We start from the raw sequence: 42285 nt of genomic DNA on the forward strand, positions 1-42285 counted from the left end.
GCGAGGCGGGCCTTCGAGCGGCTCAGTACCAGCCCGTGGACTGCGAGTGCGACCACGCGCCGCACGGCGTCGAGTACCGGCCCTTGATGTACCCCAGGCCCCAGCGGATCTGGGTGGCGGGGTTGGTCCGGTAGTCACTGGCGACCGACGCCATCTTGCTCGCGGGCAGCGCCTGCGGGATGCCGAACGCACCCGACGAGGGGTTCGTGGCCCCTTCCCGCCAGTTGCTCTCCTTGTCCCACAGCTTCTCCAGGCAGCTCATCTGGCTGGTGGCGAAGCCGAACTCACCCAGCAACGAGCAACCGGTCTTCTTGTTGCCGCTGTAGGAACCGCAGTCCGCCGGCCCCTCGGGCACCGGGTCACCGCTGCTGCCGCCCGACGAGGACGACGACGACGAGGAGGACGACGACGAGGGGGCCGCTGCGGCCTTCCGCGCCTCGCTCCGGGACGCACGCTGGTCCGAAGCCCGCTCGGCCTGCTCGGCCGCCGACTTCTGGGCCGCCGCCGCCTTGTCCGTGGCGCGCGACTTGGCCGCGTCGACCGCCTGGTCCTGTTCCTGCTGCGCCTGCTGCTGCGCGGCCTGCTGTTCCTGCGCCGCGGCCGCGTCCGCGGAGGCGTCCACCGGCGCGTCGCCGACCGGCGCGTCGGCCTGCAGTTCTTCCTTGACCTGGACGGTGTCCGGCTCGGCGTCGTTGAGCACCGTCACCGCGACGCCGATCGCCGCGGAGAAGACGAGCACCAGGACCGCGGCGATCCGCAGCACCAGATGCTTGCGCGGTAGCGACCGCTTGTCCGCCGGGGGCACGTCGACGGCAAAGTCCGGGGTCTCGTCAGTGGGGCGACGCTGTTCCGGAAGCTGCGGTTCGACAAGCCCGCGGTCGGAGTTCCCGCGGTCGTAGTTCCCGCGGTCGTAGTCCTCGCGGTCGGGGATCGGCCGGTGCGGAACACCGGCGGCGGCACGCAGTGCGTCCGCGTCCCAGGCGCTGCCTTCGCCGCGCCGGGGGGTGGTACCGGCCCACCAGTCGACCGGAGTCGCGCCGGTGGGTACCTCGTACGAACCGAGGTCTTCGAAGGATTCCGAACGCCGCCGACGTGGCTTCCAGTCGGCCGGCCGCTCGTACACGTGTTGCGTGGCGTCGGCGTCATCGTGCGAGTGCCGACCCCGTCTGGGTAACTCGGGGGTTTCTCGGTCGTCGAGATATGTCATCCTCGGCGACCCGTCTCCCGCCTGCCGTCCCGGTCGACCGCGATCGATCCGGCCCTCCCGGCACCGGCCAGAAGGGAAACTCCCGGCGCTGTCGTCTGGGTCGCACCCGGCAGCGCTGTATTCATGAGCACCTCTCGCGTCAGGTCGCGCCTCGGGCCCCATCTGCCCGAGAGCTCGTCCGTCGCCCCTTGCACACTTCGACCGAACGTACCTGGGCTCCTGACGCGCACCCCGCCGCTGTGGCCATCGCTATACGTCTCTTACTGCTGGCTTAACAGTCCGTGTCGAGACGTCGTCAACTTCATGCGTTAGCGCCCGGTTTCGGGCCGGCGGCCGGGGCGATGAGTGACCTGCCTCACCACAAAAACGGGCTCCCCGCGGTGCGGGGAGCCCGGGAAAGCCATCAGACCGATCAGGCGCGCGGCCCGCCCGCGACGTAGATGACCTGCCCCGAAACGAACGAGGCATCGTCGCTGACCAGGAACGACACGACCCCGGCGATGTCCTCCGGCTGCCCCGGCCGGCCGACCGGGATCTGCGACGCCGCCGCCTTGATGAAGTCGTCGAACGGCACCCCGACGCGCTCCGCGGTGGCCGCGGTCATGTCGGTCTGGATGAAGCCGGGCGCGATCGCGTTCGCGGTGACGCCGTAGCGGCCGAGCTCGATCGCCAGCGTCTTCGTGAAGCCCTGCAGGCCGGCCTTCGCGGTGGAGTAGTTGGCCTGGCCGCGGTTGCCCAGCGCGGAGGTCGACGACAGGTTCACGATCCGGCCCCACTTGGCCTCGACCTGGAACTTCTGCACGGCCCGCGACATCAGGAACGCACCGCGCAGGTGCACGCCCATGACCGCGTCCCAGTCGCTGTCGGACATCTTGAAGATGAGGTTGTCACGCAGGATGCCGGCGTTGTTCACCAGCACGGTCGGTGCACCCAGGCCGTCGACGACCTGCTGGATGCCCGCCGTCACCGCGTCGGAATCGCTGACGTCGGCGCCCACGGCGATGGCCGTGCCACCGGCGGTGGTGATCGTGTCGACCGTGTCCTTACAGGCGTCCGCGTCGAGATCGACGACGCCCACCGCGAAGCCGTCCCGGGCCAGGCGGACCGCGGTGGCGGCACCGATCCCCCGCGCCGCACCCGTCACGATGGCAACTCGCTGCGAACCGCTCACGTCTCCTCCTTGAAACCAGTCAGGCCTGACCGTCACCTTACCGACGAGTACCCGCAGCAAATCGGGGCTATGGCGCGCGCCATAGCCCCGATTTGTCGATCACACCTCAGTGCGGCAGATCCTCGAGCATCTCGGTGACGAGAGCCGCGATCGGCGAGCGCTCCGAACGCGTGAGCGTCACGTGCGCGAACAGCGGGTGGCCCTTGAGGGTCTCCACCACGGCCGCCACCCCGTCGTGTCGCCCGACCCGCAGGTTGTCCCGCTGGGCCACGTCGTGCGTGAGCACCACCCGCGAGTTCGCCCCCACCCGGGACAGCACGGTCAGCAGCACGCCCCGCTCCAACGACTGCGCCTCGTCGACGATCACGAACGCGTCGTGCAGCGACCGGCCGCGGATGTGCGTCAGCGGCAGCACCTCGAGCAGCCCGCGCCCCATGACCTCCTCGACGACCTGGTCGCTGACCAGCGCGCCGAGCGTGTCGAAGACCGCCTGGCCCCAGGGGCTCATCTTCTCGGCCTCGCTGCCCGGCAGGTAGCCGAGTTCCTGGCCGCCCACGGCGTAGAGCGGGCGGAACACCACGACCTTCTTGTGGGCGCGCCGCTCCATCACCTGCTCCAGGCCCGCGCAGAGCGCCAGCGCCGACTTGCCGGTACCGGCCCGGCCGCCGAGCGAGACGATGCCGACCTCGTCGTCGAGCAGGACGTCGAGCGCGACGCGCTGCTCGGCCGAGCGGCCGTGCAGGCCGAACGCGTCCCGGTCGCCGCGGACGAGGCGCACGGTCTTGTCGGGGCGGACGCGGGCCAGCGCCGACCCACGGCCGGAGTGCAGCACCAGACCGGTGTGGCAGGGCAGGCCCTGCGCCGCCGCCAGATCGATCGTCTCCTCGCCGTAGAGGCGGGCCATCTCCTCGTCGCTGATGTCGAGGTCGACCATGCCGGTCCACGGCCGCTCGGCCACCGACACCATCTCGGCGCGGTACTCGTCGGCGTTCAGGCCCACGGCCCCGGCCTTGACCCGCAGCGGCACGTCCTTGGTCACCAGGACGACGTCCGCGCCGTCGGCGGCCAGGTTCAGCGCGACCGCGAGGATACGGGCGTCGTTGGTCTCGGTACGGAACCCGACCGGCAGGTTGTTCGTCGAGACGTGGTTCAGCTCGATGCGCAGCATTCCGCCGGCCTCGTTCACCGGCACCGGCACGTCCAGCCGGCCGTGACGAACCCGCAGGTCGTCGAGCATGCGCAGCGTCTGCCGCGCGAACCAGCCCAGCTCCGGGTGGTGCCGCTTGCCCTCGAGCTCGGTGATGACGACGAGCGGAAGGACTACCTCGTGCTCAGCGAACCGCCCGAGCGCGCCCGGGTCGGAGAGCAGCACCGAGGTGTCGAGAACGTAGACCTTGTCCGCTGGGTGGCCCTCCGCACGCGGCGCCCGCTCACGGGATGCCCCTCGGTGGGCGCTCGGCGTCGGGGACTCCGATCCGGACGGTGCCTCCACGGGCGCGACGACCTCGTCAGGAACGAAGTCGCTTTCTGGGGTACGACGATCGGACATGAGGTGCTCCTGGTCCCGTGGACGCGCACCCGTGCGCCCACTGGCTCGCCGGATCCGGTACCCGCCCCACGGGGCCGGGTGCCGGCCCCGCGACGAAGACAACCGATCGAGGTTTCAACGCCTGGGCCTCCCGGGTGGGATCGAGAACCCCACCGACACCAAAGCTACGCCGTCCGCACGGATTCCGCGTTCGTATCGCCCAGATCCGCCGTACCAGTGTGTGAACATCACGTAACCGGACAGGGTGTGAAGCGGTCAGACGCCGAACCGCCGATTGCGCCGTGCGTAGTCCCGGAGCGCACGCAGGAAGTCGGTGCGACGGAAGTCGGGCCAGTGCGCGTCGCAGAAGTAGAACTCCGAGTGGGCGCTCTGCCAGAGCAGGAAACCGGAGAGCCGTTGCTCCCCCGACGTGCGGATGACCAGGTCGGGGTCGGGCTGCCCCTTGGTGTAGAGGTGTTCGGCGATGTGATCGACGTCGATCACCTCGGCCAGTTCCTCGATGCGGGTGCCGAGGCCGGCGTGCTCGTGCAGCAGCGACCGCACCGCGTCGGCGATCTCGCGCCGGCCGCCGTAACCGACCGCGATGTTCACCGACATACCGGTCTTGCCGTGCGTGCGCTCGGCGGCGTCCTTCAGCACCCGGGCGGTGTCGGACGGCAACAGGTCCAGCGCGCCCACCATGCGCAGGCGCCAGGGTTGGACGTCGGCCGCCAGATCGGTGGCGACCCCTTCGATGATGCGCAGAAGCGGCGCGAGCTCGCTCTCCGGACGGGTCAGGTTGTCGGTGGAGAGAAGCCACAGCGTCACGACCTCGACGCCCTGGTCGGCACACCAGCCGAGGACGTTCTCGATCTTCCGGGCACCGACGTGGTGCCCTTCGTTCGGGTCGTCGAACCCGGCCTCGCGGGCCCAGCGCCGATTGCCGTCGAGGATCACCCCGACGTGCCGAGGGCGCGGTTTTCCGGTCAGCTCGCGGACCAGCCGCCGCTCGTAAAGGGAGTAGATGACATCCCGAACAGCCACCCCGGCAGGGTACGCCTCAGAACGGGGCACTTGGAACGGTCCGGTCGGCCGAGGCCGACCGGACCACACTGCTAACTACTGCACGCCCAGTTTCGTCTTCAGCACGTCGAGTTCCGACCACAGCACGCCGGGAAGCTTGTCACCGAACTTCTCGAACCATTCGGTGACCTGCGGGATTTCGGCCTTCCACTCCTCCGGGTCGACGGCGAGCGCCGCCGCCACCTGCTCCTCGGTGAGGGCCAGGCCGGTGACGTCGAGCGCACCCGGCGCCGGCACGTGCCCGATCGGCGTGTCCACCGCGTCGGCCTTGCCCTGGATCCGCTCGACGACCCACTTCAGCACCCGGCTGTTCTCGCCGAATCCCGGCCAGAGGAAGCCACCGTCGGCGTCGCGCCGGAACCAGTTCACGTAGAAGATCTTCGGGAGCTTGGAGGCGTCGCCGGTCGGGCCGCCCTTGCCCATCTCGATCCAGTGGCGGAAGTAGTCGCCGCCGTTGTAGCCGATGAACGGCAGCATCGCCATCGGGTCACGACGCACGACCCCGACCGCGCCCGCGGCCGCCGCCGTGGTCTCCGAGGACAGCGTGGCCCCGAGGTAAACGCCGTGGTTCCAGTCGCGGGCCTCGCTCACCAGCGGGATCGTCGTCTTGCGGCGACCGCCGAAGAGGATCGCCGAGATCGGCACACCCTTCGGGTCCTCCCACTCCGGCGCGATGATCGGGCACTGGCCGGCCGGCGTGCAGAACCGGGAGTTGGGGTGCGACGAGGGCTCGTCCGACGCCGGCGTCCAGTCGCGACCCTTCCAGTCGGTCAGGTGCGCGGGGGGCTGCTCGGTCATGCCCTCCCACCACACGTCGCCGTCGTCGGTGAGCGCGACGTTGGTGAAGAGCGAGTTGCCGCGGTCGATCGTCCGCATGGCGTTGGCGTTGGTGTGCCAGCCGGTGCCGGGCGCGACGCCGAAGAAGCCGAACTCGGGGTTGAGCGCGTAGAGGCGGCCGTCCTCGCCGAAGCGCATCCAGGCGATGTCGTCGCCGAGCACCTCGACCTTCCAGCCGGGGATCGTCGGCTCGAGCATCGCGAGGTTGGTCTTGCCGCACGCCGACGGGAACGCGGCGGCGATGTAGTTCACGTCGCCCTGCGGGTCGGTGAGCTTGAGGATCAGCATGTGCTCGGCGAGCCAGCCCTCGTCGCGCGCCATCACGCTGGCGATCCGCAGCGAGAAGCACTTCTTGCCGAGCAGCGAGTTGCCGCCGTACCCGGAGCCGTAGCTCCAGATCGTGCGCTCCTCGGGGAACTGCACGATGTACTTCTCCGGGTTGCACGGCCAGGCCACGTCCTCCTGGCCCGGCTCGAGCGGCGCGCCGATCGAGTGCAGTGCCGGCACGAACGTCGCGTCGTCGCCCATCTTCGCCAGCACGTCAGCGCCCATCCGCGTCATGATCCGCATGCTGGTGACGACGTACGCCGAGTCGGTGATCTCCACCCCGAACATCGGGTCGGCGGCGGTGAGCGGGCCCATGCAGAACGGGATGACGTACATGGTGCGGCCCCGCATGCACCCCCGGTACAGGCCGGTCATGATCGTCTTCATCTCGGCCGGGTCCATCCAGTTGTTGGTGGGACCGGCGTCGTTCGGGTCTACCGAACAGATGAAGGTGCGCTCCTCGACCCGCGCGACGTCCGACGGATCGGTGCGGGCCCAGAACGAGTTCGGTTTCTTCTTCGGATCGAGGCGGACGAGCGTGCCGCCGTCGACCAGCTCGTCGGTCAGGCGAACCCACTCTTCCTCGGATCCGTCGACCCACACGACCCGTTCGGGAGTGGTGAGCTCGGCGGTTTTACGCACCCAGGTGAGCAGTCCCTCGTGAGAGGTCGGGGCATCGGCCAGGCCGGGAATCGCGGTGGGGGCTGACATCGGATCACTCCTCGGATGGGCGTATTCGATGTCCCCCGAAAACACGAATAGACCGCTCGGCGGCGGGTTCGGTCGGGGGGTTTCCAACCACCCTAGACCCGGCACTACGGGCTGGAGCGCGTCCGCATTGTGAGAACTCGCATAGGGAACGATTCAGTCGCGCAAGCCCATGAGCAGTTGGTTCACCGTTCCGAAGCCGAGGTTTCATCAGCTTTGACGCATGCACAGCGTGCGCTCACGCCAACCAAACCTACGGTGGCGTAACCTCGAAGGCGTGCCAAGCGATGAGAGTCTGAAAACGGACAACCTCGCGGCTGCGGGAGTGACGGTCACGGACGTCGCAGAGGAGACGGCCGACGGTTCGCCGATCCTGCTGAGCCGCGATCCCCTGGGTCGGCCGCGCATGCGTGGTTGGCTGCACGTCTACGCGTTCGGCGTCGCCGCGGTCTGCGGCATCGTGCTCTGCAGCATCGCCGCCGCCCGGCCGGGCTGGTCCTACTTCTACGGGTGTCTCGTCTACAGCCTCACGGTGTGCGGGCTGTTCGGTACGAGCGCGCTGTACCACCGCAAGATCTGGGGTCCGCGGGGCTACGCCACGATGAAGCGTCTCGACCATTCGATGATCTTCATTTTCATCGCCGGGACCTACACGCCCTTCTGTTTGTTCCTGCTGGAACCACCGAAAGCCGACTGGCTGCTGGCCGTCGTCTGGATCGGTGCCGCGGCGGGCGTCGCTTTAAAGATGGTGTGGCCGAAGGCGCCGAAGTGGCTGGGAACGCCGCTCTACATCGCGCTCGGCTGGATCGCGGTTCTGGTGCTGCCGGAGATCGGGCACGCGAGTGTCACCGCGCTGGTGCTGCTCGCCGTCGGGGGCGTGATCTATTCGGTCGGCGCGGTGTTCTACGCCGTCGGCTGGCCGAATCCGTGGCCGCGCACCTTCGGCCACCACGAGTTCTTCCACGCCTGCACGCTGGTGGCCGCGGTCTGCCACCACATCGCGATCTACTTCGCGGTCTTCGCCTGAATTCTGTCGGGATTGAACAGAAGGCCGACCCTGCTCGAGGGTCGCCCTTCTGTTTACTACCAATTTCGACGCCAAGCGCCGCCACATCACCGGTGCGGTGAGTTATCCCTCAACGCGTGGTCCGGCTACTCGGTGTCCGAGCCGGCCGGTGGCCCGTCGGCGTCTCCCGACGCGCCGGCATCCGGCCCGGCGGCGCGGACCCGGTCGACCTCGCTCATCGCCGACCGGAGCTGGTCGAGCCAGTCGTCGGCGTTGCGCCCGACGAGACGCACGCACCACGACAGCGCATCCGACCGGGACCGGGCCACGCCGGCGTCGACGAGCGTGTCGAGCACCTGGCGCTCGGGCTGACGCAGCCGGGTCATTACCGGGGCCGAATGGGTGGTGAACAGCTCACGCGTTCCGCCGGCCACGGCACCCCAGGAGACCTTGCGGCCGTAGCGGTGCTCACCCTCGCGGGCGACCCGGATCCGTGCGTCGCGGGTCTCCTCCCGGAACCGCGCGATCAGGCCGGCTTCGTGCCCGGCCTTGTCGGCGTCCGACGCGTCCGACGCGTGCTGGATCGGCAGCGTGCCGACGACCAGGATCTCGTCGCGGTCGACCTGTACCTCCGGGGCGCCGGTGAACCACCCGGTGGGCAGGCGCCCGGCGAACCAGGCGGGTGCGTCCTCGGCCGGGGGGAGGTCGGCCTGCTGCCAGCCGCCTGATCGCCCGAACCCTCGTCCTTGTCCGCGCATCTCCGCCTCCTTCAAGCGTTGCACTGATTACAGCATTACACGCTCACGTGATTGCGGCCAGAGCGCGCTGGATTCCGCTTGAATGAGTGAGGCCTCACTCATATGATGGCGGGCATGACACCTTCGGAACGCCGACGCGCGTCGGCACTCAGTCCGGAACAGCGCCGCGAGACGATCGTGCGCGCCGCCCTTCCGCTCGTCGCCGAGCGCGGTGCCGCGGTGACCACGGCCGAGGTCGCCCGGGCGGCCGGAATCGCGGAGGGCACGATCTTCCGGGTCTTCCCCGACAAGAACGCCCTGCTCGACGCGGTAGTGGTCGAGGTTCTGCGCCCGGATCACGTGATCGCCCAGCTCGAGTCGATCGACCTGGATCAGCCGCTGGCCGTGCGCCTCACCGAAGCGGGCGAAGCGCTCGCCGCCCACCTGATGCGCCTCGGCGCGGTGCTGGGCACCCTGCACGCCACCGGCCGCCCTCTCTCGCGTCATTCGGGCGAACCCACCGCACCCGCCACGCGTGGTACGGCTGGTACGCATGACCCTGCCGACACCGTGGGCACGACGGGCACCACCGGTGCTGTGGGTGCGGCTGCTAGCCGGGGTGTGGAGGACACGGGCGCGGAGTGCGCGGGGGCGGAAGGTGGCCCGGGCCCGGGTGCCGGTCCGGTGGGGTTCTTCGAGCGGGCCGACAGTGCTCGGGCCGCAGCGGCCCGGCGGGATCCCACGGGCGGGCGCAGCCTCGCCCGCGACGAGAGCCAAGCGGCGACGAACGCCGCGGTCGCCGAGCTCTTCGAGCCCGAACGCGAGCACCTGCGGATCGCCCCGGACGAGGCCGCGGGCATCTTCCTCAGCCTGCTGCTCGCGCGCGGCCGCCAACCCCGCCCCGCCGCCGACCTGGAGACCACTGTCGACGTCTTCCTCTACGGCGCCCTCGATGTCCCGGCCCCGGGATCGCGCTCATGAGCCGGGCGGCAACGCGTGCGCTCGCGGTGGTGGGCGCGACCCTCGCCGCACTGGCCGGCTGGGTGGTGATCGGCCCGATCGCCGGCGCCGACCTGGTGGTGGAGGGCAACAACGGCCGCACGATCACGGTGGGCGTCGGCCCGGTGATCGTCCTGTCGATGGCGGCCGGCCTCGTCGCCTGGGCGCTGCTCGCCCTGCTCGAGCGGTTCACCACCCGCGCACGCGCGATCTGGGTGGTGCTCGCCGTGATCGGTCTGCTGCTGAGCTTCGCCCCGCTCACCGGGTCGGACGCGAGCACCGGAACCCGCGCCGGCCTCGCCGCCCTGCACCTGGTGGTGGCCGCGGTGCTCATCCCCGTGCTGTGGCGTACCAGCACACCGCGCACCCGACAGCTCACCGGGCCCACGACGGTTTCCCGGGCCTACGACGCCCGGGATGAGCCCGAGAAGGCGTCGTAGGCCCGGGAACCGGTCAGCCGATGCGCACGGCCACCGACAGCGGCGTCTGCTCCGAGCCCTGGCCGAGCGGGTTGTCACCGAAGAGGTTCTCGAAGAACTCCTCCGGCCGGTCGGCGTCGCTGCCCAGCACGTTGCGCCCGATGTCGTTCGCGTCGATCACGACGACGCCGGCCAGCGTCTTGGCCAGCTGCGGCAACCCGGCTTCGGTGAGCGTCGCCGCGATCGTGGACTTCAGCTTCGACGCCACCCGGTCGGGATGCGCCGGCGCCAGCTTCGCGGACACGTTCGCCGGGTAGACCGAGTACTCCGTCGGGCCGTCGATGGCCCGCACGGAGTGCCCAGCCACCTGGTAGAAGAGACCGCGCTTGCCGACCGCCTTGCCCGCGGCACTGACCCCGGCCGCGAACAGGATGCGCGGCAGGCCGGCCTCCCGGATCGCCAGCTCCATCGTCCACGGGCTGCCGAGCCCGATGCCGTACGGCGTCTTCACGACGAACTTCGCCAGCGTGCGTGCCCACCAGGACGGCTCGATGTCCCAGATGAAGTACGACCGCCCCTGCGAGATCGCGATGATCTTCTCGCTGACCAGCAGGTACCACGGGCCGTTGAACGCGGCCAGGTACGACCCGTCGGCACGCACGTGGTCGATGAACTCGGAGACGTACCCGGTGATCCGGCGGGTGTAGTCGTCGCCGGACGTGAACAGCTCGGTGCGGATCGGGAAGCGCAGCCAGCGCTCCTTGTCGACGGTGATCTCGAGCTGCTTGTTGGCGTTGGCCTCGAGCGGGCCCTTGATGCGGACCGGCTCCTTCTCCTCGGGCTTCGGGTCGAGGAACTCCTGCGCCCACATCTCCACGCACCAGATGCGCCAGAACAGATCGGCGTCGTGGTTGCGGCCCTTGATGAAGTCCTCGAACGCGACCAGGACGTTTTGCTGGTGGAACCAGGGCCGGTTGACGAACGACTCGGCCAGGAACGTGCCGTAGATCCGGTTCTTCAGCCGCAACAACCAGTCCCGGACGGGCGCGGAGTGACGCACGTCACCGGGGGCACCGGCGGGCAGCGCGGACCGCAGCGAGGACCCGCCGTGCCCGGCGTCGGCGACCGGATTGGCGAACGGCGTGTCGATGCGGATGCCGAGCCGGGCCGCGTTGCGGTCGGCCGTGCGCCGCGCCTCGGCCAGCCGGGCGGAAGCCGGAACGACCGGACGCGGAGCAGGGGTGCCCTCGGCCGGCGCCGCGGCGCGTGACTGGGCCAGCGTCGGGGCGAGCAGCGTCGTCGGCGCGACCTCCTTGCGTGGCTTCTTGCCGGTGGTCTCGACCGTCAGGCCGTACGCGGCGATCGCGCCCACCGGGTCGAGCAACGAATCGGCGCCGCCCTCCCGCGCCGTCTTCGCGACCGCGTACTGCACGTACTCGCCGAGGTCGGCGACCGGCTCGCCCTGCACGCGGAGGAACTGCGCCAGGTCGGACGCCAGCGTGTCGGCGTTCACCCGGACGGAGTGGACGGTGGCGCCGAGCGACGCCGACACCGCACCGACGTACATGTCCTCGGTGGTGTCCATCGGGGCGAAGCTGGCCGAGAAGTACGCCGAGGGCGGGATGCCCGGCGTGGTCTTCGCGGTGGCGGCGAGCGCCGCGCCGGGCAGGCCCAGACCGAGCCGGACGGCGGGCCGGTGGCTCGCCGCGAGCGCGTTGCGTGCGGCGGCCAGACCGTCGACCGGTGGCGTCACCGCGTCGATCGAGCGGGTGGACGCGCCGCTGCCGTCGACGATCAGCGCCTGACCGGCCGGGAGGCGCCGGATACCGGCGAAGAACGTGGCTTCGCCGTCCTCCCCGCCGCCGGTGAGCACGAACTCGACGACCCGCTCGGTGTCGGGCGCCGAGGAGACCAGACCGGCCTCGACGAGCGCGGCCGGCTCGGACGCGAACGCGAGCCCGTCCACCCCGGCCGCGGCCGGCGCGTAGTAGAGCGGAGCACCGGCCGCCACCAGCACCAGGGCCTCACGCCGCGGGTCGAGCAACGCCGCGGTCCACGGCGTCGGCAGCGTGGCCAGCAGCTCCACTCCCCCGGACGCGTACCGGTCGGCGACGGCGGCCGGGTCGACCCCCGCGGCCACGACGACCGTGCCGTCCCGGTCGGTGGCGCCCGCCGTCACGTCCGGCGCGGACCGGACGACCAGCCCGATCCGCCCGGCCTCGGCGCGATTCTCGGCCGGGCCGCGGTGCGCGAGCGCCGCCCCCAGGGCGACCAGCGCGGATTGCCCGGCGGCCTGACCAGCCGCTCCGTAGTACCCCGCGATGCCACCCGGCTGGTAACCGACGGCCGGGGTGCCCGCCTGGGACGTTGCCGCGCCGCCGTCCGTCTCCGTCACACCCATGAAAGCCGCCCACTCCTGTCTTCGCCGAGTCCCGCCGATCGTAGCGAGCCGGTCCGACCGGCCCGCGCGGCCCGCTACCGCAGCTGCTCGGCCAGCGGACCCGGTTCGGTGGTGGGCAGGTCACAGACGAAACCGCGGCAGACGTACGCAGCCGGTTCGCCGCCGACGAGCGGGCGATCGGCCAGCAGCGGCACACCCTCGGCGTCGGGAGGACCGGCCACGACGACGGTGCCGGGCGACGTCGCGCGCCAGGCGACCGCGCGCAGTGCGTCGGCCTCGGCTCCGGAGCCGACGACCGCGACCTGCAGCGGACCGGCGACCGCGGCCTCGCCGACCGCGCACGCCCAGCCGGCGAAACGCGCGAACCGCTCCGCGACCGGGGCCATCTTCGCGAGCGCACCCTCGGCGGCCTCGCGGTGGCGGACCGACGCGGTGAGCGCGGCGTAGGTGAGCAGGGCACCGGCCACTGCGGACGAGCCGGACGGGGTCGCGTTGTCGGTGGGGTCCTGCGGGCGGCGGATGAGTGTCTCGGCGTCGTCGGCGGTGTCGTAGAAGCCGCCGGAGCCGTCGGCGAACCGCGTCAGCGCGGTCTCGAGCAGCTCACCCGCCGACGCCAGCCACCGCGCCTCGCCGGTGACCTGGTGCAACGCCAGGAAGCCCTCGGCGACGTCGCCGTAGTCCTCCAGGACGCCGGCGTGCTCGCCGACGCGCCCGTCGCGCGAGGTGCGCCGCAGCCGGCCGTCGACCAGGTGCACACGCAGCAGCAGCTCGGCGGCCTCGACCGCGGCGTCGACCGCGCTGCGGTCGGCGCACAGCTCGCCGTACTCGGCCAGCGCCGCGATCGCCAGACCGTTCCAGGCCGCGACGACCTTGTCGTCCCGGGCGGGCTGCGGGCGTTCGTCCCGCGCGGTGAGCAGCCGCTCCCGCAGTTTCGCCCAGCGCGCCGGGTCGTCGGGGTCCTGCCGGAGCTGCAGGACGCTCGTGCCGTGCTCGAACGTGCCCTCGTCGGTGACGCCGAGCAGCTCCCGTGCCCACACCCCGTCGCTCTCGCCGAGGGTCTGGATCAGCTGCTCCGGCGTCCAGGCGTAGGTGAGGCCTTCGACGCCCTCGGTGTCGGCGTCGAGCGCCGAGGCGAAGCCGCCCTCCGGGGTGCGCAGGTCACGCCGGAGGAACTCGGCGGTCTCGCCGGCGACGCGACGGGCCAGCGGATCACCGGTGGTGCGCCACAGGTGCAGGTAGACGCGGAGCAGCAGCGCGTTGTCGTAGAGCATCTTCTCGAAGTGCGGCACGGTCCAGGTGGCGTCGACCGCGTACCGGGCGAACCCGCCGCCGAGCTGGTCGTACATGCCGCCGCGGGCCATCGCCGAGCAGGTCTCGCTCACCATGCGCAACGAATCGTCGCTGCGGGTGCGGGCGTGGTGGCGGAGCAGGAACTCCAGTCCCATCGACGGCGGGAACTTCGGCGCGCCCCCGAAGCCCTTGTCGACCGGGTCGTAGTCACGCTGGAACGTCTGCGCCGCGGAATCGAGCTTCGCCGCGTCGAGCGGGTGACCGGGGCCGAGCGAGCCACCGGTGAGTGCCTCGACGACGTTGCGGCCCTGCGCGATCGCCTCCCCGCGCTGGTTGGCCCAGGCCTGCGCGACCGCGACGACCAGCCGCTGGAAGTGCGCTTTCGGGAAGTACGTCCCGCAGAAGAACGGCGCGCCGTCGGGCGTGGCGAACACGGTCATCGGCCAGCCACCCTGGCCGGTCATGGCCTGGGTGGCCTCCATGTAGACCGCGTCGACGTCGGGCCGCTCCTCCCGGTCGACCTTGATCGGCACCGTGTACTGGTTGATCAGCGCGGCGGTCTCGTCGTCCTCGAACGACTCGTGCGCCATCACGTGACACCAGTGGCAGGCCGCGTAGCCGACCGAGAGCAGCACCGGAACGTCCCGCCGTTTCGCCTCCGCGAACGCCTCGGTCGACCAGGGCCACCAATCGACCGGGTTGTCGGCATGTTGAACGAGGTAGGGCGAGGTCGCGTCACCGAGCCGGTTCATGGTTCGTAGCCTGCCACGCCCGACCGACACGAAACGTTCCGCGAGCGCGTGCGAGTCGTTGACCGACCCCTACGAAGGGAGTTTGCGGGCCACCGCGCCGTAGGCCTCGATCGTGGGTGGCTCGGTGTCCTCGGGGCGCCAGTGGGTGATCTGGACCAGGCCGGGGTCGATCAGCTGCAGGCCGTCGAAGGCCGTCGCCAGCGTCGAAGGGCTGCGTAGGACGTACGGGACACCGCCGCTCTCGGCGAGCCGCCGGGCGCCTTCGACCACCTCCGGCGTGGTGTTCGTGCCGTCCCAGAGCACCAGGTAGCTGTCGGGCTCGAACGGGGCCAGCGTGCGGCTGACGATCGAGCGGGACACCTGGTCGTCGGGCTCGTAGCCGAGGACCCCCATGAACATCACGGCGACCGGCTGACGGAAGTCGAGCACCTCCGCCGCCGCGGCCAGGATGGCCTCGGGGTCGTGGTAGTCGGCCTGGACGAACGTCGCCGCGCCCTCGAGCGGCGTGTTGGCGACCATCGGGTCGATGTCGACGTAGACGACCTTCGCGTCGGGGGCCACCTCGTGGGTGTTCTGCATGACCGGCAACCCGGTGCCGATGTCGAGGAACTGCCGGATCCCGGCTTCGTTCGCCAGGTAGCGCACCGCGCGGGTCAGGAAACCGCGGGAGTACTGCGCCATCCGGACGATCTCCGGGTACACCTGCGCGACCGCGTCACCGGCGGCCCGGTCGGCGGGGAAGTTGTCGGTCCCGCCCATCCAGTAGTTCCAGATCCGTGCGGCGTGCGGGTGATCGGTGTCGAAGTCCTCAGTGGAGAGCGCCATGAGGCGTTTCTACAAGAGCGGGCAGCCCGAAGACGCCGAATAGGCGGTTGTCGAAGAAACGGGTGATGCCGCGGACCCGCCTCGCCGCTGGTGTCGGCCGTTCGTGCGGGCTCAGAGCACGTCGGCGAGCTGAGCACGCTGGTCGGGGTCGGCGAGGGCGGAGCCCAGGGCCACCACGGCGGTGCCCGCGTCGAGGAACGCCGGGACGTCGCTCACCGAGAGGCCGCCGGTGGCGACGAACCGGACGTCGGGGAACGGGCCGTGCAGGGCCGAGATCCAGCCCGGGCCGAGCGCGCCGGCCGGGAACGCCTTGAGCCAGCGGCAGCCGGCGGCCACCGCGAGCCCCACCTCGCTCGCGGTGCCGACGCCGGGCAGGTGCGGTAGCCCGGCGTGCAGGCTCGCGGCGAGCACGGTGAGGTCGAGGCCGGGCGCGACCGTGTAGCGCGCGCCGGCGTCGGCCGCCGCCCGGGCCGCGTCGGGCGTCACGACGGTGCCGGCGCCGACGATCAGCCCGCGCTCGGCGGCGGCGGCCGCGACGTGACGCAGCGCGTCCAGCCCGTGCGGCCGGGCCAGCGGAATCTCCAGCACGGTGACCCCGGCGTCCCAGAGCCGCGTCGCCAGCGACAGGGTCTCCGCCGGCGGCAGTCCCCGCAGGATCGCCATGATCCGCGCGTCGCCCACGATCTCGTCAAAAGTCATCGAACCCCTCCAGTACCGCCACGTCTCCGGTCACCCGCAGCGCCGCGCCCGCGACCCGGTGCCCCAGCCGGAGGCGCTCGGCCTCCGGAGCGTCACGCAGCAGGCCGAGCAGGTACCCGGCCGCGAACGCGTCACCCGCGCCGACCGGTTCCACGACGTCGACCACCGGCGCGGGCACGAACTCCGAATCCGAGTACGCCCCCACCGCGCCGTCCTTCACGATCACCCGGCCCGGCTCCGGCAGGAGCTTCCGCACGTCCGCGGCCGTGCGCACGCCCCAGAGCGTCTGCGCTTCGTCCAGGCCGACGAAGACGACGTCGGCGCGGCGAGCCAGCTCGGCCAGCACCGGGGCGGCCTGCTCCACCGACCAGAGCCCCGGCCGGTAGTTCACGTCGAAACTGGTGAAACCCGTCCCGAGCGCCGCCTCGACGAGCCGGGCGCACGACGGCGAGAGCGCGGGCGTGATGCCGCTCAGATGCACCACCCGGGCGGCCGGCAGCGTCAACGGTCCGAGCCGGGAAGCCGCCGACCCGGCCCGGTAGTAGTGCACGGTCGTGCCCGCGGCCCCCGGGTCCTTGAAGAACACCCCGGTCGGCGCGTCCGGGTCCACCACGACGAACGACACGTCGACGCCGTACGACCCGATCCGGGACCGCACCAGCGAGCCGAGCGGGTCGGCCCCGACCGCGCTCACCCAGGTCACCCGTGCGCCGAGCTGCGCCAGGTACGAGGCGACGGTGGACTCGGCCCCGGCCACGTCGAGCCGCATCGGGCCGCCGGCAGCCAGCGGGCCGGGCGGGTCCGGCGTCACCAGCGCCATCGACTCGCCCACGCACACCACGTCGAAACTCATGCCGACACCGTCAGCCGCCACTCGCACGTCCCCGAATCCGGAACCACCGCGGTGTCCCCCTCCGCCCGGTCGAACACCCGGCCCAGCATCGGCTCGACCCCGATCGACCGGTACGGATCCCCTGCCGGCCATCCTCGCAAGTTCCGCCAGAGCGCGACGGAGGTGGGCTGCCCGTCGGCCTCCACCCGGAAGCGCAGCGACGAGCCGTCGACCACCCGCACGGAGGAACACGCGAGGATCGCGCCGAGCGCGGTGCCGTCGTCCGGTCCGAGACGATCCAGCCCGGCGGGCCACTCCACGGTCCGGACCGGGTCGTAGAGCCGGGTCGGCGTCCCGGCCGGTGCCACCAACCGGGCGTCGGTCGACACGTCGAGCAGCGCGTGAGCCGCCCAGACGAACCGGTACCCCGGCGAGGCCGACAACCGGTAGTCCACCTCCACCGCGTCCCCCACCGGCCGGAAGGCCCGGCGGAGCTCGAAGTCGGGCGTCACGACGCCGGAAGCCGACCAGGGCCGCGACCACACCGCACCGTGGTCCGGCTCGCCGCGCACGGTGGGGCAGCATTCCTCCAGCCCGCCGGCGTCCACGAACTCGGAGCCCGGCGAGAACCGGGCGGGGTCGTCCCGGAACCAGAGCCATTCGCGGCCCTCCACCCGCAGCGAGGTCCAGCGCCCGCCGTGGGCCAGGTCCACCGAAACGCTCACCACTCCGCGAACGACCCGTCGTCGTGCCGCCAGACCGGGTTCCGCCAGGCGTGGCCGGACCGGTCGGCCTTCCGCACCGCCGCCTCGTCGACGGTGATGCCGAGCCCGGGCGACTCCAGCCGGGCGATGTGCCCGTCGACGATCCGCAGCGGCTCCGGGTCGGCGACGTAGTCGAGCAGGTCCGCGCCGAGGTTGTAGTGGATGCCGATGCTCTGTTCCTGGATCAGGAAGTTCGACGTGCTCAGCGCCACCTGCAGGCTGGCGGCCAGCGACACCGGGCCGAGCGGGCAGTGCGGCGCGAGCAGCGCACCGTGCGTCTCCGCGAGCGACGCGATCCGACGCACCTCGGAGATGCCGCCGGCGTGCGAGAGGTCGGGCTGCACGACGCTGATCCCGGCGCGCAGCGCGGGCAGGAAGTCACTGCGGTGGTACAGCCGCTCACCGGTGGCCAGCGGCGAGACGGAGAGCGCCACCAGTTCCGGCAGCCGGTCACCGTGTTCGGGCAGCAACGGCTCCTCGATCAGCAGCGGGTGCAGCGGTGCGAGCGCGGGCAGCAGCATCCGCGCGGCCGGGAACGTCGCCCGGCCGTGCAGGTCGACGGCCAGGTCCCGGTCGTCACCGAGCGCTTCACGCACCGCGCCGACCCGTGCGACGACCGCGTTCAGCTCGGCGCGCGTCGGCACCGGGGAGAGCACGCCGCTCGCGTTCATCTTCACCGCGGTCATCCCGGCTTCGACGTGCGCGCTCACCGCGTCGGTGAGTTCGCCCGGCTCGTCGCCGCCCACCCAGGCGTACACCCGGACGCGGTCGCGCACCGCGCCGCCGAGCAGCGCGTGCACCGGGGCGTCGTAGGCCTTACCGGCGATGTCCCAGAGGGCCTGGTCGATGCCGGCGACCGCGCTGGAGAGCACCGGGCCGCCGCGGTAGAAGCCGCCCTTGGTCAGCACCTGCCAGTGCTGCTCGATGCGTAACGGATCCTCGCCGATCAGGTACTCGGCCAGCACGTCCACGGCGGCGCGCACCACCTCGGCGCGGCCTTCGACGACCGGCTCGCCCCAGCCCACCAGACCCTGGTCGGTGGAGATGCGGCAGAACAGCCAGCGGGGCGGAACGAGGAACGTCTCGACCCTATCGATTTTCATCGGCGAGCCTCGCTACGTCCTCGACGGCCTGCTCCAGCAGCCGGCCCATGGCCCTGGCCGCGCCGGCCGCGTCGTGCCGCCGGATCGCGTCCACCACCGCCCGGTGGCTGGGTACCGGATCGCCGGGCCCGGCGCCGTGCACCATCCGGTCGCGCTCGGCCAGCCCGGTCTCGATCAGTACTTCCATGCGTTGCAGCAGCTCGTTGTGGGTGGCGGCGAGCAGCGCGCGGTGGAACGCGAGGTCGGCGTCGACGGCCGCGCCGATGTCGTCGCCGGCCGAGGCCATCGCGGCGAGTGCGGCGTCGAGCGCTTCGACGTCGGAGTCCGTGGCTCGTTCGGCCGCGAGCCCGGCAGCACCGGGCTCGACGATCGACCGCAGCTCGTGCAGGTCGCTGAAGAGGCCCGGCCGGACCGCACGGGAGAACTGCCAGCGCAGCACGTCGGGGTCGAGCAGGCTCCAGTCGTCCCGCGGACGCACGAACGTCCCGCGTTTCGGGCGGGCGTCGACCAGGCCTTTCGCCGCGAGCACACGCATCGCCTCACGCAGCGCGGTGAGGCTGACGTCGAGTTCCGACTGCAGCGCGGTGATGTCGAGCGTGGCGCCCTCGGCGAACTGTCCGGTGAGGATGCGCTGGGCCAGCACCTCCACCGTCTGACCGTGCACGCCACGCGTCCCGTAGTGCTGCATGCGTCCCCTTGTCACGACGACTGCCGAGTGGCAGTCCAGCCACCGTCGACGACCAGCGTGGTGCCGGTGACGAACCCGGCCTCGTCGGAGGCCAGGAACGCCACCGCGGCCGCCACGTCGTCGGGGCTACCCAATCGACCGGCGATCGTGGCCTCGGCGCTGCGCGCTCTGTCCACTTCGGCGATGTCGGCCCAGGCGTCCGTGAGGATCGGCCCCGGAAGCACCGTGTTGACCCGCAGCGCCGGACCGTACTCGACCGCGAGCTGCCGGCCGAGCGAAACCAGCGCACCTTTGGCGGCCGCGTAGGCCGGGCGCCCCGGCAGGCCCACCAGCGCGTGCACCGAGGAGATCAGCACGGCGGAGCGCAGCCCCGGGAGCAACGCCCGCACGCCGAGGAACGTGCCGGTCAGCGACACGGCCAGCTGCCGGTCCCAGGATTCGCGGCTCGTCTCGTGCGCCGGAGCGACGTCCACCGAGTAGGCGTTGCTGACGAGCACGTCGACCGGACCGTACTCGGAACCGACACGTCCCCAGGCGGCTTCGTCGGCGGCGTCCGCGATCAGTGCGTGCGCACGCCCGCCGTCGGCCCGGATCTTCTCCGCGACGCTGTCCGCGGGCCGGACATCGGTGAGCACGACCACCGCGCCCTCGGCCGCGAGCCGGACCGCGCACGCGGCGCCGATGCCACCCGCCGCACCGGTCACCACGGCCGTCCGACCTGCGAATCGTTCGCTCATCCGGGCGCCTCCGAGGCAACTAACCATTAATTACGAAGATATATTGACAGCCCCGTGAAGCCCGTGCAACCGTTCCGCAACGCGATGTCACAGCTGACTCTCGTCCCCCCGGAGGGTTCACATGACCACCACTCGACGCGGCTTCCTCGCGGGCCTCGGCGGACTCGGAGCGGCGGCTGCCCTGGGCGGCTGCGCCACCGGTAGCGACTCCAGCGGTGGTGGCAGCTCCACCACGCTGACGCTCCAGAACTCGCAGTCCGACGCCGACCCGAAGGCCGCGCTCACGCAGGTCGTCAACGGCTACACGAAGCAGAAAGTCACCCTGAACACGATCGCGATCGAGACGTTCCGGGCGCAGCTGCCGACGTACCTCAACTCGGCGAACCCGCCGGACGTCCTCACCTGGTACGCGGGCTCGGTCGCCCGCGACTACGCGAAGAAGGGCTTCCTGCTCGACCTCTCGGAGCTCTGGACCGGCGACGGCGCCTGCGCGAAGTTCTCGCCCGCGCTCAAGGAGCTGTCCACCGCCGAGGACGGCAAGCAGATCTTCGTGCCGACGAACTACTACTGGTGGGGCGTCTTCTACAAGAAGTCCGCGTTCGCCGAGTGGGGCGTCCAGCCGCCGACCACGTGGGACGAGTTCATCGCGGTCTGCAAGACGATCAAGAGCAAAGGCGCCTACCCGCTGACGATGGGCACCGGCTCGACCGCGTGGGTGGCCTCCGGCTGGTTCGACTACCTCAACCTCCGGATCAACGGGGCGAAGTTCCACCGCGAGCTGCTGGCCGGCCAGCACAGCTTCGACGGGCCCGAGGTCAAGCAGGTCATGGACTACTACCGGCAACTGATCGAGTACATCGACCCCAAGGGCCGCTCGTACTCCTACCAGGACGCCGTGACGCCGCTGGTCAACAAGAAGGCCGGCATGTACCTGCTCGGGGCGTTCATCACGAGCTCGGTGCCGCAGGGCGGCGTCGACGACATCGACTTCTTCCGGGTGCCGTCGATCAACACCAGCGTCCCGGTCGCCGAGGAAGCCCCGACCGACGGGTACTTCGCCGCCGCCAAGACCCGGAACAAGCAGGGCACGCTGGACCTGCTGTCCTACCTGGCCGGTGCGAAGCAGCAGCAGGCGTTCATCGAGCGGGCGAAGTCGTCGAACCTGCCGACGTCCGGTGACGTCGACACCACGAAGTTCTCCCCGCTGGTGCAGAAGGGCATCAAGCACCTCAACGAGACCGAGGAGATCACGCAGTTCTTCAACCGCGACTCCAGTGACGAACTGCAGACCACGGCCGACACCGCGCTGACGAAGTTCCTCGACAAGCCCGGCGACGTCAACTCGATCCTCAAGGAGTGGCAGGCGTCCGCGAAGAAGGTCCTCGGGTCGTGACAGCGGTACGCCGGGTTCCCGCGATCGTCTGGGTCTTCCTCGCGGTGCCCGCGCTGGTCGAGATCGGCATGGTCTTCTGGCCGGCGCTCAACAGCTTCTACCTGTCGTTCACCACCTGGAACGGGCTGGGCGCCGCCCAGCCCGTCGGGCTGGAGAACTACCGGAACCTCTTCGACGACACGGTCTTCACCGGCGCGCTGAAGAACAACGTGATCTGGGCGATCGGGTTCGGCGGGCTGTCGGTACTGGGCGGGTTGGCGCTCGCGCTGGCGCTCAACCGGCCCCGGCGCGGCGTCGGGCTCTACCGCAGCGCGATCTATCTGCCGATGGTGTTCTCGCTCGCGGTGACCGGCCTGTTCTGGCGGGTGCAGTACCAGCCCGACGGGTCGATAAACACGCTGCTCGGCGCGATCGGCTTGGAGTCCTGGGAGAAGCAGTGGCTGGCCAACCCCGACACCGCGCTGTACGCGGTGCTGGTCGCCGCGGTCTGGCGCCAGGTCGGGTACGTGATGGTGCTGTACCTGGCCGGGCTCAAAGGCACCGATCCGACGTTGGACGACGCGTCCGCGGTGGACGGTGCGACCGCGTGGCAACGGTTCCGGTACGTCACCTGGCCGCAGTTGCGTGGCGTCAACACGGTGGTGTTCGCGGTGACCGTGATCGACTCGCTGCGGACGTTCGACATCGTCTGGGCGATGACCGCGGGCGGCCCGTACCACTCGTCCGAGCTGCTCAGCACGTACATGTTCCAGCAGGGCTTCAAGTTCCTGAACCTGGGTTACGCGTCCGCGATCGCCGTGGTGATCTTCCTGCTCGCGGTCGTCTTCATCATCACGTACCTGGTTCGGGCGACCCGCGAGGAGGCGACGGCATGACGGCGACACTGGTGGCCGCGCCGGCTTCGGCCCGGCCCACTCCGCCGCCGGCCCGCACACGTCGGCGCCGGGGCTGGGTGTTCCACGCGATCATGGCGCCGGTGACCTTGCTGTGGGTCGCGCCGATGGTGTTCGTGCTGGTGCTGGCGGTGCGCTCGTTCGACGACATCGCCGCGAACGGCACCGCCGCACTGCCGCACAGCTTCACGTTCGACGGCTTCGACACCGCGCTGGGCACCGGCGGGATGGCCCGGTCGCTGTGGACGAGCATCCAGATCACCGTGCCCGCCGTGATCATCACGCTGTGGCTGGCCTCGATGGCCGCGTACGCGCTGAGCCGGTTCGCGATCCCCGGCCGCCGGGCGATCCTGCTCACGATGCTGGCCGGGAACCTGCTGCCCCCGCAGATCCTGCTGATCCCGGTGTCCCGGATCACCGAGTCACTCGGGCTCTACGACACGCTGATCGGCCTGATCGCGATCCACGTCGGCTTCGGCCTGGGCTTCTACACGTTCGTGCTGTACGGGTTCATGCGGTCGCTGCCCGGTGAGCTCACCGAGGCCGCGCGCATCGACGGGGCCGGGCCGGTGCAGATCTACGCCCGGATCGTGATGCCGCTGTGCCGTCCGTCGCTCGCCGCGCTGGCCGCGTTGGCGACCACCTGGATCTTCAACGACCTGATCTGGGCGATCACGGTGCTGCGTACCGAGGCGAAACTGCCGGTCACCGCCGCGCTGCTGAACCTGCAGGGCGGTTACGTGAGCCAGTGGAACGTCGTCGCGGCGGCGTCGGTGCTGGCCGCGGTGCCGACCGCGATCGTGTTCTTCGCGTTCCAACGGCACTTCGTGTCGGGGCTGCTGGTGGGGGCGAACAAGTGAACAAGCTCGCGATGACGCTGTGGGACTTCTCCTGGTACACCCGCACCGGGCCGGGTGAGCCGTTCGAGGACCTGGACCGGGCCTTCACCGAGGCCGCCGAGCGGGGCTACAACTGCGTCCGGATCTGCGCGATGCCGTTCCTGCTGTTCCGTTCGGGCCTGGACACGGCCGCGCTGACGTTCGAGTCGCTCGGCGGCGCGTACGGGCAACGGACCCGCTGGTACGACGTCCGCGCTCGCACCACGCTGGACGGTCGCGCCCACCTGCTCGGGTTCTTCCGCGCCGCGGCCCGGCACGGTTTCACCGTCATCGTCTCCAGCTGGGAGTACCAGCAGAGCCCGTCGTTCTCCGCCGACGACGCCTGGCACGCCGCGCTCCGGGTGATCCCGGTGGACGAGCGGCCGCTCGCGCTCGCCGACGCCCACGCCGACCTCGTCGACCTGCTGGCGGCCGAAGGGCTGGCCGACACCGTCGCGTTCGTCGAACTGCACAACGAGGTGCAGTTCAGCGGGCTGAACGACGGACGCGGCATCGTCGGGCTGCGTGCACCGCTCGAGGCGGGCATCGACCGGTTCAAACAGCGTCACCCGTCGGTGCCGTGCACGGTGAACTACGCGCACGTGCCGATCGCCTCGCTGCGTGGCGTGCCGCGCAACATCGACGTCGCGGTGTTCCACCCCTACGTGTACGGGGTGCTGGACGAGCTGATCACCACGTTCGCCCTGCGGGACGCGTCCCGCCCGTTCCCCCAGGAGCGGGCCTACGCCGAGCTGTTGCGCGACGACGCTCCTCCGCTGGAGAAGTGGCTCCCGTCGCCGGAACGGCAGTGGATCCTCGACGCCACCGTGGTCGGCACCCGGGAGATCTACACCCACGACTGGTGCGACCCGGCCAAGTGGGACCGGTGGCTCTACGACCGGTACGGCGCGCACCGGATCGCGATGCGTGCCGTGCTGGACCTGTGGCTCGACGCCGCCGCCGACCTGGCCGCCGCCCGGAGCGTTCCGCTGGTGTTCGGCGAGGGCTGGGTGGGCTACACCCCGCTGCACGGCACCTTCGAGGAGGGCCCGGTCGGCGCGGAGATCTGCGAGTACGCGGTGCGCCGCAGCAAGGAGATCGGCGCGCTCGGCACGATCGTCTGCTCGAACGCCGCCCCGCAGCATCCGATGTGGGCCGACGTCGCACTGCAGCAGCGGCTGAACGCGGAGTTCCTGCGGTGAGGTGGACCCTCACCGGGGCCACCACCGAGTACACGGTCGCGCTCCGCGACGAGTGGCTCGAGCTGCACTCGTGGGGGCCGGTCGGCGTGCACGACGGGCCCTCACCGCTCGCGTTCCACGGCAAGGTCCAGTACCTGACGCCGGGTGACGTCGCGCCGGTGGAGTACGCGACCGACGGGCAGCGCCCGTTCCTCGGCGCCGACCTGGTCGCCGGGAACCTGCGGTGGGGCTTCGTCGCCGCCGACGATTCCGACGGGCTCCGGGCCACGTTCGCCGACGCGTTGACCGGGCTGCGCGGCACGCAGTGCTACCGCTTCGCACCGGGCACCGACGTGATCGAACGGTGGGTGGAGCTGCACCACGACGGCCCCGACGCCCTGGAGCTGGGCGCGGTCGGCTCGGCGGCGTTCTGCGTCCCCACCCCGGCCGGCGCCCGCCTGGGGTACCTGCACGGGCAGTGGTCGCAGGAGTTCACCTGGGCCGAGGTCGCGGTGCCACGCGGACGGTTCGAGATCGGCAGCACGCAGGGCGTGACCGGCCACCAGTTCGCGCCGTACCTCTGCGTCGCGGGCGGCGGCGACGCGTGGGGCGTCCAGCTGGCCTGGAGTGGTTCCTGGCAGTTGAGCGCCGACGTGGACGCGGTCGGGACCACCCGGGTGCGTGCCGGTGCGTTGCGCGACGTGCGGCTGGCGCCCGGCGGGACGCTCACGACGCCGATCGCCGCCGGCGCCTACAGCGGCGACGGCGTCGACGGGCTGGCCCGGGTGTGGCACACGTACGAGCGCCGGTCCGCCCGCGACCGCCACCGACCGGTGATCTACAACTCCTGGGAAGCGACCACGTTCGACGTCACCGCGGCGGGCCAGCTGGCGTTGGCCGACGTCGCGGCCGACCTGGGCGTCGAGACCTTCGTCGTCGACGACGGCTGGTTCGTCGGCCGCGACGACGACCGCGGTGGCCTCGGTGACTGGACACCCGACCCGGCGAAGTTCCCGGACGGCTTCGGCGCGTTCGTCGACGCGGTGAAAGCCAAGGGCCTCGGGTTCGGGCTGTGGGTCGAGCCGGAGATGGTCAACCCGGCGTCGGAGCTGTACGCGCGGCACCCGGACTGGGTGTACCGGATCGCCGGGCGGCCCCAAACCTCGATCCGCAACCAGTACCTCCTGGACCTGGGCCGCGCCGACGTGTTCGAGTTCGTGACCGGCACGCTGGAGGGCCTGCTGTCGCGGTACCCGATCGACTACCTGAAGTGGGACTTCAACCGGCCGCGCACGGAGTCGGCGGACCCGGCCGCGGACGCGCGCCACGTCGCGAACCTGTACCGGGTGCTCGACGGGCTCCGCGAGCGGTTCCCGCACGTGACGGTGGAGGGCTGCGCGGCCGGCGGAGCGCGCGTCGACCTGGCGACGGCCGCGCGCGTCGACGTGCTCTGGCCGTCGGACAACACCGCGCCGATGGACCGGCTGCGGATCCAGCACGGGTTCCTGGCCGCGCACGCACCGCACCTGATGAGCTCGTGGGTCACCGACGCGCCGGGGCTGTTCGACGCGCGTCCCCGATCGCTGGACTTCCGGTTCGTGCTCGCGTGCGCGGGGGTGCTGGGAATCGGTGCTGACGTGGAGCGGTGGTCGGCCGCGTCGCGGGACCGCGCGAAGGAGTGGATCGCCCGGTACAAGGACGTCCGGGACGTGATCACCGGCGGCACGGTGTACCGGATCGGCTCACCCGACTCGGCCCGCTGCGCGGTGCAGTACACGCTCGGTGCGCGCACGGTGGTGCTGGCCTGGAACACCGGCACGCTCGACGGCCTCGGGCACGTTCCCGGCCGTGACGTGCGGCTACCGCTCCGCGGCCTGGCCGGGGGCGCCCGCTACCGTGCGCGAGGAGCCGAGTTCTCCGGAACGCACCTGGCCGCGGTCGGGTTGCCGGTCCGGTGGACCGCGTCGCACGACGCCGAGATGATCGTTCTGGAGGAGCTATGACGACCCGCCTGGTCATCGGTTCGTACACGTCGGACATGAAGGGCACCGGGGCCGGGCTGAGCGTCATCCCCGGTGAGCACGTGGTGAGCCCGTCCCCGTCGTACGTGGCCACCGACGGGTCGTACCTCTACGCGGTCAACGAGGGCACCGGCGAGGTCAGCTCGTACGCGCTCGACACGCTCGAGGTGCTCTCCACCCAGTCGACCGGTGGGCAGTGGCCGTGCCACCTGGCGCTGATCGACGGGTACCTGCTGGCGGCGAACTACGGCTCGGGGAGCGTGTCCGTGCACCCCGTCGCCGACGGCCGGATCGGGGCCAGGACGAGCCTGGTGCAGCACTCCGGCACGGGCCCGAACCCCGAGCGTCAGGACGGTCCGCACGCCCACCAGGTCGTGCCCGGCCCGGACGGCCAGGTGACCGTCGTCGACCTCGGCCTCGACCGGCTCGTCCACTACACGTTCGCCGACGGCACGCTGACCCGCGTCGGGGAGACCCCGCTGCCGCCGGGCACCGGTCCGCGGCACGTGGCGGTGCACCCGTCCGGCCGCTGGTACGTCGCCGGCGAGCTGAACTCCACCGTCGTCACGCTGGCCGGCGGAGACGTGGCCGCGATCACGCCCGCCACCGCCGTGGACGGCCCCAACCAGGCCAGCGCGATCGCCCTCGCCGGCGACCACCTCTACGTCGCCAACCGCGGCCCCGACACGATCACCGCGTTCCACCTCGACGCCGACGGCGTCCCGGAGCCGATCGCGGAAGTGCCCACCGGTGGGCACTGGCCCCGCGACTTCGCCCTCGTCGACGACGGCCTGGTGGTGGCCAACGAGCGGTCGAACACGCTGACCTGGTTCACGCTGAAGGACGGCGTCCCGGTACCCACCGGCCGCACCGTGGAGATCGGCTCCCCCACGTCGGTGCTACCGCTCTAGACCACGGTTTCCTCCACCCAGAAGGCCCAGCCGGCCGGCGGATCGGGCCACCGCGGATCGGGCCGCCACCCGGGCGGCGGCCGCCATTCCCGCGGCGGCGACGGCCAACCGGGCGGCGGATTGAAGCGCCACACCGTCGCGACCGGCTGCGGCGGTTTCGCCGGTGCGACTCGCGGCGTCACCTCGGCCGGGGCGTCGACGTGGCCGGAGACGATGCCTCCCGGATCGACGGCGGGCCGCCGCCGCGCGCCCGCCTCGTCCAACCACGCGGGCGGAAGGTCACCGGCACGGGCCGCGTACAGCGTGACGTCGGCCTTCAGGCGATTGCCTTTGACGATCGCCTTGGACACCGCGAGCGAGTCGTGCTCGGCGAGAAAACGGACCACGGGCAGCAACTCACCGCTCATTCTCGGGGTGAGCGTGCCCACGACCTGGTCGTCGACTCGGACCTCCACCACCGTCCGCGTCGAGCGCGCGCGCTGTTCGGTGAGTTCGTGCAGGGTGGCGTACACCCATGCCTCGCCTTCCGCGCGCAGGAACGGCGCGAGGTCACGCAGGTGCTGCTCTTCCCCGGTCACTTGAATGGCGTGACCATCAGGGAGCACGGTGTGATTCGCCGACGGCGGGAGGTTGAGCGGCACCAGCATGTGGGGTTCGGCCAGGCTGAGCCGGACCCGGCCGGTGCCGTAGCCGCACCAGACCGACGCGGACACCGAAGGCGTCCATCCCTGCCGGACCAGCTCGGTGAGGATCGGCGCGTACCGCGCCGCGTCCTCGCGCGGGAGGTACCCGACGAGGGCACCCCGGCATCGCACCTCGACCGCGTTGCGGTCGTGTGGGTTGTGCGGATCGGGAACGAGGAGAGCCGGAGTCTCCATTTCGGCGCCGTCGTCCGGGATCGACCCGCCGAAAAGACCCTGGATCGCCGCGAGATGATGCGTCTCCCCCGCCACCTCCTGCGCCGCCCAGCCCCGCTGGCCCCACAGCTCGAGAATCCTGGACACATCGCCTCCCCCAGCGACAACCCCGCGCCGCATCCGCGGACGTCGCGTAGCCCGGGATTCCGGCACGGTATCGAAGCTTTTCGGCGTCCGTCCGGGGACGGAGATTCCGGGTCCGGGCGAGCCCGGTCTCAGTAGTCCGGGGTCAGGAGGCCCTGGAAGCCGACGATCACCGCGATGATGCCGAACACCGCCAGCAGCAGGGCCACGCCGGTCGGGGTCTCCACGGCCGGTCGGGTGCGGGCCACGGCGGTGGAGCCGTTGGCCGGGGCCGCGGCCGGCGGCTCGGCCGGGTTCTTCGCGCCGCGTCGGCCGCATAGCCGGTCCCAGAGCAGCGCGACGCCGATCGCGATGCCGACGAGCTCGAAGTGGAAGATCCGCGGGCCGTCGGTGGCGTGCACCAGCAGGTAGTAGCCGCCGGTCACCAGCGCCACCAGGCCGACGATCCAGCCGTACGGTGCCGCGGCGCGGGCAGCGAGACCCAGGTCGTCGCCGACTTTCGGCAGGCGCTGGAGCAGCGCGGCGGCCAGGAGCAGCCCGCCCGCGATGTTCGCGAAATCGAGGAGGAGCGCCATGATCATGGTTCCGATCCCTTCTCCTGCACCCGGACCCTGCTCATAGAACGAGCCGAACGTGATTCCCGCCCAACGTGAAGTTAGCCTTCTGGAGTGTCCCGGTCCCGCACGACGATCCTCGTCGCGGGCCTGGCGTTCGTCGCCGTCACGATCGGGCTGGCGGCCGACGTCCTGACCGGTCCGGACCGGTCGATCGCCGCCGCGATCGCGCGGAACCGGATCGACGCGCTCTACTGGCCGGCCCGGGTGGGCTTCTCGCTCGGCCAGAACTGGGTGTTCCCCGCGGCGTCGGCGCTGGTGGCGGTGGCCTGTTCGGTCCGGCGACGGTCGGCGCGCCCCGTCGTCGGCCTGGTCGGCGTCTGGCTGTTCCACACGCTCGTGGTGGGCGCCACGAAGCTCTGGGCCGGGCGTCCGCCCCCGGCCACCGGTGACCCGCACCTGCACGCGGTCGCCGCCGAGCTGAGCCTGCGGATGAGCTATCCGTCCGGGCACGCCGCGAACGTCGTCGTGTTCAGCGCGACGCTCGGCGTCCTGCTGGCCGCGTACACCGGCGACCCCCGCTGGACCCGGCGGATGCTGGCCGTGGGAGCGGCGAGCGCGGCGGTCTGCGTCACCGCCATGGTCTATCTCGGTTTCCACTGGACCACCGACGCGGCGGCGGGCCTGTTGCTGGGCATCGCTATTCGTGGTCTCGCGGTGCCGTTCTGTGAGAGAATGAGTAGTACACCAGTTCGGGGGTGACCCATGAAGGGCGACCGAGTCGAGATCGTCATCGATGCCGGCGAGTCCACCCGCACCTACGAGGTCGTGGCCACCCGCGCCGGCCGCCGGGTCGACGTCACGCACGGCCGCGGCATCGTCGAAGTCACCGAGGTGACGCGCGGCGGCACCCCGGTCCGCACCGCCCGTTTCATGGCGGCACGCGTGCTGGCGCTCGTCGAGCACCCGGCCCCGCGCGGCGCCCACGCCGACGACGAGCGGCCACCACAGGTCAGCGCCGCCTGAGAATCACTCACCCGCTGACGGAGAACGCACCACTTCCGTTAGCACGCGACTACTGAGTTCGGGGTTTCCCGTCACGCGAGCGCACCCGGAGCGCACGCTCTAGACGTGAGTCGGGGGTTACGCACGTCCGGGCTTCTGCTGAGCACCGCCACCTGGTATTCGCTGTTCCTGTTCGCCGCCGCGGCCCCGGCCGTGCTCGGACCGCTGTTCCTCAACCGGTACGGCGCGGCCGACGGGAGCCTGTTCGCGCTGGCCACCGCCGGGGTCGCGTTCGTCACCAGGCCGATCGGGGCGCTGCTCTTCGGACGGCTGGGCGACACCGTCAGCCGCCGCAGCGCGCTGCTCTCGTCGCTGGCGCTCGGCGGTACCAGCATCGTCCTGATCGGCGCGTTGCCGACCGAGCGCACCCTCGGCCCGCTCGCCCCGATGCTGCTCGTCGGCCTGCAGCTGGTGCACGGGCTGGCGATCGGCGGGATCTGGAGCGGCATGGCGCTGAGCCTCACCGAGGGCGCGCCACCGTTGCGCCGGGGGCTGATCGGCGGCTTCGTCCAGGGCGGAGTGTCGTGCGGCGCGATCCTGGCGAACGTCGCCGTGTTCGCGACCACCTCGGCGTTCGACACCGCGACGTTCGAGGACTGGGGATGGCGGCTGCCGTTCCTGGCCGGCGGTGTCCTGCTCGTCGTCGCGGTGCTGGTGATCGCGGTTCGTCCGCGCGGTGAGCCGCTGCCGCCCCAGCCGGAGCCGGAGAGCGGCCGGCGTTCCGGGCCGGTCCGCACCGTGTTCCGCCGGCCCGGGCGGCTCCTGCTGGCCGCGGGGCTGCTGTTCTCGGCGAACGCCGCGTTCTACGTGACGATCACCGGCACGGTGGAGTACGGGGTCACCGAGTTGCGGCTCGCCCGGGCCGACCTGGTCGGCGGCGCGTTCATCGCCGCGGTGGTGGGTGTGCTGGGTTCGGTCGGCGGCGGCGCGCTCGCCGACCGGCTGGGCCGCCGTCCGGTCGTGATCCTGGGGGCGGTCGCCGGCGCGGTCTGGGCGTTCCCGTTCTTCTGGCTGGTCAACACCGCGGCCATCGAGCTGGTGACGTTCTCCATGGCGGTCAGCGGCCTGGCCTCGGCGTTGGGCTACGGCGCGGTGGCCGCCTACCTGACCGAACTGTTCGGACAGCGGTCCCGGTACACCGGGACCGCCCTCGCGTACCACCTGGGCGCCGCGCTCGCCGGTGGCGCGGCGCAGCTGGCCGTGCTGGAGCTGCCCACCTACGCCGAGAGCGGCGTCTCCTGGTTCCTGATCGGAGCGTCGGCGCTCACCGTGCTGTGCGCGATCGGGCTCCCGGAGACCAAACCGGTCTCGCGCGCGGACGCCACGTTCGCCCGCCTCAGGGAAGGGGCCAGCCCGCGTAGTTCTCCGCCAGGTTCGTCGCCGCGGCGGTAGAGCTGGTCACCTGACGGAGCTGGGCGATCTGGAGGCGCTCCTGGAACTCGGCCTCGGCCGGGCTGCCGAACGTCGACACCGGGAACGTGTGCAGCATCGAGGTCATGAACCAGGAGAACCACGTGCTGCGCCACACCCGGGTGAGGCAGGTGTCGGAGTAGGCGTCGGCCAGGTCGGACTTGCCCTCGACGAGCAGCCGCACCAGCGCGTCGGCGAGCACTTTGACGTCGGCGACCGCGAGGTTGAGGCCCTTGGCCCCGGTCGGCGGCACGATGTGGGCGGCGTCGCCGGCCAGGAACAGGCGGCCCTGACGCATCGGCTCGGCCACGAAGCTCCGCATCGGCGTGATGCCCTTCTCGGTGATCGGGCCCTCGGTGAGCGTCCAGCCGGGGTGGCCGAGCCGGACCTGCAGCTGCTCCCAGATCCGGTCGTCGGACCAGTTCTCGATCTTCTCGTCCGGGTCGACCTGGATGTAGAGGCGGCTGACCTCGGGCGAGCGCATGCTGTGCATCGCGAAGCCCTGCGGCGAGTGCGCGTAGATCAGCTCGTCGGTGGAGGGCGGCACGCTCGCGAGGATGCCCAGCCAGGCGAACGGATAGGTGCGCTCGGAGACGCGCAGGCCGGACATCGCCGGGCGGGAGACACCGTGGAACCCGTCGCACCCGGCGATCACGTCGCACTCGATCTCGTGCGCGACGCCGTCCCGGTCGGTGAACGACAGGATCGGACGATCGGTGTCGATGTCCCGGACCGCGGTGTCGGACACCTCGAAGTGGATCGGGTGCCCCACCGCGATCGCGTCTTTCACGACCTCGGTCTGGGCGTACACGGTCAGCGTCCGGCCGCCGGTGAGCGACGGGAAGTCGATGTGGTGACGTTCGCCGGCGAACTGCAGGTAGATACCGCTGTGCAGCAGTCCTTCGCGCTCCATGCGCGCGCCGAGACCGATCTCCTTGAGCAGTTCGACGGTGCCGTGCTCCAGCACACCGGCGCGCTGACGCTTCTCGCAGTACTCGCGGCTGCGGTTCTCGACCAGCACGGAGTCGACGCCGGCCCTGGCCAGCAGGTGCTGGAGCAGCAGACCGGCCGGACCGGCCCCGATGATGCCTACTTGGGTACGCGTGCGCATCGTCACAGGATTACGGAGAGGTTGCGGGGCGATGACCCCGGTCTTCCGTTGACCGGAAGATCAATCCCGGACCCGGTCGGAATCCCCCTAGCGTGAACGCATGGCAGAGCTCTTGACCCTCGCCGAGGCGGTGCGACAGCTCGTCCGGGACGGCGACACCGTCGCTCTCGAGGGATTCACCCATCTGATCCCCGTCGCGGCCGGGCAGGAGATCATCCGCCAGGGGCGGCGCGATCTGACGCTGGTGCGGATGACCCCCGACATCGTGTACGACCAGCTGATCGGCGCCGGCTGCGCCCGCAAACTGGTCTTCTCCTGGGGCGGCAACCCGGGCGTCGGATCGCTCCACCGGTTCCGCGACGCGGTGCAGAACGCCTGGCCGGCCCGGCTGGAGATCGAGGAACACAGCCACGCCGGCATGGCCAACCGGTACGTGGCCGGAGCGAGCGGGCTGCCGTTCGCGGTGCTGCGCGGGTACGTGGGCACCGACCTGGTGCACCAGACCGACACGATCAAGCCGATCACCTGCCCGTTCACCGGCGAGACGCTGACCGCGGTGCCGGCGCTCAACCCGGACGTGACGGTGGTGCACGCCCAGCGTGCCGACCGGGAGGGCAACGTCCAGATCTGGGGCCTGCTCGGCGTCCAGAAGGAAGCGGTGCTGGCCGCGAAGCGGTCGTTGGTGACGGTCGAGGAGATCGTGGACCGGCTGGACCCGAAGCCGGGGGCGATCACGATCCCGGGTTGGGCGGTGACGTGCGTCGCGGAGGTGCCCGGCGGGGCACACCCGAGCTACGCGCAGGACTACTCCGAGCGCGACAACACCTACTACCAGGAGTGGGACGCGATCAGCCGGGACCGGACCACCTTCGCCACGTGGCTGGAGAAGCTCAAGTGACGTACACGTCCGACGAAATGATGACGGTCGCCGCCGCGCGGTCCCTCGACGACCGGGCCGTGTGCTTCGTCGGCATCGGCCTGCCCAGCACGGCCGCGAACCTGGCCCGGCGCCTGCACGCGCCGCACCTCGTGCTGATCTACGAGGCCGGTGCGGTGGGCGCGAAACCCGACCGGCTGCCGCTCTCGATCGGCGACGGCATCCTCGGTGAGACCGCCGACGCGGTCGTGACCGTGCCGGAGATCTTCAACTACTGGCTCCAGCCCGGCCGGATCGACGTCGGGTTCCTCGGCGCCGCGCAGATCGACAAGTTCGGCAACATCAACACCACGGTGGTCGGGGACTACGCCGACCCGAAGGTGCGGTTGCCCGGGGCCGGCGGGGCGCCGGAGATCGCGGCGTCGGCGAAGGAGGTGCTGGTGATCGTCCGGCAGAACACGCGGGCGTTCGTGGAGAAGGTCGACTTCGTGACGTCGGTGGGGTACGGCGACGGGGCCGGGTACCGGGAGCGACTCGGCCTGCCCGGGAAGGGGCCGGTGAAGGTGATCACCGACCTCGGCATCCTGGAACCCGATCCGGATACCCGCGAACTGACGCTCACCGCGATCCATCCCGGGGTAAGCCTGGACCAGGTGCGGAAGGCGACCGGCTGGCCGCTCCGCGTGGCCGACGACCTACCGACGACGCAAGCTCCCACCGACGACCAGCTGCGAGCCCTCCGGGCCCTCAAGGAGGCGAAATGACCGACGCGTACGTGATCGACGCCGTGCGGACGCCGTTCGGGAAGTACGGTGGCGCGCTCTCCGGCGTGCGGCCCGACGACCTGGCCGCGCACGTCGTCCGGAGCCTGGTCGGCCGCTCCCCCGACCTCGACCCGGCCACGATCGACGACGTGCTGTTCGGCGACGCCAACGGCGCCGGTGAGGACAACCGCGACGTGGCCCGGATGGCCGTGCTGCTGGCCGGGCTCCCGACCTCGGTGCCGGGCGCGACCGTCAACCGGCTCTGCGGTTCCGGGCTGGAGGCGGCGATCGAGGCGGCCAGAGCGGTCGAGACCGGCGACGCGGAGCTGCTGATCGCGGGCGGCGTCGAGTCGATGAGCCGGGCGCCGTGGGTGCTGCCGAAGCCGTCGAAGGGCTTCCCGAGCACCCACGAGACCCTGCACTCGACCACGCTCGGCTGGCGCATGGTCAACCCGCGCATGAACGACGCCTGGACGGTGTCGCTCGGCGAGGCCACCGAGCAGCTCGCGGAGAAGTACGGCATCACCCGCGAGGCGCAGGACGCGTTCGCGGCGAAGAGCCACCGGCGCGCGGCGGCGGCGTGGGAGGCCGGGGTGTTCGCCGACGAGGTGATCGCCACCGAGGACCTGGAGCGCGACGAGGGCATCCGCCCCGATTCGTCGGTCGAGAAGCTGGCCCGGCTCAAGCCGGCGTTCCGGCCCGACGGCACGATCACCGCCGGGAACGCGTCGCCGTTGAACGACGGTGCGGCCGCGACGTTCATCGGTTCGGCGGAGGCCGCCGCGCGGCTGGGGAGGACCCCGCTGGCCCGGATCGCCGGGCGCGGAGTGGCGGCGGTCGAGCCGCAGTACTTCGGCATCGGGCCGGTCCAGGCCGCCGAGCGGGCCCTGCGCCGCGCCGGCATCGGCTGGGGCGACCTGAGCGTGGTCGAGCTGAACGAGGCGTTCGCGGCCCAGTCGCTGGCCTGCTTCGCCGACTGGCCGGAACTCGATCCGGAGATCGTGAACGTCAACGGGGGCGCGATCGCGATCGGCCACCCGCTGGGCGCGTCCGGCGTCCGGATCCTCGGCAGCCTCGCCCACGAACTGCGTCGCCGCGGCGGCGGCTGGGGGCTCGCCGCGATCTGTATCGGTGTCGGCCAGGGCCTGGCCGTGGTGTTGGAGGCGGAATGATCTACCGGCCGGATTTCGACGTCCACCCGCGCCTGGACTACGACGGCTACAAGTCGACGGCGCTGCGCCACCCGAAGCAGCCGCTGATCGCGCTGCCGCAGAGCTTCACCGAGATCACCGGGCCGCTGCTCGGCGAGGGGCGCCTCGGCGACCTGGACCACGACCTCACCCGCCAGCACGACGGCGAGCCGCAGGGCCAGCGGATCATCGTCCACGGCCGGGTGCTCGACAGCGACGGCCGGGCGGTGCCGCAGACGCTGCTGGAGATCTGGCAGGCCAACGCCGCCGGCCGCTACCAGCACGTGATCGACAACTGGCCGGCGCCGCTGGACCCGAACTTCACCGGGCTGGGCCGGACCCTCACCGACAACGACGGCAGGTACCGGTTCACGACGATCAAGCCGGGCGCCTATCCGTGGAAGAACCACCACAACGCCTGGCGCCCGGCGCACATCCACTTCTCGCTGTTCGGGCGGGCGTTCACCCAGCGCCTGGTCACCCAGATGTACTTCCCGGACGACCCGCTGTTCCCGTACGACCCCATCTTCAACTCGGTGCCGGACGAGAAGGCCAGGCAACGGATGGTCTCCCGGTTCGACCTGGCGTCGACGCAGCCCGACTGGGCACTGGCGTTCGAGTTCGACATCGTGCTGCGGGGTTCGGACGCGACCCCGTTCGAGGCGGAGGTTGACGACGAGTGACCACCACTCCTTCGCAGACCGTCGGCCCGTACCTGGCGATTGGCCTGAACTGGGACGACGGGCCGTTCGTCGCGCCCGAGGGCACGGCCGGCGGCTTCTGGATCCGCGGCCGGCTCACCGACGGCGACGGGAACGCGGTTCCGGACGGCCTGATCGAGACGTGGCAGGCCGACCCGGCCGGCCGGTTCGACCACCCGGACGACCCCCGCGGCGCGGCGGCACCGTCGGTGGAGGGGTTCCGCGGGTTCGGGCGCTCGGCCACCGACCGGAACGGCGAGTGGGGCGTGTACACGCTCCGGCCGGGCCGGGTGCCCGATGTCGACGGTGCGCCGCAGGCTCCGCACATCGACGTCTCGGTCTTCGCCCGCGGCATGCTCCACCGGGTCGTCACCCGCATCTACTTCTCGGACGAGACCGACTCGGTGCTGGCCGGTGTGCCTCCGGAGCGCAGGCACACGCTGATCGCGACGCCGACCGACGACGGGTACCGGTTCGACATCCGCCTGCAGGGTGACGGGGAGACGGCCTTCTTTGCGCTCTGAGCTGTTCGATCCCCTGTTCGCCGACGCGCGCGTGTCGGCGGAGCTCTCCGACCGCGCGGTGGTGCGCGCGATGCTCGACGTCGAGGCGGCCCTCGCGCGGGCGGAGGCGTCCGTCGGGGTGATCCCGGCGGACGCGGCCGCGGCGATCGGCGTCGCGTGCGCCGGCGACGTCGACCTGGCCGCGGTGGGGCGGGCCGGGGTGAACGCCGGCAACCCGGTGGTGCCGCTGGTGCGGGCGCTGGAGACGGCGTTGCCCGAGACCGCGAAACCCTGGGTGCACCACGGCGCCACCAGCCAGGACGTCCTCGACACCGCGTTGATGCTGGTGGCCCACCGGGCCCGCGGTCCGCTGCTGGACGCCGTACGTTCCGCGTCCGACGCGCTGGCCGGCCTCGCCGAGGCCCACCGGGGCACCGTGATGGTCGGCCGGACGCTCGGTCAGCAGGCCCTGCCGACGACGTTCGGGCTCAAAGCGGCCGGCTGGCTGGTGGCCCTGGACACAGCGGCGGTCCGGCTGCGTGCCGTGCCGCTGGCGATCCAGTTCGGCGGCGCGGCCGGGACCCTGGCGGCGCTGGGTTCGCGCGGGCTCGAGGTGGCGTCGGCGCTGGCCGCCGAGCTCGGGCTGGCCGAGCCCGTGCTGCCCTGGCACACCGACCGGCAGCGCGTCCTCGACCTGGGCTCGGCGTTGGCGGCGGTGTCGGCGGCGCTGGGCAAGATCGCGCTCGACGTCACGCTGCTGGCCTCCTCCGAGGTGGGCGAGGTCGCGGAGGGCGGCGAGGGCGGCGGGTCGTCGGCGATGCCGCACAAACGCAACCCGGCCAACGCGGTCCTGGTGCGCTCGGCGTCGCTGCGGACACCCGGTCTGCTGGCGACGCTGCACACCGCGGCGGCCCTGCAGGAGCACGAGCGGGCGACCGGCGGCTGGCACGCCGAGTGGGAGACCCTGCGTGAGCTCGTCGACGTCGTGGGCGGCGCCGCCGGCCGCGCGGCGCGGTTCCTCCCCGACCTGCGGGTGGACGTGGACGCGATGCGCGCCACGCTCGACGCGACCGGCGGCGTGCTGCTCAGCGAGAGCGTCAGCGGTGCGCTCGCCGGGACGCTCGGCCGGAGCGCCGCGCATGATCTGGTCAAGAATGCGGTAGCCCACGGACGTCCGCTGCGGGAAGTTCTGCTCGAGGCCGGCGTGGACCCGGGCCCGGTACTCGATCCCGCGAACTACCTGGGCAGCGCGTCCGCGCTCGTGGACAGGGCCCTGACAACGCACCGGAGGGACTGGCCGTGACGGCTCGACTGACCACCACCTGGTACGGCGTCGACAGCGCGCCGATGGACGCGCCCGTCCTGGTGCTGGGGAACTCCATCGGCACCAACCAGGGCATGTGGGCCCCGCTGATCCCGACGTTCGCGCAGCGCTTCCGGGTGCTGGCGGTGGAGACGCGTGGCCACGGCGGCTCCGAGGTGCTGCCGGGGCCGTACTCGATCGCCGACCTCGGCGGGGACTTCCTCGCGGTGTTCGACGAGCTGGGGCTGGCGACGGTGCGGTACGCCGGGCTGTCGATCGGCGGGATGATCGGCATGTGGCTGGCGTCGCACGCGCCGGACCGGGTCGAGAAGCTCGCGCTGGTGTGCACGTCGGCGCACCTGCCGCCGGCCAGCGGCTGGATCTCGCGGGCGCAGACCGTGCGGGCCGAGGGCACCGGCGCGATCGCGGAGCTGGCGGTCGGCCGGTGGTTCACCGAGGGGTTCCGGGAGCGTTCCCCGGATCAGGTGAAAGCGGCGATCGCGATGCTCGAGGCCACCTCCGACGAGGGCTACGCCGGGTGCTGCGAGGCCATCGCCGGTATGGACCTGCGGCCGGACCTGCACCGCATCACCGCCGACACGCTGGTGATCGCCGGCGCCGACGACCCGGCGACCCCACCGTCGCACAGCGAGGCGATCGTCGAGTCGGTGCCCGGCGCCCACCTGCAGATCGTGCCGGACGCGTCGCACCTGGCGACGCTGGAGCAGCCCGACACGATCGCGACGCTGATCATGGGAGCGCTGGCGTGAACGATCGTTACGAGGCCGGGATGAAAGTCCGGCGGGAGGTGCTCGGTGACGCGCACGTGGACCGGGCCACCGCGAACACTACCGAGTTCACGGCCGACTTCCAGGACTTCATCACCCGGTACGCGTGGGGTGAGATCTGGACGCGCGAGGGGCTGGACCGCCGGACGCGCAGTTGCATGACGCTGTCGCTGCTGGTCGCGCTCCGGGCCGAGAACGAGATCCCGATGCACGTCCGCGCAGCCCGGCGCAACGGCCTGACGCCGGACGAGATCAAGGAAGTGTTCCTGCACGCCGCTGTTTACGCCGGTGTCCCGGCCGCGAACTCCGCGTTCGCGATCGCTCAGAAAGTGCTGGCCGAGGAGGAGTGACCCGGCTAGCGCGTGCGCGAGATGCCGCGCGCGGCGGCGCGTACGGCGGGCGAGAGGCTCAGGCGGTCGGCGCCGTCGCTGCGCACGACCACCGAGAGCGCGGCGATCACCCCCTGGGCGCCGTCGGGGTCGAAGATCGGCGCGGCCACCGAGAGGGAGTCCGGGTCGACGAGGCGGTCGCACACCGCGATCCCGGTGCGGCGGACCTCGGCCAGGATCGCGCGCAGACGCCTCGGGTCGGTGACGGTCTCCTTGGTGAACGCCTTGAGCGGCTGGGCGAGCACCTCGTCCTGGAACTCCGGCGGGGCGTAGGCCAGCAGCACCTGTCCGACGCCCGTCGCGTGCAGCGGCAGCCGCCCGCCGACGCGCGACAGGATGTTCACCGCGTGCCGGCCGGTGATCCGCTCGACGTAGACGGCCTCGTGCCCGTCGCGCACGGCCAGCTGCACGTTCTCGTGCGTAACCTCGTACAGGTCCTCCAGGAACGGCAGGGCCCGCTCACGCAGCCCGAGACCACGCGGTGCCAGCGACGCGACCTCCCAGAGCCGCAGTCCGATGCGGTAGCGGCCGGCCTCGTCACGCTCCAGGGCTCCCCACTCGGTGAGCTCGCCGACCAGCCGGTGCGCGGTGGTGAGCGGCAGCCCCGCACGGCGACCGATCTCGGAGAGCGTCAACCGCGGCTGCTGGACCGTGAACGCGGCCAGGATCCCCAGCGCCTTGCTGGTCACCGACGGTGTGGGCATGCCTGTGATTGTCGCCTCGATTTCCGCGCACCGGAATCTGCTGACCGGACTCCCGGTTCGGCCGAGTAGTTGATACGTACACCATTTGTCGTCCGAGGAGTCGTGCATGTCCAGGCTGCAGATCATCGTCGCGAGCACCCGTCCGGGCCGGGTCGGCCTTCCCGTCGGCCAGTGGGTCGAGGCCGCGGCCGGCAAGCACGGCGGCTTCGACGAGGTCGACCTCACCGACCTCGCCGAGCTCGACCTCCCGCTGATGGACGAGCCGAACCACCCCCGGCTCGCGCGCTACACCAAGGACCACACCAAGGAGTGGGCCGCCCGGGTCGGCGCCGCGGACGCGTACGTCTTCGTGCTCGCCGAGTACAACCACAGCTACACGGCCGGCGTGAAGAACGCGGTCGACTACCTGCACAACGAGTGGCAGTACAAGCCGGCCGGGCTGGTCAGCTACGGCGGCGTGTCGGCCGGCCTGCGCGCGGCCCAGGCGTTCAAGCCGGTCCTGCTCTCGCTGAAGATGGTGCCGATCGTCGAGGGCGTCATGATCCCGTTCGTCGGCCAGTCCCTCGACGACGAGCGTGTCTTCACACCGAACGAGACGGTCCAGGCGTCCGCCGACGCGATGCTCGACGAGCTGGGCCGGTGGAGCGGCGCGCTGAGCTCACTGCGTTGACCGGAGGGCGCGGCACGCCGGACGGCGTGCCGCGTCGGTTATTGGTCGGAATGCGTCTTTTACACTAAAGCGTGGCTAATCATGGGACATCGACGTCGGACGAGCTGACCCATCGTCAGATCGTGACGATTCTGATCGGACTCATGCTCGGGATGTTCCTGAGCGCACTCGATCAGACCGTGGTGGCCACCGCGATCCGCACGATCGCCGACGATCTGGACGGCTTCGACCTCCAGGCCTGGGCGACCACCGCGTTCCTGATCACGTCCACGATCGTGACGCCGCTCTACGGCAAGCTCTCCGACATCTACGGGCGCAAGCCGCTGTTCGTCACCGCGATCGTGCTGTTCCTGATCGGTTCGCTGCTCTGTGGCACCGCGTCGTCGATGTACGAACTCGCCGCGTACCGGGCCGTCCAGGGCATGGGCGCCGGCGGGCTGATGTCGCTGGCGTTCGCGATCATCGGCGACATCGTGCCGCCCCGGGAGCGTTCGAAGTACCAGGGCTACTTCATGGCGGTCTTCGGGACGTCGAGCGTGCTCGGGCCGGTCATCGGTGGGTTCTTCGCCGGGGCCGACTCCGTGCTGGGCGCGGCCGGGTGGCGGTGGATCTTCTGGGTGAACCTGCCGGTGGGCGCCGTCGCACTGGCCGTCGTCTACCGGTTCCTGCACGTGCCGCACACCCCCCGCCCCCACCGGATCGACTGGCCGGGCGCGCTGGCGCTGGTGCTCGCGCTGGTGCCGCTGCTCACCGTCGCCGAGCAGGGCCGGGAATGGGGCTGGGGCTCGGGGCGCGCGATCGGCTGCTACGTCGTCGGCGTGATCGGCATCGTCCTGTTCCTGCTGGCCGAACGCCAGTACGGGGACGAGGCGCTGCTCCCGCTGCGGATGTTCCGCGGGCGGACGTACGCGGTGGGCTCAGCCGGCAGCCTGGTCATCGGCATGGGCATGTTCGGCGCGATGGCCCTGCTCCCGCAGTACCTGCAGATCGTGAAGGGCTCCTCGCCGACGATGGGCGGCCTGCAGATGCTGCCACTGGTGGTTGGCATCATGAGTGCGGCCGCCGTCTCCGGCACGATCATCACCCGCACCGGCCGCTACAAGATCTTCCCGCTGATCGGCAGCGTCCTGATGACCGTCGCGCTGCTGCTGTTCTCACGCATCGGCGCCGACACCCCGCTCTGGCAGACGATGCTGATCATGGCCGTGTTCGGCGCCGGGCTCGGCGTCAACATGCAGCCGGTGATCCTCGCCGTGCAGAACGCCGTCGACCCGCGGGACATGGGGGTCGCGACGGCCGCGGTCACGTTCTTCCGGCAGATGGGCGGCACGCTCGGCACCGCGGTGTTCCTGTCGGTGCTGTTCACCGGCCTGACCAAGGACATCGGCACCCGGGTCGCCGAGGCGTCACGCACCGACGAGTACCGGGCCGCGCTCGCCGCCCACCCCGATCAGGCCGCCACCCTCCAGGCCGCGGGCAGCGGTTCGCTGTCCGACACGTCGTTCATCAACACGTTGGACGCGGTGATCGCCCACCCGTTCAAGGTCGGCTTCTCCGACGCGATGAGCACGGTGTTCCTGATGGCGGCGGGAATCATGCTGATCGGTGTAGCCGTGATGTGGAGGCTGCCGGAGCTGCCGTTGCGCAGCCAGAGCGGCCTGCAGGCCCGCGCGGCCGCCGAGAGCGCGCCGGCCGCGCCTCCGGCCGCTGCCGTCGACCTGGACGACGACAGCGACCTCGATTTGAACGACCCGGACCTGCGTGAGCTCGACGAGGAGACGACGCGGCCTAGGTGTACTCGGTCATGAGGTTGTTGTCAGGCGGCTGGTGGGTGGCCGGCCGCCGAGGGCGGTGTGGCGGCGTTG

The 42285-nt window shown here is 71.4% G+C and carries 41 protein-coding genes; 22 read left to right on the forward strand and 19 right to left on the reverse strand.

The window, feature by feature from the left end:
• Nucleotides 1-22: 22 nt before the first annotated feature.
• From ABD437_RS42620 to ABD437_RS42640, 5 genes are all read right to left on the reverse strand, one after another.
• Entirely contained in the window at nt 23-1123 is a 1101-nt protein-coding gene (locus ABD437_RS42620; protein ID WP_344654689.1) for an aggregation-promoting factor C-terminal-like domain-containing protein, read from the reverse strand.
• A 496-nt stretch (nt 1124-1619) separates the two neighbouring features.
• Nucleotides 1620-2378 carry a 3-oxoacyl-ACP reductase FabG gene (fabG, locus tag ABD437_RS42625; protein WP_344654690.1) on the reverse strand — a complete coding sequence of 253 codons (759 nt, stop codon included), beginning with the start codon at nt 2376-2378 and terminating at the stop codon, nt 1620-1622.
• 106 nt (nt 2379-2484) lie between these two features.
• Nucleotides 2485-3927, reverse strand: a complete 1443-nt coding sequence (phoH2, locus tag ABD437_RS42630) for an RNA 5'-3' helicase PhoH2 (protein WP_344654691.1) — start codon at nt 3925-3927, stop codon at nt 2485-2487.
• 255 nt (nt 3928-4182) lie between these two features.
• Nucleotides 4183-4950 (reverse strand): isoprenyl transferase, encoded by a 768-nt coding sequence (locus ABD437_RS42635; protein WP_344654692.1) that lies wholly within the window; start codon nt 4948-4950, stop codon nt 4183-4185.
• Between the two features lie 75 nt (nt 4951-5025).
• The gene (locus ABD437_RS42640) at nt 5026-6864 is read right to left on the reverse strand and encodes a phosphoenolpyruvate carboxykinase (GTP) (protein ID WP_344654693.1); all 1839 of its coding nucleotides are present in this window, start codon (nt 6862-6864) and stop codon (nt 5026-5028) included.
• Nucleotides 6865-7267: 403 nt separating this feature from the next.
• Between ABD437_RS42640 and trhA the strand changes: the two genes are divergently transcribed.
• A complete protein-coding gene (gene trhA, locus ABD437_RS42645; protein WP_344654747.1) occupies nt 7268-7888 on the forward strand; it encodes a PAQR family membrane homeostasis protein TrhA in 621 nt (206 codons plus the stop codon).
• A 125-nt stretch (nt 7889-8013) separates the two neighbouring features.
• Here trhA and ABD437_RS42650 read toward each other — a convergent pair whose 3' ends face one another.
• On the reverse strand, nt 8014-8625 hold the full coding sequence (locus tag ABD437_RS42650; protein WP_344654694.1) for a hypothetical protein: 612 nt from the start codon (nt 8623-8625) through the stop codon (nt 8014-8016).
• A gap of 114 nt (nt 8626-8739) precedes the next feature.
• Between ABD437_RS42650 and ABD437_RS43235 the strand changes: the two genes are divergently transcribed.
• Together ABD437_RS43235 and ABD437_RS42660 are read left to right on the forward strand one after the other, a co-directional pair.
• On the forward strand, nt 8740-9585 hold the full coding sequence (locus tag ABD437_RS43235; RefSeq protein WP_425558380.1) for a TetR/AcrR family transcriptional regulator: 846 nt from the start codon (nt 8740-8742) through the stop codon (nt 9583-9585).
• A complete protein-coding gene (locus tag ABD437_RS42660) occupies nt 9582-10043 on the forward strand; it encodes a DUF6069 family protein (protein ID WP_344654695.1) in 462 nt (153 codons plus the stop codon). The genes ABD437_RS43235 and ABD437_RS42660 overlap by 4 nt, the downstream gene beginning before the upstream one ends.
• 13 nt (nt 10044-10056) lie before the next feature.
• On the opposite strand, the gene ABD437_RS42665 is transcribed toward ABD437_RS42660, so the two are convergent.
• The 9 genes from ABD437_RS42665 to ABD437_RS42705 all read right to left on the reverse strand — a co-directional run bounded on the left by ABD437_RS42665 (nt 10057) and on the right by ABD437_RS42705 (nt 20113).
• Nucleotides 10057-12423 (reverse strand): hypothetical protein, encoded by a 2367-nt coding sequence (locus tag ABD437_RS42665; protein ID WP_344654696.1) that lies wholly within the window; start codon nt 12421-12423, stop codon nt 10057-10059.
• A gap of 74 nt (nt 12424-12497) precedes the next feature.
• Complete coding sequence (locus ABD437_RS42670; protein ID WP_344654697.1) at nt 12498-14465, reverse strand: thioredoxin domain-containing protein; 1968 nt, start codon at nt 14463-14465, stop codon at nt 12498-12500.
• A gap of 69 nt (nt 14466-14534) precedes the next feature.
• Nucleotides 14535-15290: an SAM-dependent methyltransferase gene (locus ABD437_RS42675; RefSeq protein ID WP_344654698.1), complete on the reverse strand. Its 756-nt coding sequence runs from the start codon at nt 15288-15290 to the stop codon at nt 14535-14537.
• A gap of 111 nt (nt 15291-15401) precedes the next feature.
• Nucleotides 15402-15989: a bifunctional 4-hydroxy-2-oxoglutarate aldolase/2-dehydro-3-deoxy-phosphogluconate aldolase gene (locus ABD437_RS42680; RefSeq protein WP_344654699.1), complete on the reverse strand. Its 588-nt coding sequence runs from the start codon at nt 15987-15989 to the stop codon at nt 15402-15404.
• Entirely contained in the window at nt 15979-16842 is an 864-nt protein-coding gene (locus ABD437_RS42685; RefSeq protein WP_344654700.1) for a sugar kinase, read from the reverse strand. Before ABD437_RS42685 ends, ABD437_RS42680 begins: the two co-directional genes overlap by 11 nt.
• On the reverse strand, nt 16839-17546 hold the full coding sequence (locus tag ABD437_RS42690; protein WP_425558381.1) for a hypothetical protein: 708 nt from the start codon (nt 17544-17546) through the stop codon (nt 16839-16841). Before ABD437_RS42690 ends, ABD437_RS42685 begins: the two co-directional genes overlap by 4 nt.
• Nucleotides 17543-18688, reverse strand: a complete 1146-nt coding sequence (gene dgoD / locus ABD437_RS42695; RefSeq protein WP_344654702.1) for a galactonate dehydratase — start codon at nt 18686-18688, stop codon at nt 17543-17545. The genes ABD437_RS42690 and dgoD overlap by 4 nt, the downstream gene beginning before the upstream one ends.
• On the reverse strand, nt 18675-19376 hold the full coding sequence (locus tag ABD437_RS42700) for a FadR/GntR family transcriptional regulator (RefSeq protein WP_344654703.1): 702 nt from the start codon (nt 19374-19376) through the stop codon (nt 18675-18677). The genes dgoD and ABD437_RS42700 overlap by 14 nt, the downstream gene beginning before the upstream one ends.
• Before the next feature lie 11 nt (nt 19377-19387).
• Entirely contained in the window at nt 19388-20113 is a 726-nt protein-coding gene (locus ABD437_RS42705) for an SDR family NAD(P)-dependent oxidoreductase (protein WP_344654704.1), read from the reverse strand.
• A gap of 121 nt (nt 20114-20234) precedes the next feature.
• Here ABD437_RS42705 and ABD437_RS42710 point away from each other — a divergent pair, with 121 nt between their 5' ends.
• The 6 genes from ABD437_RS42710 to ABD437_RS42735 all read left to right on the forward strand — a co-directional run bounded on the left by ABD437_RS42710 (nt 20235) and on the right by ABD437_RS42735 (nt 27390).
• A complete protein-coding gene (locus ABD437_RS42710; protein ID WP_344654705.1) occupies nt 20235-21506 on the forward strand; it encodes an ABC transporter substrate-binding protein in 1272 nt (423 codons plus the stop codon).
• 68 nt (nt 21507-21574) lie between these two features.
• On the forward strand, nt 21575-22381 hold the full coding sequence (locus ABD437_RS42715; protein WP_344654748.1) for a carbohydrate ABC transporter permease: 807 nt from the start codon (nt 21575-21577) through the stop codon (nt 22379-22381).
• Complete coding sequence (locus ABD437_RS42720) at nt 22378-23259, forward strand: carbohydrate ABC transporter permease (RefSeq protein WP_425558382.1); 882 nt, start codon at nt 22378-22380, stop codon at nt 23257-23259. Before ABD437_RS42715 ends, ABD437_RS42720 begins: the two co-directional genes overlap by 4 nt.
• Nucleotides 23260-23270: 11 nt before the next feature.
• Nucleotides 23271-24479 (forward strand): cellulase-like family protein, encoded by a 1209-nt coding sequence (locus ABD437_RS42725; protein ID WP_425558390.1) that lies wholly within the window; start codon nt 23271-23273, stop codon nt 24477-24479.
• The gene (locus ABD437_RS42730; protein ID WP_344654707.1) at nt 24476-26461 is read left to right on the forward strand and encodes an alpha-galactosidase; all 1986 of its coding nucleotides are present in this window, start codon (nt 24476-24478) and stop codon (nt 26459-26461) included. Before ABD437_RS42725 ends, ABD437_RS42730 begins: the two co-directional genes overlap by 4 nt.
• Nucleotides 26458-27390 carry a lactonase family protein gene (locus ABD437_RS42735; protein WP_344654708.1) on the forward strand — a complete coding sequence of 311 codons (933 nt, stop codon included), beginning with the start codon at nt 26458-26460 and terminating at the stop codon, nt 27388-27390. Before ABD437_RS42730 ends, ABD437_RS42735 begins: the two co-directional genes overlap by 4 nt.
• Here the strand turns inward: ABD437_RS42735 and ABD437_RS42740 are convergent.
• On the reverse strand, nt 27387-28394 hold the full coding sequence (locus ABD437_RS42740) for an HIRAN domain-containing protein (RefSeq protein WP_344654709.1): 1008 nt from the start codon (nt 28392-28394) through the stop codon (nt 27387-27389). The two genes, ABD437_RS42735 and ABD437_RS42740, sit on opposite strands and share 4 nt — an antisense overlap.
• A gap of 128 nt (nt 28395-28522) precedes the next feature.
• Nucleotides 28523-28972 (reverse strand): hypothetical protein, encoded by a 450-nt coding sequence (locus ABD437_RS42745; protein WP_344654710.1) that lies wholly within the window; start codon nt 28970-28972, stop codon nt 28523-28525.
• An 87-nt stretch (nt 28973-29059) separates the two neighbouring features.
• Between ABD437_RS42745 and ABD437_RS42750 the strand changes: the two genes are divergently transcribed.
• The 3 genes from ABD437_RS42750 (at nt 29060) to ABD437_RS42760 (ending at nt 31402) form a co-directional block, all read left to right on the forward strand.
• The gene (locus tag ABD437_RS42750) at nt 29060-29707 is read left to right on the forward strand and encodes a phosphatase PAP2 family protein (protein ID WP_344654711.1); all 648 of its coding nucleotides are present in this window, start codon (nt 29060-29062) and stop codon (nt 29705-29707) included.
• Nucleotides 29708-29710: 3 nt separating this feature from the next.
• Nucleotides 29711-29971 (forward strand): hypothetical protein, encoded by a 261-nt coding sequence (locus ABD437_RS42755; RefSeq protein ID WP_344654712.1) that lies wholly within the window; start codon nt 29711-29713, stop codon nt 29969-29971.
• Between the two features lie 105 nt (nt 29972-30076).
• Nucleotides 30077-31402, forward strand: coding sequence for an MFS transporter (locus ABD437_RS42760; RefSeq protein WP_344654713.1), 1326 nt, complete (start codon nt 30077-30079; stop codon nt 31400-31402).
• Here the strand turns inward: ABD437_RS42760 and ABD437_RS42765 are convergent.
• Entirely contained in the window at nt 31347-32531 is a 1185-nt protein-coding gene (locus ABD437_RS42765) for a 4-hydroxybenzoate 3-monooxygenase (RefSeq protein ID WP_344654714.1), read from the reverse strand. The genes ABD437_RS42760 and ABD437_RS42765 overlap by 56 nt on opposite strands.
• A 100-nt stretch (nt 32532-32631) precedes the next feature.
• On the opposite strand from ABD437_RS42765, the gene ABD437_RS42770 reads away from it, so the two are divergent.
• From ABD437_RS42770 to pcaC, 8 genes are read left to right on the forward strand one after another with little or no spacing between them, the layout of a single operon-like run.
• Nucleotides 32632-33429, forward strand: a complete 798-nt coding sequence (locus ABD437_RS42770) for a CoA transferase subunit A (RefSeq protein WP_344654715.1) — start codon at nt 32632-32634, stop codon at nt 33427-33429.
• Nucleotides 33430-33446: 17 nt separating this feature from the next.
• A complete protein-coding gene (locus ABD437_RS42775) occupies nt 33447-34172 on the forward strand; it encodes a CoA-transferase subunit beta (protein WP_344654750.1) in 726 nt (241 codons plus the stop codon).
• Nucleotides 34169-35344 (forward strand): thiolase family protein, encoded by a 1176-nt coding sequence (locus tag ABD437_RS42780; RefSeq protein WP_344654716.1) that lies wholly within the window; start codon nt 34169-34171, stop codon nt 35342-35344. Before ABD437_RS42775 ends, ABD437_RS42780 begins: the two co-directional genes overlap by 4 nt.
• A complete protein-coding gene (pcaH, locus tag ABD437_RS42785; RefSeq protein WP_344654717.1) occupies nt 35341-36045 on the forward strand; it encodes a protocatechuate 3,4-dioxygenase subunit beta in 705 nt (234 codons plus the stop codon). The genes ABD437_RS42780 and pcaH overlap by 4 nt, the downstream gene beginning before the upstream one ends.
• Nucleotides 36042-36587 carry a protocatechuate 3,4-dioxygenase subunit alpha gene (pcaG, locus tag ABD437_RS42790; protein WP_344654718.1) on the forward strand — a complete coding sequence of 182 codons (546 nt, stop codon included), beginning with the start codon at nt 36042-36044 and terminating at the stop codon, nt 36585-36587. The genes pcaH and pcaG overlap by 4 nt, the downstream gene beginning before the upstream one ends.
• Nucleotides 36577-37869, forward strand: a complete 1293-nt coding sequence (pcaB, locus tag ABD437_RS42795) for a 3-carboxy-cis,cis-muconate cycloisomerase (protein WP_344654719.1) — start codon at nt 36577-36579, stop codon at nt 37867-37869. The genes pcaG and pcaB overlap by 11 nt, the downstream gene beginning before the upstream one ends.
• The gene (gene pcaD, locus ABD437_RS42800; protein ID WP_344654720.1) at nt 37866-38639 is read left to right on the forward strand and encodes a 3-oxoadipate enol-lactonase; all 774 of its coding nucleotides are present in this window, start codon (nt 37866-37868) and stop codon (nt 38637-38639) included. The genes pcaB and pcaD overlap by 4 nt, the downstream gene beginning before the upstream one ends.
• Nucleotides 38640-38659: 20 nt before the next feature.
• Nucleotides 38660-39007 (forward strand): 4-carboxymuconolactone decarboxylase, encoded by a 348-nt coding sequence (pcaC, locus tag ABD437_RS42805; RefSeq protein WP_425558391.1) that lies wholly within the window; start codon nt 38660-38662, stop codon nt 39005-39007.
• 5 nt (nt 39008-39012) lie between these two features.
• Here the strand turns inward: pcaC and ABD437_RS42810 are convergent, their stop codons facing one another.
• A complete protein-coding gene (locus ABD437_RS42810) occupies nt 39013-39750 on the reverse strand; it encodes an IclR family transcriptional regulator (RefSeq protein ID WP_344654722.1) in 738 nt (245 codons plus the stop codon).
• Between the two features lie 106 nt (nt 39751-39856).
• Here ABD437_RS42810 and ABD437_RS42815 point away from each other — a divergent pair, with 106 nt between their 5' ends.
• Together ABD437_RS42815 and ABD437_RS42820 are read left to right on the forward strand one after the other, a co-directional pair.
• Nucleotides 39857-40420, forward strand: coding sequence for an NADPH-dependent FMN reductase (locus tag ABD437_RS42815; RefSeq protein ID WP_344654723.1), 564 nt, complete (start codon nt 39857-39859; stop codon nt 40418-40420).
• A 122-nt stretch (nt 40421-40542) separates the two neighbouring features.
• Nucleotides 40543-42228: an MDR family MFS transporter gene (locus tag ABD437_RS42820; protein ID WP_344654724.1), complete on the forward strand. Its 1686-nt coding sequence runs from the start codon at nt 40543-40545 to the stop codon at nt 42226-42228.
• The last annotated feature ends 57 nt before the right edge of the window (nt 42229-42285 follow it).

This window comes from Cryptosporangium japonicum (assembly GCF_039524755.1).
GTDB lineage: Bacteria > Actinomycetota > Actinomycetes > Mycobacteriales > Cryptosporangiaceae > Cryptosporangium > Cryptosporangium japonicum.

Coding starts and splice junctions, on each gene's coding strand:
- ABD437_RS42720 (WP_425558382.1), top strand. CDS start 22,378: ATGACGGCGACACTGGTGGCCGCGCCGGCTTCGGCCCGGCCCACTCCG.
- ABD437_RS42815 (WP_344654723.1), top strand. CDS start 39,857: ATGTCCAGGCTGCAGATCATCGTCGCGAGCACCCGTCCGGGCCGGGTC.
- ABD437_RS42705 (WP_344654704.1), bottom strand. CDS start 20,113: ATGAGCGAACGATTCGCAGGTCGGACGGCCGTGGTGACCGGTGCGGCG.
- pcaH (WP_344654717.1), top strand. CDS start 35,341: ATGATCTACCGGCCGGATTTCGACGTCCACCCGCGCCTGGACTACGAC.
- ABD437_RS42715 (WP_344654748.1), top strand. CDS start 21,575: ATGGTCTTCTGGCCGGCGCTCAACAGCTTCTACCTGTCGTTCACCACC.
- pcaC (WP_425558391.1), top strand. CDS start 38,660: ATGAAAGTCCGGCGGGAGGTGCTCGGTGACGCGCACGTGGACCGGGCC.
- dgoD (WP_344654702.1), bottom strand. CDS start 18,688: ATGAAAATCGATAGGGTCGAGACGTTCCTCGTTCCGCCCCGCTGGCTG.
- ABD437_RS42670 (WP_344654697.1), bottom strand. CDS start 14,465: ATGAACCGGCTCGGTGACGCGACCTCGCCCTACCTCGTTCAACATGCC.
- phoH2 (WP_344654691.1), bottom strand. CDS start 3,927: ATGTCCGATCGTCGTACCCCAGAAAGCGACTTCGTTCCTGACGAGGTC.
- ABD437_RS42650 (WP_344654694.1), bottom strand. CDS start 8,625: ATGCGCGGACAAGGACGAGGGTTCGGGCGATCAGGCGGCTGGCAGCAG.
- trhA (WP_344654747.1), top strand. CDS start 7,268: ATGCGTGGTTGGCTGCACGTCTACGCGTTCGGCGTCGCCGCGGTCTGC.
- ABD437_RS42770 (WP_344654715.1), top strand. CDS start 32,632: ATGGCAGAGCTCTTGACCCTCGCCGAGGCGGTGCGACAGCTCGTCCGG.
- ABD437_RS42680 (WP_344654699.1), bottom strand. CDS start 15,989: ATGACTTTTGACGAGATCGTGGGCGACGCGCGGATCATGGCGATCCTG.
- ABD437_RS42775 (WP_344654750.1), top strand. CDS start 33,447: ATGATGACGGTCGCCGCCGCGCGGTCCCTCGACGACCGGGCCGTGTGC.
- ABD437_RS42665 (WP_344654696.1), bottom strand. CDS start 12,423: ATGGGTGTGACGGAGACGGACGGCGGCGCGGCAACGTCCCAGGCGGGC.
- ABD437_RS42745 (WP_344654710.1), bottom strand. CDS start 28,972: ATGATCATGGCGCTCCTCCTCGATTTCGCGAACATCGCGGGCGGGCTG.
- ABD437_RS42765 (WP_344654714.1), bottom strand. CDS start 32,531: ATGCGCACGCGTACCCAAGTAGGCATCATCGGGGCCGGTCCGGCCGGT.
- ABD437_RS42810 (WP_344654722.1), bottom strand. CDS start 39,750: ATGCCCACACCGTCGGTGACCAGCAAGGCGCTGGGGATCCTGGCCGCG.
- ABD437_RS42675 (WP_344654698.1), bottom strand. CDS start 15,290: ATGGCGCTCTCCACTGAGGACTTCGACACCGATCACCCGCACGCCGCA.
- ABD437_RS42710 (WP_344654705.1), top strand. CDS start 20,235: ATGACCACCACTCGACGCGGCTTCCTCGCGGGCCTCGGCGGACTCGGA.
- ABD437_RS42640 (WP_344654693.1), bottom strand. CDS start 6,864: ATGTCAGCCCCCACCGCGATTCCCGGCCTGGCCGATGCCCCGACCTCT.
- ABD437_RS42755 (WP_344654712.1), top strand. CDS start 29,711: ATGAAGGGCGACCGAGTCGAGATCGTCATCGATGCCGGCGAGTCCACC.
- ABD437_RS42700 (WP_344654703.1), bottom strand. CDS start 19,376: ATGCAGCACTACGGGACGCGTGGCGTGCACGGTCAGACGGTGGAGGTG.
- ABD437_RS42660 (WP_344654695.1), top strand. CDS start 9,582: ATGAGCCGGGCGGCAACGCGTGCGCTCGCGGTGGTGGGCGCGACCCTC.
- ABD437_RS42780 (WP_344654716.1), top strand. CDS start 34,169: ATGACCGACGCGTACGTGATCGACGCCGTGCGGACGCCGTTCGGGAAG.
- ABD437_RS42725 (WP_425558390.1), top strand. CDS start 23,271: ATGACGCTGTGGGACTTCTCCTGGTACACCCGCACCGGGCCGGGTGAG.
- ABD437_RS42685 (WP_344654700.1), bottom strand. CDS start 16,842: ATGAGTTTCGACGTGGTGTGCGTGGGCGAGTCGATGGCGCTGGTGACG.
- ABD437_RS42735 (WP_344654708.1), top strand. CDS start 26,458: ATGACGACCCGCCTGGTCATCGGTTCGTACACGTCGGACATGAAGGGC.
- ABD437_RS43235 (WP_425558380.1), top strand. CDS start 8,740: ATGACACCTTCGGAACGCCGACGCGCGTCGGCACTCAGTCCGGAACAG.